This is a genomic window from Labrys neptuniae, assembly GCF_040797145.1.
GTDB lineage: Bacteria > Pseudomonadota > Alphaproteobacteria > Rhizobiales > Labraceae > Labrys > Labrys neptuniae.
Genome location: NZ_JBFNQD010000001.1, coordinates 1165253 through 1222923 on the forward strand (window position 1 = coordinate 1165253; position 57671 = coordinate 1222923).

Here is a 57671-nt window from a genome sequence, read left to right on the forward strand (position 1 = left end):
GTGGCAAGACCCATTCGGCCACAGTACGGTCATGGGCATGGTCAAGCTTTCCATTGCCATCGTCGGCGCGGGCGTCGCCGGTCTGGCGTCAGCCTCCTGTCTCGCCGATGCAGGCCACCGCGTGGTGGTGTTCGAGCGCTTCGAGCAGGCCAAACCGGTGGGCGCCGGGCTTTTGCTGCAGCCGACGGGCTTGGCCGTGCTCGATCGCCTCGACCTGCGCGAGGGTGCCTCCGCCCTGGGCAGCCGAATCGAGCGCCTGTACGGACGCTGCGGCCCGACGGGGCCCCTGATCTTCGATCGGCGTTATGACGAGCTGCTCCCCGGGCTCCACGGGATCGGCATTCACAGGGCCAGCCTGTTCCATTTGCTGATGGCGGCGGCCGAAGCGCGCGGCATTGCCCTGGAGCAATCAGCCGACATCACCGGCATCGAGAGCATCGAGAACCGGCCCGTGCTCGAGGACTCGGCCGGACGGCGACATGGCCCCTTCGATCTGGTGGTCGATGCCGGCGGCGCCCGCTCAAGCCTGCGCGACAGGCTCGGCGCACCGCAGCGGCGGCCTTATCGGCATGGCGCGGTCTGGGGCGTGGCCGGGGATACCGGCTTCGGCCGCGACGCCCTGCAGCAGCGTTACCGAACGGCGCGCTTCATGATCGGCGTGCTGCCGGTGGGACGCCTGCCCCATGATCCCACCCCGCTCAATGCCTTCTTCTGGAGCATGCCGGTCGAGGATCTCGATCGCTGGAGCGAGACCGATCTCGCCGCCTGGCGGGCCGAGGTCACCGCGATCTGGCCGGAAACAGCGGCGCTGACGCGGCAATTCACCCGGCACGAGCAGCTGACGCCGGCGCGCTATGCCCAATTGACCGTTGCCGATCCGGTTAAAGGGCGCCTCGTCCTGATCGGCGATGCCTGGCACCAGACCAGCCCGCAGCTCGGCCAGGGCGCCAACATGGCGCTGTTGGATGCGGCTGCCCTTGCGGACGCTCTCAGCCTGCACCGGGATATCGATGACGCCCTGCCCGCTTTCGTGGCGCAGCGCCGTGGCCACATCCGCTTCTACCAGATGGCCAGCACCGTGCTGACCCAGTTCTTCCAGTCGCATTCGCGGCTGACAGGACCGGTGCGGAACCTCGCCTTCGGCCCGATGGGCCGACTACCCTGGCTGCGCTCCGAAATGGTCAAGACCCTCGCGGGCCTGAAGACCGGCCCCTTCTCCTGGCGCGCGCCGGCGGAGCTGGCCGGTTTGGTTTCTCCGTCCTGACCGGCTCGGAGGTGTCGACAAGCACGTGAAGCGCCGTCTTTGTCATGCCCGGGCTTGACCCGGGCATCCAGCGGTCCCGACTTCAATGCCCGCAAGGAAGGCTGGATCGCCGGGTCAAGCCCGGCAATGACAAAGGTAGAGCCAATCCGCTTCGTCTATTGTGGACGATCCCTCAGCGGTAAAGATCCTCGCGCGTCGGCGGCAGGCCGGAGGGGCCCTTCGCCTTGCGGGAGGCCAATGTCTGGAAGATGCCGACCGCGGACCGCTCGAAGGCCAGCGAGCAGCCGGCGAGGTAGAGCAGCCAGATCCGGGTCTTGGCCTCGCCCACCTCAGCCGCAGCCTGGTCGCGCCTTGCATAGAGATTTTCGGCCCAGGCCTTGGTGGTGCGTGCATAGTGCTCACGCCAGGCCTCGACGTCGTGCACCTCGAAGCCATTGCCCTCCAGGCCGTTGGACGACATGCCGACGGTGTCGAGCTCGCCACCCGGGAAGATGTAGCGGGTCAGCGCCGCAAATTCCGGCCGCTTCTTGCGGAATTTCTTCATGTCGCGCTTGGCTGGCCGGGCAATGGCATGGTGCAAATAGAGCCCACGCGGCCGCAGCAGGCTATGGATCTTCCGGAAATAGGCTTCGTGATTGTCGAGCCCGACATGTTCGAACATGCCGATGGAGGAGACCTTGTCGTAGCTGCCGGTCAGGTCGCGATAATCCTTGAGCTCGACGGTGACGCGGTCCTGGAGGCCGAGGCGGGCGATGCGCTCCTGGGCGAAATCGAACTGCTCCTGGGCCAGGGTCACGCCGTGCGCCGTGACGCCATAGTGCTGGGCGGCATGGCAGATCAGTCCAGCCCAACCCGAGCCGATGTCGAGGAAGCGGTCGCCCGGCTGCAGCCGCAGCTTGCGGCAGATCATGTCGAACTTCGCCGTCTGCGCTTCGTCGAGCGTGGTTTCGGGCCTCGGCCAATAGGCGCAGGTATAGGCCATGGTCGGTCCCAGAAAGAGGCCGTAGAACTCGTTCGACAGGTCGTAATGGAACTGGACGAGCGGCTTGTCGTCCCGGCCCTTCTCGACCTTGTCCTCGATCTTGCCGGCGAAATCATGTTTTTCACCGGCACCCTGCTTGGGCAGGGAACGGGTGACGAAGGGCCACAGGCCACGGGCGAGCTGCAACTTGCTCAGGCGCTTGAACAGGCCCTTGGTGTTCATGCTTCCGCGCCGTTCAGCGACATCCAGAAGCGTGCCGCCCTCAATGGTGAGGCTGCCATCCGCCAAGAGCTGGATGAGCTGGTCGAACAGCGCGTGCGGCCGCCGCACCAGCCGGGTGATCGCATCGGCGTCCGCGATCTTGAGGCGCAGATCCGTGCGGGCCTTCGGGCCGAGCGGCACGACCTCGCCGTTCCACAATTCGACAGCAAGGTCGGCCTGCAGCTGATCGGCCAGATGCGAAATCAGCCGCTTGGCGGCATTGAGATATTTGTCCACGGGGCCTCCGCACGATTGGGAGGCGTTATACCGTGATTTGCAGGCGGCGCCAGCGTCTCAGTGGATGCGGAACTCCTGTCCGACCGCACGCAGCTCGGCAGGCTTTATCAGTCCGCTGTGCGACACGGTCACCGAATGCAGGGCACCTTCGAGCTTGTCGCGCCAGAAGGCCAGGAACCTGTGCAATTCCGGAAAGGCCGGAGCCAGATCATATTCCTGCCAGACATAGGCCTGCAGCAACGCCGGATGATCCGGCAGACGATAGAGAATATTGGCCGTGGTGAGACCGTACCCTTCCAACTGACGCCGAAACGCAACAGACACCATTTCCGTCACCTCCATGGTGATTGGAGACAGCATGATTGCACCGCAACCTTAAGGAAATGGCAACATCAATTTGGAATTAATCCATAAGAATCAATATCTTATCACTCAATGAACGGGAGTGCTGCTAAAGCATTAAAGCCGGGGCAATGCGGCTCGCCTAAGCGCCTTCGAGTTTGCACGACCTTTGTCCTCGCCGGGCTTGACCCGGCAAGGACAAATCGGAGCCCTTCCTGCGGCTACGGGCAAGAGATCTTTTCGCCTCAGTCGATCGCCTGCCCCGTGCGATCGCGCATGGTGGCCAGGGTCAGGACGCTGACGAGCGCCGCCGCCGCCACATAGAAGGAGGGCGCGATGGTGAGCCCGGTCTTCTCGATCAGCAGCGTCACGATCAAGGCGGCGAAGCCGCCGAACAGGGCCACGGCGAAATTATAGGCAAGCGACAGGCCGGTCGAGCGCAAGGCGGCCGGGAATTGTTCGGCCAGCAACGCCGGAGCGGGTCCAGTGAAGGCGGCGAGCAAGAGGCCGAGTATGACCTGCACCACGATGAGCACCGGCAGGGTCGGATTGGCGCTAAGCCAGGCAAACAACGGAATCACCAGGACACCGATGGCGATGGCCGCCATGAGCAGGAGGGTCTTGCGGCCGATGCGGTCCGACAGCCGGCCGGCGATAGGGCAACCCAGCATCAGCACGATGCCGCCGAGCGTGGTGGAGATGAAAGCGTCCTTGGCCGGGATCTTCAGGAACTTCTCGACATAGAGCGGCATGTAGAACAGCAGCACATAGGTGCAGACGGTCCACAGGATGGTGACGCCGAAACCGGAGGCGACGCCGCGGCCATGGGCACTCAGCGTCTCGAACAAGGGGCTCGCGCTCTTGCGCGTGGTCTCGGCCGAGAAGACCGGCGTCTCGTCGAGGCGGGCCCGGATATAGAGCCCCACCGGCCCGATCAGCAGGCCGAACCAGAACGGCACGCGCCAGCCCCAGCTCTCCACCGCTTCCTGCGGCAGAAACTGGGTGATGGCGACGCCGCACAACCCACCCAGCACCACCGCGAGCGCCTGGCTGGTCTGCTGCCAGCTCGCCGCCAGGCCTCGCTCGGCAGGCCTGGCATATTCGACCAGATAGGAAGTGGCGCTGCCGACTTCGCCGCCGGCCGAAAAACCCTGGATCAGGCGGGCCAGCATCAGCACCACCGCTCCGAACACGCCGGCCTGCGCATAGGTCGGCGCAAAGCCGAGCAAGGCCGTGCCGAGCGCCATGGTCAGGATGGTGATGGTGAGGGCGGCCTTGCGGCCATGACGATCGGCATAGACACCGAGGACGATGGCGCCGACCGGTCGCATGCAGAAACCGACGCCATAGACCGTGACGGTCAGAAGGATGGCGGTCAGCGGATCTTCCTTGGGAAAGAACTGCCGCGAGATCAGGGCTGCGAAGAAACCGTAGACGGTGAAGTCGAACCATTCCAGGCCGTTGCCGATGGTCGCCGCAACAATGGCGTGCCGTCGCTTGCGATCAGAAACGAGAATCCCGGCCGATGATTCGATCGTCATACCCAATATCTCCGTTTAAGCGGTTTGGTATGACATTTGACAGTGTGATGACGACACTGTCCAGACCGTCTCCCGATTCAAATGAACCGGGAGACAGGATTGCTACACTTCAGTATTCGGAAAACAATACTTCCGAAAGCTTAGTTGCGGGCCTTGTCGACCAGCTTGCCCTTGCTGATCCAGGGCATCATACCGCGCAGCTTCTCGCCGACCACTTCGATCTGGTGAGCGTCGTTCAGGCGGCGAATACCCTTGAAGCGCGAGGCGCCGGAGCGATATTCCTGCATCCAGTCGGAGGTGAACTTGCCGGTCTGGATGTCCTTGAGGACGCGCTTCATCTCGGCCTTGGTCTCGTCGGTGATGATGCGCGGACCGGTGACATATTCGCCCCACTCGGCCGTGTTGGAGATCGAGTAGTTCATGTTGGCGATGCCGCCCTCATAGATGAGGTCGACGATCAGCTTCACTTCGTGCAGGCACTCGAAATAAGCCATTTCGGGCGCGTAGCCGGCTTCTACCAGCGTCTCGAAGCCGGCACGGATCAGCTCGACCAGGCCGCCGCAGAGCACGGCCTGCTCGCCGAACAGGTCGGTTTCGCATTCTTCCTTGAAGTTGGTCTCGATCACACCCGAACGGCCGCCGCCCACGCCGCAGGCATAGGAGAGCGCGATGTCATGGGCGTTGCCAGAGGCATCGTGATGGATGGCGATCAGGCAGGGCACGCCGCCGCCCTTCTCATATTCGCCGCGCACGGTGTGGCCCGGGCCCTTGGGCGCGATCATGATGACGTCGACGGTCTTCTTCGGCTCGATCAGGCCGAAATGCACGTTGAGGCCGTGGGCGAAGGCGATCGCGGCGCCGTCCTTGATATGGGGAGCAATTTCGTCGCGATAGATGTCGGCCTGCAGTTCGTCGGGGGTGGCCATCATCAGGAGGTCGCCCCACTTGGCAGCGTCCGGCACGGTCATGACCTTGAGGCCGTCGGCTTCCACCTTCTTGGCGGTGGTCGAGCCCGGGCGCAACGCGATCGCGATCTCCTTGACGCCCGAATCCTTGAGGTTCATCGCATGGGCACGGCCCTGCGAGCCGTAGCCGACGATCACCACCTTCTTGGTCTTGATCAGGTTCAGATCGGCGTCGCGATCATAGTAAACGCGCATGGTCCCTTGTCCTTCAGACAGTTCATGATGGGGAAATGATGCGGGCGAATAGCCCGACATCGGGTTTGAAGCAATGTTTGTGATGAGAAAAAGCGCGATGGGCTTCATTTCTTGCGCCCATCGCCCTGTTGGCGCATGGAAAGAAGGGCCTAGAGCGCTTCGTTCTAGAGCGGCTCCGGGCCGCGGGCGATCGCCGCGATGCCGGTACGCGAGACCTCGACGAGGCCGATCGGGCGCATCAGCTCGATGAACTGGTCGAGCTTCTCGCCCTTGCCGGTCAGTTCGAACACGAAGCTCTCGACGGTGGCGTCGATCACCCGGGCCCGGAAGGCATCGGCGATGCGCAAGGCCTCGCTGCGCGCCTCGCCCTTGCCGCGCACCTTGATCAGCATGAGCTCCCGTTCAAGGGCCTTGCCGGTCAAGGTGAGGTCGACGACCTTATGGACGGGAACGAGGCGGTCGAGCTGCGCCTTGATCTGCTCGATCACGCTGGCGGTGCCGGTGGTGACCACGGTGATGCGCGAGACGTGCTCGGCATGCTGGGTCTCCGACACCGTCAGGCTTTCGATGTTGTAGCCACGACCCGAGAACAGGCCGACGACGCGGGCTAGGACACCCGGCTCGTTGTCGACCTCCACCACGAGGGTGTGGGTCACGATCGTCTCGGCCGTCGAGGCCATGAAATAGGCGGATCCGGTCATTGGGGGTTCCAGATGGATGTGGGGCGGTGGAGCGCTCCTGGGACCGCCGGCATCTTGCCGGCTCTTTCTTTTTCTTCGAACCCGATGGTTCCAAGAGCCGGCAAGATGCCGGCGGTCCCAGGAAAATCATCACACCAGTTGCTTGCCCTTGGCGTCGATCACGCTGCCGATGTCGATGGCCGCGTCGCCCAGGATCATCTCGTTATGTGCCTTGCCCGACGGAATCATCGGGAAGCAGTTCTCCGACTTGTCGACATGGCAGTCGAAGATGACCGGATGCGGCGTGTCGATCATTTCCTTGATCGCAGCGTCGAGATCGCCCGGCTTGGTGCAGCGGATGCCGACCCCGCCATAGGCTTCCGCCAGCTTGACGAAATCGGGCAAGGCCGCCGAATAGCTTTCCGAATAGCGTCCGCCATGCAGGAGTTCCTGCCACTGGCGCACCATGCCCATATATTCGTTGTTGAGGATGAAGATCTTCACCGGCAGGCGATACTGCACCGCCGTCGACATCTCCTGCAGCATCATCTGGATCGAGGCCTCGCCGGCGATGTCGATCACCAGTGCATCCGGATGGGCGAGCTGCACGCCGATCGCGGCCGGGAAGCCGTAGCCCATGGTGCCGAGGCCCCCCGAGGTCATCCAGCGGTTGGGATCCTGGAAATGGAAATGCTGGGCCGCCCACATCTGATGTTGGCCGACCTCGGTGGTGATGTAGACGTCGCGATCCTTGGTGAGCTGGTAGAGGCGCTCGATGGCATATTGCGGCTTGATCGTCTCGTCCGAACCGCGATAGGCCAGCGACTTGCGGCCGCGCCAGGCGGCGATCTCATCCCACCAGCTTGCCAAGGCCGCCTTGTCGACCGTCGGCTTCAATTCGCGCCAGGCCGCCAGCATCTGCTCCAGCACATGGGCGCTGTCGCCGACAATGCCGATATCGACCTTGACGTTCTTGTTGATCGAGGAGGGATCGATATCCACGTGGATCTTGCGGCTGTGCGGTGAGAACGCATCGATGCGCCCGGTGATACGGTCATCGAAGCGGGCACCGATATTGATCAACACGTCGCAATCATGCATGGCCAGATTGGCTTCGTAGGTGCCGTGCATCCCCAGCATGCCGAGCCATTGCGGATCCGCCGCCGGGAAGGCGCCCAGGCCCATCAGGGTCGAGGTCACCGGGTAGCCGGTGAGCTTGGCGAATTCGCGCAGCAGCGCCGTGGCCCGCGGGCCGGCATTGACCACGCCGCCGCCGGTATAGAACACCGGCTTCTTGGCGCCGGCGATCAAGGCCACCGCTGCCTTGATCTTGTCCTGGTCGCCTTCCAGGCGCGGGCGATAGGTCTTGTGGATGTTGTCGGTCGGCTTGAAATATTCACCCACCTTGAACTGCACGTCCTTGGGGATGTCGATCAACACCGGGCCGGGACGGCCGCTTGCGGCGATCAGGAAAGCCTCATGCAGGATGCGCGGCAGGTCCTCGATGCGCTTCACCAGGTAATTGTGCTTGGTGCAATGGCGCGTGATGCCGATGGTGTCGGCCTCCTGGAAGGCGTCCGAACCGATCAGATGGGTCGGCACCTGGCCGGTGATGCACACCAGCGGGATCGAATCCATCAGGGCGTCGGTCAGGCCGGTCACGGCATTGGTGGCGCCGGGGCCGGAGGTCACCAGCACGCAGCCCACCTTGCCGGTGGAACGCGCATAACCCTCGGCGGCATGGACGGCGGCCTGCTCGTGCCGGACGAGAATGTGACGAAGCTGTTCCTGCTGGAAGATTGCGTCATAAATCGGCAGGACCGCACCGCCGGGATAGCCGAACAAGGTGTCCACACCCTGGTCGATCATGGCTTGCACCACCATTTCCGCGCCGGTCATTTGCTTCGTCGACATCGCCTTTTTCCTTGGCTTTTTCGAGCTTCGAATATCGTTCGCTTGTGTTTCGGGCAATAAAAAAGGCCCTCGAGGGGCCCATGTGCGTCATCGTAGGAGATTCGGGCTAACCCCGCTCCACCGACAACGCCAAACCTACGATAAGGATGTTGCGCAAGATCGCGCTCCCAATTTTCGAAAGTTACGGGGTTGTAAGGGTTGGCATTCGGGCGGTCAAGCGCTGATTTGCAGAAATTGGCAATTGTTGCGCAACATCTGGCAAAGCTAGTCTTTCATTGCCGTCCTCCGCCTCGCCCGCAGCGGCAAGCCCCGATCAAGAGAGAAACATGATGTTCGACAGCCCCGAGGATGCAAGGCTGGCCTTGCAGGCCTATTTCGACACGCCGCGCATTGAGATGCTGGTCGAGGCGCTGGTGCCGACCCTGGTCTTTGAGGTGGCGCCCGGCAAACGGATCGTGGTCGGCGACACCAAATTCGGTGGCCGGCCGGACCTGCCCGCAGGCTCGGCCTGGCCTCGTCCGCCGGCACCCGCCGATCCGGAGGCGATCGCCAGCCAAGGCAATGCGGAAGCTGGCGCAGAAATGCGGCGGCATCTGGCGCAAGGCCTGCCCTACACCTTCATCGCCCAGATCGATCTCGCGGAGGCCGCCAGCCTCGGCAATGCCGCCTCTCCCCTTCCCCCGGACGGGCGCCTGCTGTTCTTCTACGATCTTGCCGTCGGACCATGGGAGACCGGCAAGCGGCCGGCCAAGGTGATCTGGGATCGGGCACCGCGGAACAAGCTCGCCACGCTGGCCATGCCCGAAGACCTGGCGCGGGCGGCTGAGAAGGCGCGCCGCGACGCCGCTGAAAACCGGGCCAAGTACAAACTGCCTGAACCATCGCAGGCGGAAGGCAGCAACTATGAAGCCCCCGAACGCGGCATGACCCTGCGTGCCAGTCTGAGCCTGCCCGATCCCAGTGCCATCGAGATGGAGGCATCGGCCAAACTCAATGCCGCCTATTCGGCGGCCGAAGGAACGCAAAGCGGCAAGAACGGACAGAGCTTCGAGGAGGCCTATGGCGAGGCGCTCACCGCCGGCGGCAAGCTCAAGCCGGCAGGACGCTGGCACCGGCAGCAACTCCTGGGCAGCCCGCAGCCGGAACAGGACGATCCCCGCTACGATGCCGTCATTGTCTCGCAATTCGGCAAGCAGCATTTGTCGTCGGACGAATGGAAGAAGGAACGCTCCGCCGTCATGGCGGCAGCCCATGATTGGGTACTGCTGTTCCAGCTCGACCTCGCCGATTGGAGCGCCGGCGCCTGGGGCGAAGGCACCGTCTACTTCCTGACGCGCCGAAAAGATCTCGAACAGCGCCGTTTCGATGAGGTGGTCGCCGTCTACCAGCAGACCTAGGATTCACCCGTCCATGAACGAAACGAGCTAGCTCGACCTTTGTCATCGCCGGGCATGACAGGGGTAGAGCGTCAGTTATTTCCGGCCATAGACCCCAACTCAAGTTGGCGGTGACGTCGCAGACTCAGATGCGCTCCCACGCCACCACCTCGAAACCGGCATCGTCGCCCTCGCCGCGCGGGTGGGGCGTGCGCGATACCTCGCGCCATTCTCCGGCCGGCAGTGCGGGGAAGACGGCGTCACCCTGCGCCTCCAGGTCGAGTTCGGTGAGCAGCAGGCGGCTGGCCCGTGGCAGGGCCTGGGCGTAGATGGCGGCTCCGCCCGCGATGACGACTTCGTCGGCCTTCATCTCGGTCGCGACCTGCTGTCCGCGCCTGAGAGCCGCCTCCAGACTATCAACCACGTCCACTCCCTCGGGCTGAAACGAGGGGTCGCGCGTCACCACGATGGTACGCCGCCCCGGCAAGGGGCGTCCGATCGACTGATAGGTCTTGCGACCCATGATCAGGGGCTTGCCCATGGTGGCGGCCCGGAACTGCTTGAGATCCGAGCGCATATGCCACGGCAGCCCGTTGTCGACGCCGATGACACGGTTGCGGGCCATCGCGGCGACCATGATGACGGGAACGCTCATGGCTTGCCGTTCACACCGCGATCGGCGCGGAGATCGCCGGATGGGCTTCGTAGCCTTCCACGATGAAATCCTCGAATCTGTAGTCGAGGATCGAGGCAGGCTTGCGGGCAAAGCGCAGCGTGGGCCAGGGCTTGGGCGTGCGGCTCAACTGCTCACGCACGAGATCGCCATGGTTCTGGTAGACATGCACGTCGCCGCCGAACCAGACGAACTCGCCGGGCTCGAGGTCGCATTGCTGGGCCAGCATGCGGATCAGCAGCGAAGCGGTGACGAGGTTATAGGGCACACCGAGGCCGACATCGCAGGAACGCTGGTGCAACAGACCGGAGAGCTTCCCGTCGGCGACGAAATATTGATAGGTGGTGTGGCAGGGTGGCAGCGCCATCCCGTCGAGCTCGGCCACGTTCCAGCCGGTGAAGATCAGCCGTCGCGAGGTCGGATTGTGCTTGATGTCGTGCACCAGCCGCGCGATCTGGTCGATCCCTTTCGGGTCCCGGCGATAGAGCCCCTCCTCGCCTTCGACATCGGTCGGCACGAAGAGCGGCCAATGGCGCCACTGCGCACCATAGACCGGGCCAAGGTCGCCCCAGCGCTCGGCGAAGGCCTCGTCGGCCACGATCCGCGCCTCGAAATCCTCCTGGCTGATCGCCTCGCCGGTTGCATTGCGATATTTGGCGAGCGGCCAATCGGTCCAGATCGTCACCTTGTTCTGCAGCAGCGGCCGGATATTGGTGCCGCCGTCGAGGAACCACAGCAACTCGCGCACGATCGTCTTCCAGGACACCCGCTTGGTGGTGAGCAGGGGAAGCGTGCCGTCGGACAGGTCGATACGCAGGCTCTGCCCGAACAGAGCGCGCGTGCCGACGCCGGTGCGGTCGACCCGCGGCGTGCCCTCGCGCCAGACGCGGTCGAGGAGGTCGAGGTAACCCTGTTCGGGATGCGGCTTATGGGTGCGGTCGAGCATGGCCTGATCTTAGCCGCGGCATGCGATTCCGCGACTCCCAAAAAAGATTGTGCACCAGTCTTTGAAAGACTAGCGCGGATTTCCTGCCAAACCATGACCGAGCTGTCGCTCCGGCCACGATATCCGGCCACTCGCAGGGTTAAACCTTCAAGCGCCCTCGAAATCCCCTTACGGCATAATAGGAGGATGCGCCGTTGTGGTAGGTGAAGACATGGTCGTAGCGGCGATCGCAAAACAGCGCTCCGCCTCTCTTCCTGATTTCGGTCGGCGTCTTCACCCAGCTCGAGGTTTTCAAGTCGAACTCCCCAAGCTCCTGCAAGGCGCGATATTGTTCTTCCGTGAGGAGATCGACGCCGATGGCGGCGGCCAGGTCGACTGCACTGCCCTCCGGCTTGTGCTCCTTACGCTCGTCGAGCGCCTGGCGGTCATAGCAGAGGCTCCTGCGGCCCTTGGGTGTTTCCGCCGCACAATCGCAGAAGACATAGTCACCGGTTGCCGGATCCTCGCCGATCACATCCGGTTCGCCACCCGTCCGCTCCATTTCGCCGAGGGAGCGCAATTTCTCGGGATTGGCCTCCAGGCGCGCCTGCACCTTGGCCCATTCGAAGCCCTTGTGGCGCTTCATATTGGCATCGAAGCGAGCCTTCAGCACATCCAACAAGTACTGGCTACCGTTCTTGCTCATCTGGCGCTCCCGCTTCCCGTCGATAGGTGTGGTCTCGTCCTTGGTGCCCGATATCTAGTGTGCGAAATCCTCGCCGTGATATCCCTGCGCATAAAGCAGCGCCGTCAGGTCGCCATGTTCCACCCGCATGCGGGCTGCCGCGGCGACCGCGGGCTTGGCGCGATAGGCCACGCCGAGGCCGGCTTCGCCCAGCATGGCGAGATCGTTGGCGCCATCGCCCACTGCCATCGTATCGGAGGCTGCCAGGCCCCTCGCCTGCCTCAGGCGCTCGAGATTGGCGCGCTTGGCCTCCTTGCCGAGAATCGGCTCGGCGACCTCGCCAGTGAGGTAACCATCCCTGACCACCAGGAGATTGGAGTGATGCTCATCGAAGCCGACCATCGCGCCGATCTTGGCGGTAAACAAGGTGAAGCCGCCCGAGACGAGCGCCGTATGAGCCCCGTTCGCCCGCATGGTGCGCACCAGTTCCGGCCCGCCCGAGGTCAGTGTCAGGCGGTCGCGGATGACCTCGTCGGCGATGCTCTCGGGCAATCCCTTCAGCAGGGCCACGCGTTCGCGCAGAGCCGGTTCGAAGGCGATCTCGCCGCGCATGGCACGCTCGGTGATCTCGGCCACCATCGCCTTGGCACCGACGAAATCGGCCAACTCGTCGATGCATTCCTGGCCGATCATGGTGGAGTCCATGTCGGCGAGGAAAAGATGCTTGCGCCGCCCCTCGGCTTCCTGCACCACCAGATCGACGGTAGTCCCCGCGAGAGCCTCGCGCAGACGAGCCTCGATCTCGACGATCGGCGCATCGGCTGCACAGGCGATGTCGATGGCCACGCCGGGAGCCAGAACGCTGGGCTTCCCCGGTGCAGCCAGCGCCTCGACCGCGCGCGACAAAGCGGCCGCGTCGACGGCGGGACGGTCCGGATGGGAGATCAGCGTGGCGACAAGGGACATGAGGACAGGTATCCGGAGTGACAGCCATTCAATATGACGCCGTGCTTCTCGCAGGTCCGACGGCGAGCGGCAAGTCGGCTTTGGCCCTGGCTCTCGCCGAGCGCTTCACCGGCACCATCATCAACGCCGATTCCATGCAGGTCTACCGCGATCTTGCCGTGCTCAGTGCTCGCCCGGATGCCAGCGAGACGGCGCGCGCACCTCATTTGCTCTATGGCCACGTCGATGGCGCCGTCAATTATTCGGTGGGACGCTGGCGCGCGGACGCGGCAGCCGCGCTGGATGACGTCCGCCGGCAGCAACGCCTGCCCATCGTGATCGGCGGTACCGGCCTCTATTTCAAGGCGCTGGAGCGGGGGCTGGCCGAAATGCCCTCCGTTCCCGATAGCGTGCGCGACACCGTACGCGCCAAGGCCGAGGGCCTGGAGACGCAGGCTTTGCATGGCTGGCTGAGCCAGAAGGATCCTGCCATGGCGAATCGCCTGCGGCCCAGTGATCGCCAGCGCCTGATCCGCGCTCTCGAAATCTTCGAAGCAACCGGCCGCTCCCTGTCGGAATGGCAGAGCGAACCCCATTCGCCCCCCCTGCTCGATGCCGGCAAATGCCTGCGCCTCTTTCTCAGCCCGCAGCGCGCCGAGCTCTATGCCAGGATCGATCACCGCTTCGACCTGATGGTCGGGCAAGGCGCGATCGAGGAGGTTCGCGCGCTCTCCCGGCGCGGCCTCGATCCGGCCCTGCCCGTGATGCGGGCCCATGGCGTGCCCGGGCTCTGCCGCTACCTCGCCGGGGAAATCGGGCTCGGGGATGCCATAGCCGGTGCCAAGGCTGACACCCGCCATTATGCGAAACGCCAATTCACCTGGTTCCGCCACCAGATGCCGGGCTGGCGCTTCGTCGAGCCTGCTCAAGCACTTGCGGTTGCTTCTGACGAGCTGATGAACGAAATTTAACACGTGCCCGTCGCGATGTTCGCCAACTGCAGCCGGGCACCGGGTTTACATAGGAATTTCAAGGGGCTGCATAGGAGTTTCTGCAGCTTCGCCATGTGGAGACAGCTTCGTTCGAACGCCGTTTCGTCGATTTAGAGGCTTGTTTTCAAACATGGTTTCGGATTGATCGGGGGGGTTGCATTCCTATATGCAGCTTCTCTCCGGCTTATTCCATTCTTTGGAATGGGCTTTCGTCCTGCTTTGGGCAGACGAACAATCAAAGGACCAAGACATGCCTTGGAGTAACCAGAGCGGCGGTGGTGGCCCCTGGGGTAGCGGCGGCGGCAACAGCGGGGGCGGACGTCCGGGGGGCGGTGGTCCCTGGGGTGGTGGTCCATCCGGCGGTTCTCAGCCCCCGGATCTCGAAGACTGGCTTCGCCGCAGCAAGGACGGCCTCAAAAATCTCCAGGGCGGCGGCGGCTTCACGCCGCGCAACATCGCGATCGGCGCGGTGGCGCTGATCGGCCTGTGGCTCCTCACCGGCTTCTATCGCGTGCAGCCCAATGAGGTCGGCCTCAATCTCGTCTTTGGCAAATATGTTTCGCTGAGCCCGCCGGGCCTGCGTTACAACGTGCCCTATCCGATCGGCACGGTCGAAAAGCCCACCGTGACCAACGTCGAGACCATCAATGTCGGCACGCGTGGCGACAGCGACAGCGCCAATGAAATGCTGACTGGCGACGAGAACATCGTCAATATCGGCTTCACGGTGCAGTGGCAGATCAATCCGGCCGCGCCCCAAGACTACGCCTTTAACCTGTCGAACCCGCGCGGCACGATCCGGGCCGTCGCCGAGAGCGCCATGCGTGAAGCCATCGGCCAGCGCAATATCACCCCGATCCTGACCGGCGATCGCCAGGCGATCGAGCAGCAGGTCCAGACCGAGATGCAGCGCGCCCTCGACAGCTACAAGGCCGGCGTGCTGGTTCGTCTGGTGCAGTTGCAGAATGTCGATCCGCCGCCCCAGGTGATCGATGCCTTCCGTGACGTCCAGGCAGCGCGCGCCGACCAGGAAAACACCATCAACCAGGCGCAGGTCTATGCCAACAAAGTGATCCCGGAAGCAGGCGGTGAAGCCGCTCGTATCACCCAGGCGGCCGAGGCCTATCGTGCGCGTACCGTTGCCGAAGCCACCGGTGAGGCGTCGCGCTTCAACGAAGTCTACAGCGCCTATCAGAAGGCTCCTGTGGTCACCCGCGAACGCATGTATCTGGAAGCCATGACCTCCATCCTCACCGATACGAACAAGGTGATCCTGGACTCGAAGACGCAAGGCCAGGGTGTGGTGCCCTATCTGCCGCTCGACCGTCTGCTCAAGCGACCGGCCGGCACGGCACAACCCCAGCAGGGAGCGGCACAATGAGATCCCCGCTCGGAACCATCGCCCTGATCGCGACCGGTGCCATCCTGGTCCTGGTCTATTTGTCGGCCTATACGGTGACGCCGCGCGACTACGCCCTGCCCCTGCGCTTCGGCGAACCGCAGCCGGCCAAGACCCAACCCGGTCTGTACTGGAAATGGCCGTTCATCGAGAATGTCGAGTACATCAACAAGCAGGTGCTGGACCTCGACAGCCTGCCGCAGGAAGTCATCGCCAGTGACCAGAAGCGCCTGAAGGTCGACGCCTTCGCCCGCTATCGCGTCTCCGATCCGCTGCGCTTCTTCCAGACCTCGCGGTCGGAGAAGGGTGCGGAACTGCAGCTTTCCTCGATCCTGTCCTCGGCGGTTCGCCGCGTTCTCGGCCAATCGACCTTCGCCGCCGTCGTACGTGACCAGCGTACCGCGCTGATGGAGAAGATCCGCGCCGAGGTGAATCGTGAAGCCGGCGGCCTCGGCATCGAGGTGGTCGACGTGCGTATCCGCGGCGCCGACCTGCCGCAGGCCAACTCCGAGGCCGTCTACAAGCGGATGCAGTCGCAGCGCCAGACCGAGGCTCAGCAGATTCGCTCGCAGGGCACGCAACAGGCTCAGATCATCCGCTCGGATGCCGACCGTCAGGTCGCCAAGATCCTCGGTGAGGCACGCGGTAAGGCGGCGGAGACGACCGGCCAGGCCGACTCGGCCCGCATCAAGATCCTGGCGGATGCCTACAACAAGGATCCGGAATTCTTCCAGTTCTACCTATCGATGCGGAACTATGTCGACGCGATGAAGCCCGACAACACGCAGGTCTTCATCAGCCCGGACTGGGATTATTTCCGTTATCTGCGTTCGCCGGCCGCCCCTACGGGAGCACCGGCCCCGGCAGCCTCTCCCCCGGCTCCTCCGGCGCAATAGGCTTGACGCCGGCCCTATATAAAGCTCCATTGCGCCGACCGCTTCATTGCGGCCGGCGTTTTTCTTAGGACCGCCGTGAACATTCTGACGGCTGCCCTTGCCAAAAGCGTCTTGCGATTTGACGGGTTCAACAAGAATCGCAAAAACGCTCTGGCCAATCGGTTGGATTGGCTGAAAACAAGGAGCTGGAGCGAACAAGCGTTCAGACATGAACGCGTTTTGCTCCAGGATCGCAAACCGTCGGAAGGTTCGGGTGCGGTTCACATAATGTGTGGGGCGGATGGATAGTTTCTCTTTCGGTGATTTCATCACTGCGCTCGGACTGGCCTTTGCGATCGAAGGGTTGTTCTTCCTGGCCTTTCCCGATCCGGTACGGCGCATGATGGTCTCGGTCGCCAACTCCCCCAATGCGCAGCTCCGCCTCGCCGGATTCATTTCCGCCATCATCGGTATCATCATAATCTGGGCCGTAAGGGGCATGTGACGTCGTGGGCTCGGTAGCCGGGCACCTTGGGGCCCGATGCACCGTCCCATCCTGTTGCGGGTGAAACTGACAAGCCCCAACTTTGCGTGAACTTGCGAGTACGTCACGCTCGCGCCGCATTCCGCACTTGAAATTCAATCCGACCGCGCCCCACATCAACACCGATGCGGGTGACCATCCGAGGACTTGATGCCGATTCAACTCAACACCCTGATGCGCCGCAGCGGCGCCGTTGCCATCGCCGCCCTCCTTGCCGCGAGCCCGGCCACGCTGGTAGCGCCGCCGGCCATGGCTGCGGCAGGTCCGCCTTCCGTCGCCGATCTCTCGGCCGAGCTGATCGATGCCGTCGTCAACATCTCGACGTCGCAGACGGTTGCCGCCGGCAGCAATGACGATGACGACGAGGATGCGCCCAAGCAGCCCATGCCCAAGCTGCCGCCCGGATCGCCTTTCGAAGAATTCTTCAACCAGTTCTTCAACAACAAGGACGGCAAGGGCCTGCAGCGACCGCGAAAAACCGAGGCGCTCGGCTCGGGCTTCGTCATCGACCCCAGCGGCATCATCGTCACCAACAACCACGTCATCGACGATGCCGACGACATCGAGGTCAATTTCAACGATGGTTCCAAGCTCAAGGCCAAGCTGCTCGGTCGCGACAAGAAAGTCGACGTCGCCGTGCTGAAGGTCGATCCGCCCAAGCCGCTGAAGGCCGTGAAGTTCGCTGATAGCGACAAGGTCCGCGTGGGCGATTGGGCGATGGCGATCGGCAACCCGTTCGGCCTGTCGAGCACGGTGACGCTGGGCATCATCTCGGCCCGCAACCGCGACATCAATTCGGGACCCTACGACAACTACCTGCAAACGGACGCTGCCATCAACAAGGGCAATTCCGGCGGGCCGCTGTTCGACATGGACGGCGGCGTCATCGGCATCAACACCGCCATCATCTCGCCGACGGGCGGCTCGATCGGCCTCGGCTTCTCCATGCCGTCGGCGACCGTGCAGCCGGTGATCGAGCAGCTCCGGCTCTATGGCGAGACGCGGCGCGGCTGGCTGGGCGTGCGGATCCAGGGCGTCAGCGACGACATCGCCGAGAGTCTCGGCATGCAGAAGGCCCAGGGCGCGCTGATCGCCGGCGTCGACGACAAGGGACCTGCCAAGCCGGCAGGCCTCGAACCGGGCGACGTGATCCTGAAATTCGACGGCCACGACATCAAGGAAATGCGGGACCTGCCCCGTCTCGTCGCCGACACGCCGGTGGACAAGAAGGTCGAGGTGGTGATCCTGCGCAAGGGCCAGACCCTGACCAAGACCGTGACCGTCGCCCGGCTCGATGAGAGCGACGGGGCGATCAAGGCATCCACCCGCGGCACCGAAACGCCCGAAAAGCCGAAGATCACCAAGGCGCTCGGCCTGGAAATGTCCGGCATCACCAAGGAGCTGCGCGACAAGTACAAGCTTGCCAACGACGCCAAGGGCGTGGTGGTCACCAAGGTGGACAATGGCTCCTCGGCCGAGGACAAGCAGGTCAAGGTCGGCGACGTCATCCTGCAGGTTGGCCAGCAGGCGGTCTCCAATCCCGAGGATGTGAGCAAGCGCATCGAGGAGTTGAAGAAGTCCGGCACCAAGCAGGCCCTGCTGCTGCTGTCGAACACCCAGGGTGAGCTGCGCTTCGTAGCGCTGGCGCTGAACTGAGCCGCTCGCGGACTTCTTGAGCGTTCAAGAGAGCAAAAAAACCCCCTTTCCGGCTCCGGCAAAGGGGGTTTTGCGAATCCGCATCGGGCGACCGTCATGGCCGGGCAGGAAAAGCGGGAGCATACCCTGTGAGACGGCATGGCGACGGCCACTGATTTCGCCCCCTATGTCCGACGATGGGCGCTGGTTCCCGACGGTGATCCGATCGTGACCCATTCGAGCCGCCTTCTGCCGGTTCTGCACGCTGGCGCGCCGGCCATGCTGAAGGTCGCCACTGAGGCGGAAGAACGCTGGGGTGCCGGCCTGATGATTTGGTGGGGCGGGCGTGGCGCTGCCCGTGTCCTTGCGCATGACGACCGGGCCATCCTGCTCGAGCGCGCCACCGGCCGCCATTCGCTGGTCCACATGGCCAAAAACGGAGCGGATGACGAGGCCAGCCGCATCATCTGCAAAGTCGTCGGTGCGTTGCATGAGGCGCGCGCGATGCCTCCGCTTGACTTGATCCCGCTCGAACAGCGGTTTCAGGCACTGGAGGCTGCACTCGAAGGGGAGATTTTTGCGCGATCTGCCGTCGCTGCCAGAGCGCTTCTCGCCAATCCGCGCGATGTCGTCACCCTTCATGGCGACATTCATCACGCCAACATTCTCGATTTCGGCGAGCGAGGCTGGCTTGCCATCGCCCCCAAACGCCTGAAGGGCGAGCGGGGTTTCGACTACGCCAATCTCTTCTGCAATCCGGACCATACGGTCGCCACCGCGCGGGGACGCCTTGCGCGGCAGGTCGAAGTGGTCGCTCGGGCTGCGCAGCTGGAGCGCGGCCGCCTGCTTCACTGGATCCTGGCTTGGGCAGGGCTTTCAGCGACCTGGCTGATCGAGGATGGCGAGGACGAGCATGTGGCGCCAACCCTCGAGGTCGCGAACATCGCTGTCGCGGAGATCGATAAGAGCTGACGTACCGCGCAGATCCGCGACGCGCGGCTCACCGGCAAAAATGCGGGAAAGCGCGCCTACTTCTTTTTGCGGAAATGATCGAGGCTGACGATCTTCTCGCTCTCGGCGGGCCGGTCGTCCTCACCGCCCTCATCCGCCGCCACCGGCTCTTCCACAGGCGGACTGGCTTTCTTGCGAGCGGGCTTGGCTGCCACCTCTTTGGCCCCGGCCTCCTTGGTCGGCGCACCCTTGCCGGCTTCGCCCTCGTCGCCACGCGGAACCGCACGGATCGCAGCCGGCGCCGACGTGGGCGCGGCCTCCTCTTCCGACTCGCCCTCGTCGACTTCGAACTTCACGCCGAAATCGACCGACGGATCAAAGAAGGCCGTCATGGCGGCGAACGGTACGATCAGCCGTTCGGGAGCATTGCCGAAGGACAATCCGACCTCGAAGCCGTAGTCGCTGACGGTAAGGTCCCAGAACTGATGCTGGAGAACGATGGTGATCTCCTCCGGAAACTTTTCCGCCAGGCGCGCCGGAATACTGACGCCGGGGAACTGGGTCTTGAAGGAGATGAAAAAATGATGGTCGCCAGGCAGTCCGACGCGCGCAGCATCGGCCAATACGCGGCGAACCATGCCGCGCAGCGCATCCTGAGTGAGAAGATCATAACGGATATGGTCAATACTCATCGCGCAATTTCTTACCAGGCCAGCTCTTATTAGGTCGGGCCCGCTGGCACGTGCATACGCCTCGCAGACCGCATCTCGGATGGCCTGCAGGCAGACCGGAATGAAGTGGAGGCTTCTGTTGCCAGGTGCCTCCGGACCCCGCCTGCCGGTGCTACCCGTCAGGACTTGATTTCGGTCTAGTTACCGCTTACGCGGCAACCGCAACCGGAGCATAGTTGTCGTTGGCAACTATAAAAAAGGCCCGATATCGGCGGAACCATGCCGAGCGAAAGCACACCCTTTACACCCTCGTCGATCCTGTTTCGCCCCCGCCGCAGCCCGCCCTGACGGGCTCTGGTGGAGGCGCCGGGTACTGCCCCCGGGTCCGATAGGTTTATTTCGATGACCATTTATCGCCATAGCCGGCGCGAGCCGGCAAACTGAATATAAGCTGCCTGTTCGGCAGAAAAAAGAGGCGATTGCGGTTTGACGGAGCTTTCCTCAGGCTTGGCATGCCTTATTTGAGGATGAGGGCATCTTGCCCTGCCTGTGTCATCCATGTCCGGCGCATAATGGCGGCCATGGCTGATCCACGGAAATGCCGAGTATGAGCTGCCATGCGAGCCCCGAATCCGGGCATGAACGCACAGGGCCAGTTGCAGGAGACCATCATGATCGAAGCCACCCCCGCCACCCGCCAGGAAAGCGACTCCTTCGGGCCGATCGACGTGCCGGCCGGACATTATTGGGGGGCCCAGACCCAGCGCTCGCTTGAGAATTTCCGTATCGGCGCCGAAAAGATGCCTCGCCCGCTGATTCACGCCCTCGGACTGATCAAGCTGGCGGCAGCTCGCGCCAACCGCGAGCTCGGTGTGCTTGACCCCGCTCTGGCGGACACCATCGAGCGCGCCGCCCGCGAAGTCGCCGACGGCAGGCTCGACGATGAATTTCCCCTGGTCGTCTGGCAAACCGGCTCGGGCACGCAGAGCAATATGAATGCCAATGAGGTGATCTCCAACCGCGCCATCGAGATGCTCGGCGGCGCCATGGGTTCCAAGAAGCCCGTTCATCCCAACGACCATGTCAATCGCGGCCAGTCTTCGAACGATACCTTCCCCACCGCCATGCACGTGGCTGCAGCCCGCGAGATCCACGATCGCCTGCTGCCGGCACTGCGCCATCTTGCCTCCGCCTTGGAGCACAAGGCCGAGGCCTTCAAGGACATCATCAAGATCGGGCGCACCCATTTGCAGGATGCCACCCCGCTCTCGCTCGGCCAGGAGTTCTCGGGCTATGTCACGCAGTTGCAGCAAGGCATCCGGCGGGTCGAGGCCGGCCTCGCCGAATTGATGCCGCTGGCGCAGGGCGGCACCGCGGTCGGCACAGGCCTCAACACCCGCGAGGGCTTTGCGGAGCGAATCGCAGCCGAGCTTGCCGTCCTGACCGGCCTGCCCTTCGTCACCGCGCCCAACAAGTTCGAAGCCCTCGCCACCCACGACGCCCTGGTGTCGGCCCATGGTGCGCTCAATACCCTGGCCGTCAGCCTGTTCAAGATCGCCAGCGACATCCGCCTGCTCGGTTCGGGGCCCAGGGCCGGGCTCGGCGAATTGATACTGCCCGAAAACGAGCCGGGCTCCTCCATCATGCCCGGCAAGGTCAACCCGACGCAGTGCGAGGCGATGACCATGGTCTGCACCCGGGTGTTCGGCAATCAGAGTACCGTCACCTTTGCCGGCAGCCAGGGACATCTGGAACTGAACGTATTCAAGCCGGTGATCGCCGACGCCGTGCTGCAATCGGTCCGGTTGCTTGCCGACGCAACCAACAGCTTTACCGATCACTGCGTCAGCGGCATCGAGGCCGACACGTCGCGAATCAGCGATCTCGTAGCGCGTTCCTTGATGCTGGTGACCGCGCTAACACCTGTCATAGGTTATGATAAGGCAGCTTATATTGCCAAGACGGCGCACCGTAACGGTACCACTCTACTTCAGGAAATATTGGCGGCAAAAATAATGGACGAAAGAGCTTTTGAAAGTGCGATGAGCCTTGCACGGATGATCACGCCAGATAAAGAATGACAGGAACGTTGTTTTCTAACCAACGCATATGTCTTACAAGATGCAACCCAATCGAGCCTCAAGTCGATATTGAAGTTGTTCACTTGAGAGAAAGTTCCTTTCCGGTAAGCTGATGGCTGAGATCGTGAATTTGAGGAGAGTACGCAAGGCTCGGGCAAGGGCCGAAGCCGGGCAGGAGGCCGCCCGGAAACGCTCGATCCATGGACTCTCGCGCATCGATAGGGAAAGGCTGCAGGCGGACAAGCAGGAGGCCGAAAGGCACCTCGACAGACACCGCCTGGAGCCCAATAATGTAGAGTGATGGGCTGCCATGAAAAGCAAAGTCGTTAAACGTTCGATCGTCATTGCCGGCCACAAGACGAGCGTATCCCTCGAGGACGCCTTTTGGGAAACGTTGAAGGAACTGGCCGCCAAGCGCGATCTCACGCTCTCGGACGTCGTTGCCGAGATCGATGCCACGCGCGCCCAAGGAAATCTGTCTTCCGCAATCCGGCTCTTCGTCCTGGAGAATGTACGCCGAGGATGAGGCGCGAGATGATTTGACACGGGCGGCAATCATATTCGCCCGATTGCTTGAAAAGCATGCACAGCTACCAAGACCGGCTTGGCTCCTGTCCGCTGTTTGTCGTCGAGTTATAAGGACTGCCTTTACGGCAACGGCCATTTTTCCCTTCAAGCGAGCAGACACGGCCTCCTTCGGACTCAGTCCTGCCACCATGGTTGGTCCAGCCGGCTCATTTCGCGGCCCAGAATTGCCGGCGTTATAATACCACTCGCGATCTTGAACATTCATTTCAACCAAGAGAGCGGGAAGCCAGGCTTCCAGCCTCGTCTCAGGGACCAACGGGCGGGGACTCGATGGGTGCCTGCGGCAAGGCCGGCCCGGCATTCGGCAGAAGCGGGGCCGGCACCACCGTGGTATGCCCGGGTGTCACCGGCGAGACAGGCAGGTTTTCGAGCGCAGGCAGTTTCACCGGCGGCACGCCGGGAAGGCCGGACGACGGCGCGAGCGGCACGCCCGCCCCGCCGGTTGCCGGCGCGACCGGCCCCAATTGCAGCGGCGGCAGTGCCTTCCGACGGGCATCCTCGATTGCCTTCTGCATCTTCAGGGCTTCGGCGCGTCGGGCATCTTCCTGCGCCTTCTCCTCGATCCGCCGCTGGGCCTCCAGCGCCTCGAGCTTGCGGGCTTGCTGCTCGACGCCGCGGATGCTGAGCCAGGCGACAAGGCTCGACACGTCGACCTGCTTTTGCGGGGCGTCGATAGTGCCGCGCAATTGCACCGGAATTGTCGGGGCCGGGCCGCCAAAACCATCGGCAGGGTTGGTAGGCGAGAGGGCGATATCCGCCTTCACCGTCAGGTCCGACAGATCCAGCAGGCCGGAAAGGGCAACGCTGCCCTGGGCCGAGGTCGCCCTCGTCGAGGAGAGGCGAAGGACGCCGCCCGCGAGGGAGAGATTGCCATTGATCGCGCCGGTCTGCAGCGGCGCCTCGTCGAGACTGCGTTCGAAGGCTTCCCGGACGTGACTGGCATCGCCGGAAAGCCCGCCATCCACCGCCGCCACCGTTTGGTCGAAGGCCTTTTCCGAAAGCCCGGCCAGCGATGCCTCGGCGAGTTCGGCAGTTCCGCCACCGGTGAGGGAGGACATCAAGGCATCGGGCGAACGGCCATTGCCCTGGAATTCCATCCCCATGGCCAACTCGCCCGAGAGCTGATGTCCTTGCAGCGCCACCCTGCGCAGCGAGAAACGCCCGCTCGCCGCGGTATCGAGGGCGGCATGCGAAAGCTGGAGGGCACCGCTGACGTCGCCACCGGCGAGTTTCGCCGCAAAATCGTCCACGGCGACCTTGCTGGCGCCGAAATTCAGCACCGCACGCGCATCGTCGAGCTCCGGCAAGCGCCGCGACAGGCGCAACGTCTTGGCCGAGATGGCGAGCCGACCGGCCAGGGCATCGAAGGTTCCCGGGCCGAAGGTCTCATCGGAAAAGGCATTGCCATTGGTGTTTCCGGCGCTCAGATCCGCTCCTGAGAACAGCGAGCCGAGCAATTGACCGTCGGCCTTGAGAAAATTCAGCCGCCCGTCGAGGCGTGCCGGCCTGCCGGCACTGACGGTGAGCGCACCACTGACCGGCATGCCGAGCACCGTCCCCGTCAGGTCGTCGAAGACGTAGCGTCCTGCCCTGGCACGAAAGCCGGAATCCAGCGTGGCGCCCTGAGACGGGACCACGCCCGGAAGCGGCAGACCCAGGAGCTGGGCGGGCACCAGCGCATCGTCGGTGCTGGCCGTCAAACGTCCGTCAAAGGCTGGTGCCTCGAATGAGCCGGTCATCTTGCCGGTACCGGAAAGCTGCAGCCCCGCTCCACCGAAACTGCCGTTCCAACGCATCGCGCCATTGAGCGGGCCCGACAAAGCCATTTCCAGCGAGGCGCGCCCGGGCACGGAACCCGCCCTGTAATCGAACCCGGCCTGGCGCATCAGCGTGGCCACGTCGAGGCTGTCGGCCTTCACCCTGATATCGGCACTCTCCCCTGTCCCCTTGCCTGCGAATTGCGTGTCGAGTTGCAGGACGCTGCCACCGAACTTGCCGTCGACCGAGTAACGCCGCGCCGCGCCGAAGGCGACGGAAAGGCTGGCATTGGCCGGCGAGAGCGCTGCCGCGCGGGCCGCAAAGGCGTCGACCCAGAAAGCCGGCAGCGTGCTGCGCTTGAGCGCTGTCGCCAGCCCTGAAAGGTCCTTGCCGTTCAGCACGATGCGGATTTCGCCCTGGGGCTCGGCGCCGATATTGTCGATACGGCCATTGGCCGTGAGATTGGCACCGCCGAGGTCGCTGACGACCACGTCCTCCAAGGCGATCAGCTTGCCGCCGGCCTTGATATGCCCGCTGACCGACTTGGCCTCGATTCCGGACAGGGCCAAAGCCTCGGCCTTCAAGCGGACATCGGCTTCACTGAACAGATCGCTGCTGCCAGGCAGAAGAGCGGCCACCGATGGCAGCACGTCGAGATCGATGCGTTGCGCGGCGAGATTGGCTTCGACCCGTCCGGCGGAACGTCCCTGCGCCAGGCGTTTCCAGGCCAGCCTGCCCCTGACCGCGGCATCGTCGATGGCAAGGGTCAGCTGCGAAAAATCGACCTTGTCGGCGTCGGCTTCGAGAGCAGCCTTCAGGGACAATTTGCGGGCAGCATCCGGCCGTCCCAGGACGGGTTGGCCCTGCAGCCAGCCGATCAGGCCGGTGGCCCGATCCGATTTGAGGTCGAGATTGCCCTTGAAACCGCCGCCTTCGTCATTGACGTCACCGGCCAGCAAGAGATGGCTGTTGCCCGGCAGGTCCGCCTCGAGGCGATCAACCTGCAGTTTCCCGTCGGCCACCCGGATGCTCGCCCGGGCATTCTGGGTCAACTCGCCGCCCAGCATGAGGCCGTCGGCGGCCAGATCGATCTGAGCGTTGGTGGCCGCACCCGCCAGCACGGGCACGACCCTGGCAAGCCTGGCCAGCACTGCAGCCGGTGGTTGGCGCTTGTCTGGGCCGATACCGACGAAACGATCGAGCTCGAGCTGCTTGCCGACGAGGTTCGCCTCCAGCACCGGCGTGGTGCCGAAAGCCAGGTTCACGCTTCCGGCGAGCTTGAGGGCACGCTCGTCCGGCCCCAGTTGGATCGCCACCTTGTCGGAGACCACCCCTGCCGGCGTCGCCGTCACCGGCCCCGACATGCTCCAGGCCTGTTGCTCGCTGGCTCCCTGATCATCGGCGCTTCCCTCCCCCGCTGCCTTCGCGGCGAAAGTTGGACGCAGCAGCGTTGCCGCGCCCACGAATGTCGGCTTCCCCCCTTGAAGCTTGACCTGGCCGTCGAGATCGAGCGTTACCGGCTTGTCCGCCGGCACCGCCGTGACACGCAGATTGAGGCTGCCCTTCTCGGCGACGCCCGTGGCGATCTTCACCGTGTGCGGCACCCCGGCGATCTTGATCCCGCCCTCGGCCTTGTAGGGACCGAGCACCGAGCCGGATTCACCGACCAGATTGATGCCGGTGAGACTGATGTCCTGTCCGTCGACCTTGTTCACATAATGAAGCGAGCCACCGCTGACCTCGAAGCTCTCGACCGCCGCCCCGAGAGACACCGGATATTTCGAGAGAGGGGCGATCGTGCCCTCGTCATCGGCCGTCACCGACAAGGCCGGATCACGTACCACGACATTGGAAAGATCGACGTCGCCACGCAACAGGCCGCCGAGACTGACGTCTCCGTCGATGCGGGCAACGTTCAACCTGGTGGTGCCATAGGGGTCGCCGATGCTGACATCGGACAAGGAGAGCCAAGGCTGAGGCAAGAGGCGCGCCTCGATCGGGCCGCGAATGATGACGGGCGTGCCGAAATGCTGCGTGAGGCGGTCACCAATGTCCTCGCGCCAAGCGTTCCAGTCGACGTAGAGGGGCGCGGTGAACACGGCCGCAAACGCCACGATCAACAAAAAACCGATAACGGTGAGCGCCTCGCGCACGCCGCACGTCCTTTCCAAAGCCTTTTGCGATCCATTCCTGTCGTCACGAATCGCAAAAACGCGTCCAAACAAAGCATTGGAGCAAAATGCGTTCTGTCGGAACGCGCTTTGCTCCCGAGCCGGAAAACCTTCCATTCCGACCAATGGCGGCGTGGTGAATCCGGTTTCGAAGCTCCTCCCCTACCAGCTCCGACCATACGCGAAAACCAAGGCGAGACGAAACCGGGAACAGGGAGAAACTGTGGTCCCGGGTCACCGCACAAGGCAGCGAACGGGTAGCCTTTGAGGCCGAAATCGCGCGCAAAAATCTCAGTATGAACAGATTCGGCGGCAATTGTCTTACGAACGACCCTGCATATTCACATTTTCACCAATTCTTTAGATTTCATTAAGACCCGTACAAAATTTGTGCTATGACATCCTCCGCCGGGATAAATGCTAAAGCATGAGCCGGCTGTGCTGTGCCTGGATGCTCCACACAAAAGAATGAGCGGCGGGCAAAAAGGGCGGTCGAATTCCTGGCCGTTCGTCACAACAGCGTCGCGTCAATAGAGGAACGGTATCTCTCGCTTTCAGTGAGGTGGGTACACAATGTTACGCTTGATCAGCTCCGTCGGAGTCGTATTGGCGTTAGGTGTCTTCGGCGCAGGCTTTTATACGGTTGGGACTAGCACGGGGCAGTCTCCGTTGGCCCGTAGCGAGCCGACAAGCCGTGTAGCAGCCGCAAACATGCTGGTATTTCTTTCGGTGGACAAGCAGACACAACAGGCTGGCTATCTCGATGGTCGGCCCGTCCCTTCCGGTTTGACGATGCCGATCATCGTCCGTGTCAAACCCAAGGACGCTACTGAAGGAAAGGCCGCTGGTCAGCCGGTGGTGGTGACGCCATAGGAGAGGACAGGTTCCACGGCTGGGAGGGACCGGGCCGGAATTGTCCTTGAACAACCAGAGCTGGGCCTGGCCGCAGGCAAGGCTCGACAGGCATCCGGGACGGGTGCCCAAGATGAATGAAGACGACAGGCGGATGTTTCCAGGGGAAGCATCCGCCTGTCGCTTTTTGCAGTGGCCCGGAAAGCCGCTACGTCGAACGGGGATCCGCCTCGGCTTGCCCGCTCAATCGGGAAAGATCTTGCCTGGATTCATGATGCCTGCCGGATCGAGGGCCTGCTTGATCGCCCGCATCGCCGCCAGGGCCGGAGCCCCATGTTCGGCTTTGAGATATTTGCGCTTGCCCTGCCCCACGCCATGCTCGCCGGTGCAGGTGCCTTCCATGGCCAGCGCCCGCTCCACCAGCCGTTCTAGAAAGCCCTCGCAGGCGGCAACCTCGTGGGGATCGCTCATGTCGATCATCGGCTGCACATGGAAATTGCCGTCGCCGACATGGCCGACGATCGGGGCGATCAGGCCGGTGGCATCGATATCCCGGCGTGTTTCGGCGACGCATTCGGCCAGACGCGACAGCGGCACGCAAACATCGGTGGCGACGATCTCGGCCCCCTGCCACATGGACTTGACCGCCCAATAGGCATTGTGGCGCGCCGCCCATAGCCTGGTGCGCTCCTCGGGCTTGGTGGCCCAGGTGAAGGGACCGCCGCCGAATTCGGCGGCGATTTCGCCGAAGCGTTCGGCCTGCTCGGCCACGCCGGCATCGCTGCCGTGAAATTCCAGGAACAGCATCGGGGTCTCCGGCAGGCCGAGACCGGAATAGGCATTGGCTGCCTTCACCATCAACGTGTCGAGCAATTCGATGCGCGCCACGGCAAGCCCGGACTGGATGGTGGCGATCACCGCATCGCAGGCGGCCTTCTCGCTGCCGAAGGGGCAGATACCCGCACTGATGGCCTCGGGAATGCCGTGCAGGCGCAGGGTCACTTCGGTGATGAGGCCGAGCGTTCCCTCCGAACCGACGAGCAAGCGGGTGAGATCATAGCCGGCCGAGCTCTTCTTGGCACGGCTCGCCGTCGAGATGATCTCGCCATTGGCCAGCACCGCCCGCAGCGAAAGGACGTTGTCCTTCATGGTGCCGTAGCGCACGGCATTGGTGCCCGAAGCGCGCGTCGCCGCCATGCCCCCCAGCGACGCGTCTGCGCCGGGATCGATGGGGAAGAACAATCCCTGGTCGCGCAGATAGTCGTTGAGCTGCTTGCGCGTGACCCCCGGCTGCACCACGGCATCGAGGTCCTCGGCATGCACGGCCACGATGGCGTTCATGCGGCTGGTGTCGACGGAAATGCCGCCTTCCGGCGCATTGACATGCCCCTCCAGGCCAGTCCCGGTGCCATAGGGAATGATGGGCACGCCATGGAGGGCGCACAGCCGGACGATGTCGGCCACTTCGCTCTCATTGTCCGGAAAGACCACGGCATCCGGCGCCTGGGCGGGCAGCCAGGTCAGCGTGCTCGCATGCTGATCGCGCAGGGCCTGGCCTGCAGAAAAGCGCGGACCGAATTGCCCGGCAAGGGCATCGCGGACGGCGGACAGATCTTCGGGCTGGTAGCGCCGGGAATTTGCGCCGGGATTGACCATAATATGTTACTTTGTCTTGAGGTATGAGCCATTTGGCATACACTGACTTGAAAGGCCTGCGCCAGAGGGTATCGCGATCGTGATCGATCGGCCCCCGTTCGGTGCGGACAGTTCTGAAACGAACTGAATATCCGAGCCTGCCCAACAGGTTCGGATATTCAGTTTGAAGTGGGTGAGAGGGCAGAAGACTTTGTGGCGTGGGGGCGGAGATGTTTGACACCAGCAAATTGCCGGCATTGTTCTTCGCGCCGTTCGTATCCTCGCAGATGCGCATCGAACCGCATTGGATCGACTATAACGGCCATCTGAACATGGCCTATTATCACGTGCTGTTCGACAACGCCCTTGGCGAGGCGCTGTCGCTCGTCGGTCTGGGCGAGGATTACATCCGCGAGCGCGGCATGTCGTTCTTCACAGGCGAAGTGCATGTCATCTACAAGCGTGAACTTCACCTCGACGATCCCGTGCGGGTGCGCCTGCAACTGGTCGGCTATGACGAAAAGCGCCTGCACATCTATGAGGAACTCTGCCACGCCACCGAAGGCTGGGTGTCGGCGACCTGTGAGCTGATTTCCCTCAACATCGACATGGCGACCCGGCGGGTGGCCCCGTTCCCCTGCGACATCATCGACAATCTTGCCGAGATGCGCACCTCGCACGGCTATCTGCCCACCCCCGAAATCGTCGGCCGCGCCATACGCACCCCGGCGCCACTCAGCCGACAATAGGCGCCGGTCGGCGGGAAGCACGTTTCAGCAACACCGGCCGGTGCACCAGCGACACCAGCACGAAGCTGACGATCATCAACAGATACCAGGCGCCGAGTTTGCCGAGCGAAACCAGGGCGAAGCCGTGACGCTGGTTGGGGTAGATCCAGACCTGGCCGAAACTGCCGATGTTCTCGGCGATCCAGATGAAGAAGGCGACCAGGAAGAAGCCGAGCAGCAGCGGCATGGAGCGTGGCTCCCGGTCGACCGTGAAGTAGATCCGCGTGCGCCAGAACAGGATGGCAATGGCTGCGAACAGGCCGAGGCGAATATCCGGCAGGAAATGGTGGGTGAAGAAATTCACATAGATCAGTGCTGCCAGCAGGATCGTCCAGCGCATGCGGGGATAGGAACTGTAGCGGAAGTCGAACAGGCGGGCCGCGCGGGCGATGTAGCTGCCGACGGCTGAATACATGAAGCCCGAGAACAGGGGCACTTCGCCGATCCTGAGCAGGCTCGGCTCGGGATAGACCCAGGAACCGGCCTGGGTCTTGTAGATCTCCATGATGGTACCGACGACATGGAAGACCGCGATCACGGCGGCCTCTTCCCAGGTCTCGAGCTTGAGCGCGAGCAGCAGGCCTTGGATGCCCAGCGCTGCAAAGCAGAGGAAGTCGTAGCGGCCGAGCCAGGCCCCCTCCGGATAGTAGAAGCGCGTTGCCAGGATCAGAGCGAGGAAGGAACCGCCGAACAGGCAGGCCCAGGCCTGCTTGAGGCCGAACAACCAGAATTCGCGAAGGAAGAGCCTGAACATTGCCATGCCCGATCCTCGCAAGCGCATTTGCAGCCTCGATGCAGGCGCATTGGTCCCACCGTGAAATCCCGGTGCAGGATCGGTCGACACTACGCAAGAACTCGGCATGAAGCGGGCGCCGCCTTTTCGAGCAAAGCGCCCAAAGAAGTATCAGTAACGTCCTGAAATATAGCCAATATTCTTGGTACGAAAATAACTTGCCCAAGAGCGATCTCTGGGCCACACTTTCACGATCGGCAGTGGCGACAGACCCAGGGCGACAGACTCGCCCACAAGAGGCACAAGCGCCGGCCGGCCATTCAGAGAGACGGAAGGGTGCCAATCATGGACTGCCTGAAAGTATTTCAACGCAGCGGCTTTGCGGCCGCGGCGCTCGCTTTGCTCGTGGGGATTTCGCCGGCCTCGGCGGCGTCGCCGGAATCCTCTGATCCCATCAAGATTGCCTTGTTCGACTGGACCAGCGTCAATCTCAACGCCAAGATCCTGGGCGGCATCCTCGAAAAGCTCGGATACACCGTCGAATATCCGACTGCCGACTATCTCTCCAGCCTGACAACCGGCCTCACCAATGGCGATCTCACCCTCGGCGTCGAATTCTGGGACACCACCGCCGGCGAGGCCATGAAGGCTTCCGATGCCACCAAGCAGACCGAACGCCTGGGCAAGCTCGGCCCCAAGGCCAAGGAGGAGTGGTGGTACCCGATCTACATGAAGGAGAAATGCCCCGGCCTGCCCGATTGGAAGGCCCTGCTGGACCCGAAATGCGCCGAAGCCTTCTCCACGCCCGATACCGCGCCCAAGGGCCGCTATCTCGGCGGGCCCGTGACCTGGGAAGGCTTCGATGACGAACGCGTGGCAGCGCTGAAGCTGCCCTTCACGGTCATTCATGCCGGCACTGATGGCGCCATGTTCGCCGAACTCGATTCCGCCTATCAGCGCAAGGCGCCGATCATGCTGTGGATCTATTCGCCCCATTGGGCCACGGCGAAATATCAGGGCGAGTGGGTGCAATTCCCCGAATATGAGCCGGCCTGCTATACCGATCCGAAATGGGGCACCAATCCCGATGCCAAATATGATTGCGGCAAGCCGCATGGCGAGATCTGGAAATATGCCTGGTCCGGCATGAAGGACAAATGGCCCGTGGCCTACAAGGTCGCCAAGGCCTACACGATCGAAACCGACGAGCTCAACAAGCTGAGCGGCCAGGTCGATCTGGAAGGCAAGAGCCTGGACGAGGTCGCGGCCAAGTGGGTCACCGATCACGAAGCGACCTGGAAAGCCTGGGCGCAGTGAATCCCGATGGCAGGAGGTGACCAACCTGCCCTGCTCCCTGGCTGACGCCGTCGTTGCGGGCGGATCCGAAGATCCGTCCGTCGGCTACCCGATGCATTCAAGAGGCACCGATGCAAGGCGCGATCGCTTCGCCGGGCTCGGACGCCACCATGCGAGCCGTGAAGCTCGCCTGCCGTGACGTCTGGAAGGTCTTCGGCCCCAATGCTGCCCGCGAGCTGGCCCGGCATGGCCAGCGACCGACGGATGAGGACCTTGCCAAGGCGAGCCTAGTCGCCGCCGTGCGCGAGGCCAGCCTGACGGTGCATGAGGGTGAGATCTTCATCATCATGGGGCTGTCCGGTTCGGGCAAATCCACGCTGCTGCGCTGCCTGGCCCGGTTGATCGAACCGACCGCCGGCACGGTCGAGTTCGACGGCATGGATCTGCTCAAGGCCAGCGAAGCGGAGATGATCGAGCTTCGCCGGCACAAGATGGGCATGGTGTTCCAGAACTTCGCCCTGCTGCCGCATCTGAGCGTGATCGAGAACGTCGCCTTCCCGCTGGCGGTCCAGGGTGTTGCCAAGGCCGAGCGGCTGAAACGGGCCCAGGACATGGTGGACCTCGTCGGCCTGCGCGGCCGTGAGGGTTTCTATCCGCGCGAGCTTTCGGGCGGCCAGCAGCAGCGTGTCGGCATCGCGCGCAGCCTCGCCACCAAGCCCGAACTCTGGTTCCTCGACGAACCTTTCTCCGCGCTCGATCCGCTGATCCGCCGAGAGATGCAGGACGAGCTCGTCCGGCTGCAGAAGGTACTGCACAAGACCATCGTCTTCATCACGCATGACTTCGACGAGGCGATCCGCCTTGCCGATCGCGTTGCCATCATGAAAGACGGTGCCATCATCCAGACCGGTACGCCCGAGGAACTCGTTACGCGGCCAGCGACCGATTACGTTGCCGAATTCACCCGTGACGTCCAGCGGGCCAAGGTGGTCTCGGCCCATGGCCTCATGCGCCCTCCCCAGCCAGGCTCCGCCTATGCCGGCAATCTCGCTCCGACGGACAAGGTTTCCTCTTTTGCCGCCGACGTCATCGGCGCCGCCGCGCCCTTTGCGGTCCGTGATCTCACCGGCACTCTACTCGGCGAGGTCTCGCCCAATGCCGTGCTCGACATCCTGACCGGCAGCGATCAGCGCAGGACCGCCGCTTGAGCAAGCCAGCCCCCCTTTCCCTTGCTCAACCGCAGGCACCGCATGGCGGCCGGGTAACGGCCTGGGCGGCGATTTGGAGCCTCGCCTTCCTGCTCGCCGCCACGCTCTACCTCTTGAGATCGAATACGGGTTGGCTGTCTGCTTGGCCCGACGACTGGATCGTGCCCTTCGCGAGCTGGATGTCGGCCCTCATGGCCTGGATGAAAACCAATCTGAGCTGGCTGACGCGAGCAATCGCCGCCATCCTCGACCTTCCTCTCCAGATCGCTTTCGGATTGCTGGCCAAGCCTTTGAAACTGTGGGGCATCCCGTTGCCGACGCTATCCTGGCTCGGCGTGATTTCGGCGGCGATCATTGCTGGCCACGCAGCGGGTGGCCTGCGGCTCGCAGCACTGATGGCAGCCTGCTTTGGGTATATCGCGCTCTTCGGCCAGTGGCAGGGGGCCATGCTCACCCTCGCTTTGATCCTGATCTCGGTGCCGCTTTGCGTGCTGACAGGCCTGCTGCTCGGCGTCGCCGCCTGGCGCTTTCCGAAGCTCGAACGGCTGGCGGTCACGCCGGCGCTCGACCTGATGCAAACGATCCCGACCTTCGCCTATCTCATCCCCATGCTGATCCTGTTCGGCAACAGCCCGGTCTCGGCGATGATCGCCACCTCGATCTTCGCCACGCCGCCGATGGTGCGGGCCACCATCGTGGCGCTGTCGCGTATTCCCTCCGAGATCGCCGATTTTGCCGTGATGGCGGGCTGCACGCCGCGCCAGAAGCTCTGGCGCGTGCTGATCCCCACCGCGCGTCCCCTGCTGATGGTCGGCGTGAACCAGGTGATCATGCTGGCGCTCAACATGGTGATCATCTCCTCGATGATCGGCGCCGGTGGTCTGGGCTATGACGTGCTGCTCGCCCTCCGGGCCCTCAAGATCGGCCAGGGCATGGAGGCGGGTTTCGCCATCGTGGTGCTGGCCATCGCGCTCGACCGCCTCTCGCAGGCCTTCGCTTATCGTGGCGGCCGGCCCGTGCATCACGAGGGTGTCGGGCTTGTCGCCCGCCATCCCCATCTTGTCCTGGCCCTGGCCGTGCTGGCTGCGACCACGCTGGCCAGCCTCGTCCTGCCGGCTCTCGCCAAGATCCCGCCGGGCTGGACGCTGTCGACCGCGCCGTGGTGGAAGGCGGGCGTCGACTGGATCACCGTGCATTTCTTCGACGTGATCGAGGCCTTGCGCATCGGGCTTCTCGTCTATGTGCTCAACCCTATCAGGGCCTTCTGCGAAGCCATTCCCTGGTTCGCCGCCCTGGTGCTGCTGGTGCTGGCCGGATACCGCCTGGCAGGCTGGCGCCTTGCCCTCCTCGTCGGCCTGCTCGTGCTGTTCTGCGCCTCGTCCGGGCTGTGGCAGAAGACGATGTCGACCGTCTATCTCTGTGGCGTCTCGGCCGTCCTCGCCATGCTGATCGGCATGCCGATCGGCGTCTGGGCCTCGCGCAGCGATCGGGTGTTCCGCATCATCGAGCCTGTCGTCGACACCCTGCAGACCCTGCCGTCCTTCTGCTTCATCATCCCGATCGTCATGCTGTTCCGGGTCGGCGACGTCACCGCCCTGATCGCAACGGTCTCCTTCGCCATCGTACCGGCCATCCGCTACACCAATCACGGCCTGCGCCAGGTACCGCCGACCCTGATCGAGGCAGCCAAGACGGCCGGCTGCACGCGCTGGCAGACTTTCCGCCTGGTGCAATGGCCGATGGCGCTGCCGGAAATCATGCTCGGCATCAACCAGACCATCCTGCTCTCGCTGAGCATGATCATCATCTGCGCGATGATCGGCACGCGCGATCTCGGCCAGGAGGTCTTCATCGCCCTCGCCAAGGCGGATGCCGGCCGCGGCATCGTCGCCGGCCTCGCCATCGCCTTCATCGGCATCATCGCCGACCGCCTGATCGGCGGCGCCAGCGCCAAGGCACGCCAGCGCCTGGGGTGATTGGTTCGAATTCGTACCTTCTCGCTGAGGTCGCGCTGCCCCTCACCCTTACCCTCTCCCCGTCAGAACGGGGCGAGGGGGCGCAGGCGTCGCGATTGATCCTTGGACCTGTCATCTCGCCTGACGGTTGGGCGAGATGACACACTGCCGGCTTGAGGCACTTGGCCGAAGTCTCCCTCGCCCCGTTCTGACGGGGAGAGGGTTGGGGTGAGGGGCTGCACGCCCCCGGTGGCAATTATCCAGAGATCCGCTCAAAAAGCCGCTCGTCACCGTGCCGAACTCGCCAGCCCCCGCGCGCCGTCGAGCAGCGACTTCAGGCCGAAGCCGATGAAGACGACGCCGACGATCCGTGTCACCCACAGGCCATAGCGGGCAAAGAAAGCCCGCACCGGCCTGAGGCCGATGGCGACATAGAGGATGAAATCCGCCGCCACGAAGCCGAGGAAGGCGGCCGCGATCAGGCCCGGCGTTGCAGCCCAGGTGATGTGATCGCCATAGGGCGCCACCAGGGCCCCGAAGGTGGCGAGCGCCACCGGATAGGATTTCGGATTGGTGATGCCGAAGATCACCCCGTTGACCAGCGGCCGGTCGGCACCGATCACGGCCGCCTTGCCGTCCCGCCTGGTCATCACGGCCCGCGCGCCCATATAGATCAGATAGAGCCCGCAGCCGATGCCGAGAATGTCGAACAGGGTCGGGCCGATCTGGCTCACGCCGACGATCGCCGCCAGGGCCGCCACCGACCACAGGATGTCGCCGACGAGATGGCCGGTCATGAACCAGGCCCCGGGCGTGCGCCCCTTCGCCGCGCCGAGCGCGAACAAAGCCAGGAAGGCCGGTCCGGGTGAGATCGTATAGAGGAAGCCGGCAAAAAAGGTTGCGGCAAGCAGGGAAACATCGAACATGGGAATCGGCCTGGCGGCGAAGGGATTTGCCATTGCTGCACGGCCGGCGTCCCGGCGCAAGCGGGCATGCGTTTCCTTTCCATCAAGCCCGCACAAGCCCATCCATGCCCGCTTCCAACACACCGGCACCTGTCTTTCTGCTTCTCGTGACCGGCGCATTTCTCGGTCTGTATTTTCCGCTCGGCAAGTTGTCGGGCGCGGCCGGCATTCCGCCGGCCGTATGGACGCTGCTGATCTCGGCGGGCAGCGCCCTGGTCATCGGCGCCGTGCTGGTCCTCCGCCGGGAGGCCTTGCCCCTGACGCCGCCCTTTCTGCGCTTTTACGCGATAGGCGGCATCATTTCCTACGCCCTGCCCAATTTCCTGGTCTACCTGATCATTCCGCACCTGGGCTCGGGCTACACCTCGATCATGTACACGCTGTCGCCGATCATCACCACGATCCTGGCGACCGCCTTGAATGCGCGGCGCCCCAATCTGCTCGGCATCTGCGGTATCCTGATCGGTTTCCTCGGAGCCATGCTCATCGTGCTTGGCAAGGGCCGCGTCGGCGAAGTCAATTTCCTCTGGATCGCCATCGGCTTCCTCATTCCGCTCACGCTAGCAAGCGGCAATGTCTACCGCACTCTGGATTGGCCGCCGGGCGCCCGGCCCCTGGCTCTGGCGGCAGGCAGCAATCTTGCCGCCGCCCTTGTGATGTCGGCAGCCCTGCTCGCCACCAGCGGAGAGCTCGGCCTCGGGACACTCGCCAACGCTCCGCTGGTCAGCACGGCCCAGGTCGCGGCAAGCGCCGCCATGCTTGCCTTCTTCTTTCGCCTGCAAATGGCGGGCGGGCCGGTCTATCTTTCCCAGATCGGCTATGTCGCCGCCGCCCTGGGCCTCGGTGTCGGCACCTTCCTGCTGGGAGAGCATTATCACTGGCTGACCTGGCTCGGCGCCGGGGTGATCGCCGCCGGGGTGATCGTCACCACCATCGCCCAGCGCGCTCCGGGGCAATGAGACGGACGACCGGATGTCCTTGCCTGTTGACGCAAAGCACCGCCTGCCGCTCGCAATCTCGACGCGGCTCCCCATCTAAGCCATTATCCGGCCGTCCAGAATCACGCGAAAACTCGATTTGTCCGATCCACGCTCTCCTTCCCTTGCCCATCAGCCGGCCGCCGGCGGTATTGCTGCGCGTGCCATGGCCGCCGCAAGGCCTGCCGCCTATGTCACCGGCCTGAACCCGGAACAACGCGCGGCGGTGGAGACATTGGACGGCCCCGTACTCGTGCTGGCGGGCGCCGGAACCGGCAAGACGCGCGTGCTGACCACCCGTATCGCCCATATCCTCGCCACCGGCCGCGCCGCGCCCCACCAGATCCTCGCCGTCACCTTCACCAACAAGGCGGCGCGGGAGATGCGCGAGCGCATCGGCGTGCTGATCGGCCAGAGCGTGGAGGGCATGCCCTGGCTTGGCACCTTCCACGCCATCGGCGTGAAGATCCTGCGTCGTCATGCCGAGCTGGTCGACCTGAAATCCAATTTCACCATCCTCGATACCGATGATCAGGTCCGCCTGATGAAGCAGGTGATCTCCGCCGCCGGGATCGACGAAAAGCGCTGGCCGGCCCGCCAGCTCGCCAATGCCATCGACGGCTGGAAGAACCGCGGCCTGACGCCGGCGCAGGTACCCGCCGGCGAGGCCATGTCCTTTGCCAATGGCAAGGGCGGCGAGCTCTATGCCGCCTACCAGGCCCGGCTCAAGACCCTGAACGCCGCCGATTTCGGCGATCTCCTTCTCGAATCGATCCGCCTGTTCCGCGAAAACCCCGGGGTCCTGGCCGAATATCACCACCGTTTCCGCTTCATCCTGGTGGACGAGTACCAGGACACCAACGTCGCCCAATATCTCTGGCTGCGCCTGCTGACCCAGCGGCAGCCCGGCATGAAGCCGAATTTATGCTGCGTCGGCGACGACGATCAGTCGATCTATGGCTGGCGCGGCGCGGAGGTCGACAACATCCTGCGCTTCGAAAAGGATTTTCCGGGTGCCACAGTGATCCGGCTCGAGCGCAATTACCGCTCCACCGGCCATATTCTCGGCGCGGCCGGGCACCTGATCGCCAATAATGAGGGACGCCTCGGCAAGACCCTGTTCACCGACGACGAGGAGGGCGAGCGCGTCACCGTCGCCGGCTCCTGGGATTCGGGCGAGGAAGCCCGGGCCATCGGCGACGAGATCGAGGCACTGCAGCACAAGGGCCACGCCCTCAACGACATCGCCATCCTGGTGCGCGCCTCGTTCCAGATGCGCGAATTCGAGGATCGCTTCGTCACGCTCGGCCTGCCCTATCGCGTCATCGGCGGCCCCCGCTTCTACGAGCGCGCCGAAATCCGCGACGCCCTCGCTTATTTTCGCGCCACCATGCAGCCAGCCGACGATCTCGCCTTCGAGCGCATCGTCAACGTGCCCAAGCGCGGCCTCGGCGACGCCACCGTACAGATCCTGCACGACTATGCCCGCCACAACGGCGTGCCGATGATGCAGGCCACGCGGGTGCTGGTCGAGACAGAGGAACTCAAGCCCAAGCCGCGCCAGACCCTGCGCGACTTGATGGCCTCCTTTTCGCGCTGGGCCGCCCAGAGCGAGGTGCTCGGCCATCAGGAACTGGCGGAATTGATCCTGGAGGAATCCGGCTACACCGACATGTGGCAGAAGGATCGCACGGCCGAGGCCGCGGGCCGGCTGGAAAACCTCAAGGAACTCGTGCGCTCGATGGAGGGCTTCGAGAATATGGCCGGCTTCCTCGAGCATATCTCGCTGGTGATGGATGCCAGCGAGGAAGGCGCCAGCGAGGACAAGGTCTCGATCCTGACCCTGCACGGCGCCAAGGGCCTGGAATATGAGACGGTGTTCCTGCCCGGCTGGGAGGAAGGCCTGTTCCCGCACCAGCGTTCGCTCGACGAGAACGGCCGCGCCGGCCTGGAGGAGGAGCGGCGCCTCGCCTATGTCGGCCTCACCCGCGCCCGCCGCCGCGCCAAGGTCTGGTTCGCCTCCAATCGCCGGATCCACGGCCTGTGGCAATCGACCATGCCGTCGCGTTTCGTCGACGAACTGCCAGCCGCCCATGTCGAGGTGATGGAGGCTTCCAATTCCTACGGCTCAGGCGGCTCGCTCGGCATGAGCCGCTTCGACAAGGCGCAGCCTTTTTCCGGCTCGAACTATTCGACGCCCGGCTGGCAGCGGGCCCAGAGCAACATGGCTTCCGGGTTCCGTACCACCCAGGCCCCGCTCCGCCGCGAGCCCCTGACCATCGAGGGCGAATTGGTGGCCCGCTCCACCGGCACCGCCTCGGCCTACAAGGTCGGCACCCGCGTCTTCCACCTGAAGTTCGGCTATGGCGAAGTGGCCGAAGTCGACGGCAACAAGCTCACCGTCGATTTCGACAAGGCCGGCCGCAAGCGCGTGGTCGACAGCTTCGTCGAGGCAGCCTGAAGGAAGACACTGCTGCAAGAACAGTGAGACGCAGCCAGCCTTCTCCACGAAGTGGGGAAGACGATTGCGCCAAGCGTTGAAAAAGGCTTCGATAGCCCCCTCACCCCTTGGCCGGCACGCCGGCGTCGAGATTGTCGATGCCGCCGGCCTGGTTGTAGCGGGCCTCGTCGAGGATGCCCTGACGTTTGGAGACGAGCAGCGGCACCAGGGCCTGGCCGGCGACGTTGACCGCCGTGCGGCCCATGTCGAGGATCGGGTCGATGGCGAGCAGCAGGCCGACGCCGGAGAGTGGCAGGCCGAGGGTCGACAGCGTCAGGGTCAGCATCACGGTGGCACCGGTGAGGCCCGCGGTGGCGGCCGAACCGATTACCGAGACGAACACGATCAGCGCGTAATGCTCGATGCCAAGCGGGATCTGGTAGAACTGAGCCACGAAGATCGCCGAAATCGCCGGATAGATCGCCGCGCAGCCATCCATCTTGGTGGTTGATCCCAAGGGCACGGCGAAGGCGGCATATTCCCGGGGCACGCCGAGGCTGCGCTCCGTCACCGCCTCGGTGACCGGCATGGTGCCGACCGAGGAGCGCGAGACGAAGGCAAGTTGGATCGCCGGCCAGGCGCCCGCAAAGAAGCGGGCCGGGCTCAGCCCGTGCAGGATCAGGAGCAGCGGGTAGACGATCAGCAGGACGATGGCGAGGCCGATATAGATGGCGAGCGCATACCAGGTCAGCTGCCCCAGCGTCTGCCAGCCATATTGCGCCACAGCCTTGCCGAGCAGGCCGATCGTGCCGACCGGGGTGAGGCGGATGACCCACCACAGGATCTTGCGCACGATGGCGAGCAGCGACTCGTTGAAGGTGAGGAAGGCATTGGCCCGCTCGCCGACGCTCAGGGCAGCCACACCGACGGCAATGGCGATCACCAGGATCTGCAGCACGTTGAACTGCAGCGACGTGGAGGCGGCACCATCGACGAGCTTGGTCGAGGCCTGGATGCCGAAGACGTTGGCGGGCACCAGGCCCTTGAGGAAATCGAGCCAGGAGCCGGTGGTGGCCGGCGCCTTGGCGGTCTCCGCCAGCACACTCGAATGCAGGCCCGGCTGGATGACCAGGCCGAGGGTGATGCCGATCAGCACGGCGATCAAGGCGGTGATGGCAAACCATAGGAGCGTCTGCCAGACCAGGGCCGCGGCATTCGACAATTTGCGCAGATTGCCGATCGAGGCGACGATGGCGGTGAAGACCAAAGGCGGCACCAGGGCATAGAGCAGCTGGACGAAGATCGAGGCGATGGTCGTCAGCGTCTGCACCAGCCAATTCGGATTACCCGCCGCGTCTGGCCCGAGGGAGCGGGCGTAAAGACCGAGCAGCAGTCCCACCACCATGGCGGCGAGCACTTGAAAACCGAAGGAGGCATAGAAGGGCTTGGCTGCCGTCGCTTGTGGGCCGGAAGGGGTTGCCATGGTCATTCTCTTGCGATGTGCCGACAATAATATAACACAAAATATATGTTATACACTTTCAATATCCATACCATGGGCGGATTTGAAAGAGAACCACAGTCGAAACAAAGCAGGGGCGCCCCTCATGCAGGGCTCGTCCCCGGGATCGCAGGCGTCCTCGCCTGCTCTTGGACCCACCGCGTGGCCGGAAAGGAAGGTGCAGGCGAGGACGCCTGCGATCCCAGGGTTACCAACTCAACTCCAGCGCCTTCAGCCCGTGGAAATGGTAGGTGTCGGCATAAACCGGCATCCCTTCCAGCCGCAGGCCGGGCAGCCGTTCGAACAGGATCGGCACCGCCACTTCCAGCTCCAGCCGCGCCAGGGGCGCACCCACGCAGAAATGGATGCCGCCGCCGAAGCTGACATGAGGCGGGCGCTGCCGCGTCGTCAGGAAACGCTCGGGCTCCTCGAAGCGGGCTGGGTCGTGGTTGGCGGCACCGAGCAGCAGGCCGATCTCATCGCCCTTGCGGAAGGTGGCCGGCCCCAGCGTGACGTTCTCCAGCGCATAGCGCTTGAACATGTGGAGCGGCGGATCGAAGCGCAGCATTTCCTCCACCAAGCCCTCGCCGCCCGCCAGCACCGCCTCGCGATCAAGACCGGCCTGCAGGATGGACTTCACGCCATTGCCGATGGCGTGCACCGTGGCCTCATGCCCGGCATTGAGCAGGAGGATGCAGGTGGAGATCAGTTCCTCCTCGCTGAGCCGATCACCCTCGGCTTCGACGGCGATGAGATGGCTGATGAGATCGTCACGCGGCTCGGCTCGCCGCCGCACGACATAGCCGCGCAGGAAGGCGGAGAAATCCTCAGCAGCTGCAACGGCTTGATCCTCCATGCTGCGCGTGCGGTTGAACTGATACATCGCCACCATGCGATGCGACCAGTCGAGCAGTTGCGGAGCCATCTCGACCGGCACGCCCAGCAGTTCGGCGATCAGGATCACCGGGATCGGCGTGGCGAAGGCTTCGATCAGGTCGACCCTGCCCTGCCCCTTGAAACCATCGATCAATTGGTTGGCAAGCGCTGCGATCCGCGGCCTCAGACGCTCGACCTGCCGGGTGACGAAAGCGCGGTTGACCAAAGTGCGCAGCCTTGTATGAACCGGCGGCTCGCGCTCCAGCATGGAATGGGCGTCGACCGCATCGAAGGGTGCCAGGTGGGCCTGCGGCTCCGGCCAGCCGAGTTCGGCACGGCTGGCCACATGCAGCACCTCACGCCCGAAGCGCCTGTCGCGAAAGAGGTCGAACACCGCCTGGTGCGAGACCGCGCACCAGCAGCCATATTCCTCCCAGAAGAACAGCGGGCAGGCGTCGCGGATGGCCTGATAGGCGGGATAGGGATGCTGCACGAAGGCCGCATCGGTGGGGCTGAGCGATACGACCGCACGGGCGGCATCGATCCTGAGGCTTGATGGCAAAGACATGAATGAAGGGGTAGGAGATTCCTGCGACAATGTCATCGCCGCGGCTACCGGAAATCCCCTTGTCAGAGCAAGACGCCGCAGGCATTTAGGGGCGCATGAGCAGCCAGCCCGCGATCAATCCCAATCTCCTCGACACCGCCACCCCGCCGATCCCGGAGGCGCAGGCCTGGGCACGCGCCTATAACGGTGCGGCCGGCCCGCTGATCGACCTCTCGCAAGCGGTTCCAGGCTACCCGCCGCATGCGGAGCTGCTGGAACGGCTCGGCCGCAATGCCAGCGCGGCGTCGAGCGCCAGCTATGGCCCGATCGAGGGCGACACCGTGCTGCGCCAGGCCTATGCCGCGCATGTTTCCAGCCTCTATGGCGGCAAGGTCGACTGGCAGACGGTCTCGATCACCACCGGCTGCAACCAGGCGTTCTTCGTCGCGGCCCTGGCGGTGGCCAAGGCGGGGGATTCCATCCTGCTGCCGAGCCCCTGGTATTTCAACCACAAGATGACGCTCGACATGCTCGGCATCGAGGCAAGGGCCTTGTCCTGCCCGCCCGAGAACGGCTTCGTGCCGGATGTCGAGAGCGCTGCCGAACTGATCGATCCCACCACGCGGGCTATCCTGCTGGTCACGCCCAACAATCCGACCGGCGCCGTCTACCCGCCCGAAACGATCGAAGCCTTTGCCCGCCTGTGCCGGGATCGCGGCCTCTTCCTCATCCTGGACGAGACCTATCGCGACTTCGTCACCGGCCGGCCGCACGGACTCATCGCTTCCGGTGATTTCGACAACACCTTGATCTACCTCTATTCCTTCTCGAAGAGCTACTGCATTCCCGGCCATCGGCTTGGCGCACTCGTCGCCGCCCCCGCCGTGGCGGCCGAGGTCGGCAAGGTCCTCGACACGCTGCAGATCTGCGCGCCTCGCACCGCCCAGGCCCCCGTCGCCTGGGCCATCGACGGACTGACCGAATGGCGCGAGGCCAACCGCCTGGAGATCGACAGGCGGGCAGCCAGCTTCCGCGCGGCCTTCGAGGGCATCAATGGCTGGCGGATCGATGCGATGGGTGCCTATTTCGCCTTCCTGCACCATCCCTTCCATGGCCATACCGCGGCGAGCGTGGTCAAGGAACTGGTGGAGAAGGCCGGCGTGCTCTGCCTGCCCGGTCCCTATTTCGGCCCCGGCCTGGAAGGGCATATGCGGGTCGCCTTCGCCAATGCCGGCGTGGAGCAGCTGCAGGCCCTGCGCGAACGCTTCCAGCGTTTCGGCGGGTAAGCGCGATTTCCGTTGCCCTTCGGCGGCGGGCGCGATAGCCAAGCGATATGCTCGAAGGTCTTCATCCCAACAATCCCACCCATGTCGCGCGCATCGTCACCGACGAGATGCGTGCGCGTCGCATCGCCGACCTGCTCGGCGAGAGTTTCGACCCCACGGAAACGGCGATCGCCGCCTTCGAGAAGGAAGACGGCACGGCCAAGCCACCCTGGCTGGTCGAGGTCTATTTCCGGACCGAGCCGGACGAAGCCTCCGTACGGGACCTGATCGCATTGGCGGCCGGTCCCGACATCGAAGTGATCTTCGACAGCTTCGGCGACAAGGACTGGGTGGCGGCCTCGCTGGAGGGCCTGGTGCCCGTGCGGGCGGGCCGCTTTACCGTCCATGGCAGCCATGACCGCCAGCAGGTCCCGGCCAACAGCATCGGCATCGAGATCGAGGCGGCGCTCGCCTTCGGTACCGGCCATCACGGCACCACGCGCGGCTGCCTCCTCGCTCTGGACGATCTCCTCAAGCGCAAGCGCCCCAATCGGCCGCTCGATATCGGCACCGGCACCGGCGTGCTGGCCATCGCGGCCGCACGCGCCCTGCGCCTTCGGGTCCTCGCCTCCGATATCGATCCGATCGCCATCGCCACCGCGCGCAACAATATCCGCTTCAACAAGGCCGGCGCCTATGTCGAGAGCTTCGTGGCGCGCGGCACCACTGCCCGGGCCATGCAAACCAACACGCCGTTCGACCTGGTCTTTGCCAACATCCTGATGGGTCCGCTGGTGCGTCTGGCGGCACCGATGAGCCGGCTGCTGGCGCCCGGGGCCACGGTGATCCTGTCCGGCCTGCTCCACTCCCACGCCAATGCGGCCCTGGCGGCCTATCGCGCCCAGGGCCTGCATCTCATCCGCCAGATCAAGATCGACGAATGGACGACGCTGGTGCTGTCCTATGGCGGTGGCAAGCCCAAGAAACTTTGAGCGAACAAGACTATTCCCTTCTCCCCTTGCGGGAGAAGGTGGCGGCAGCCGGATGAGGGGTGTTGGCGCCAAGTCTGCAAAGACGCGTTTCTCCCCTCATCCCCCTGCCGGGACCTCTAGTCAACTCAAGAGAGTTGACGACACCCGCAAGGGGAGAAGGCATTCATACTTCAAGGGTGATCAAATGGCTTTTCAGTCCTTCGACGAAATTTCCCAGCCCAGCCTCGGCCCGTCTCGTGCGACGGCCTTGCGCGGCAAGCTCGCCGAACTGGGGCTCGACGGTTTCGTGGTCCCCCGCTCCGACGAACACCAGAATGAATATTGCCCGCCCTCGGAGGAGCGCCTTTCCTGGCTCACCGGCTTCGCCGGCTCCGCCGGCATCGCCGTCGTCCTGAAGGACCAGGCTTCGATTTTCGTCGACGGCCGCTATACCGTGCAGGTGCGCGAGCAAGTGGACACCTCGACATACACGCCGCGCCACCTCATCGAGGAGCCGCCTGAGAAATGGCTAGGCAGCGTGCTCAAGCCCGGCATGAAGCTCGGCTACGACCCGCGTCTTCAATCGATGAACGAGGTCGAGCGCCTTCGTGCCGCCTGCGAGAAGGCTGGCGCAAGTTTTGTTGCCGTCAAGGAAAATCCGGTTGACGCCATCTGGACGGACAGGCCGGCACCGCCGCTGGCCCAGATCGTCCTGCACGATGTGGCCCTGGCCGGCGAGAGTGTCGCCTCCAAGATCGAGCGCCTGCAGGCCAAGCTGCGCGAGCAGAAGCTCGACGCCGTCTTCACCAACGACGCCCATGCCTCCGCCTGGCTGTTCAACATCCGCGGCGGCGACGTCTCCCACACGCCCCTGCCGCTTTCCTACGCCCTGGTGCCGGCAGAGGGACAGCCGACCCTGTTCGCCGACGGCCGCAAATTCTCCAATGCCGTCAGGGACGAACTCTCCCAGCACATGGCGATCGCCGAGCCGCGCCAGATCGAGGCCGTGCTGGCCGGCAGCGTGAAAGGCAAGGCCGTCAGGCTCGACCCCGCCATGGTGGTCGAACACTTCGCCACGCTGGTCGAGCAGGCCGGCGGCAAGGTGCAGAAGGGCGGCGATCCCGTGGCGCTGCTGCGCGCTGTCAAGAACGAAGCCGAGCGCGCCGGCGCCAGGGCCGCCCATATCCGCGACGGCGTCGCCTTCGTGAACTTCCTCGCCTGGTTCGAACGCACCGTGCCCGGGGCTAAGGAAACCGAGATCTCGGTGGCCGAGGCCCTGGAGCGCTTCCGCGAAGGTACGGGCGTCCTGAAGGATCTCTCCTTCCCCTCGATCTCCTCGGCCGGGCCGAACGCCGCCCTGCCGCATTACCGCGTCAGCCACGCCAGCAACCGGGCCGTGACGCCGGGCTTCTTCCTGATCGACTCAGGCGCGCAATATGTCGACGGCACCACAGACATCACCCGCACCATCGCGGTGGGCGAGGTCTCGCCCGAGATGAAGGACCGCTACACCCGCGTGCTGAAAGGCCACATCGCCATCTCCCTGGCGCGCTTCCCCAAGGGAGCCTCGGGCGCCCAGCTCGACAGCTTCGCCCGCGCTGCGCTCTGGGAGATCGGCACCGATTTCGACCACGGCACCGGCCATGGCGTCGGCTCCTATCTCTCCGTGCATGAAGGGCCGCAGCGCATCTCCAAGCTCGGCACCACGCCGCTCGAACCCGGCATGATCCTGTCCAACGAGCCGGGCTATTACCGGGTCGGCGCCTTTGGCATCCGCATCGAGAACCTCGTCCTGGTCGAAGAGATCGCCATCGAGGGGGCCGAACGCACGATGTACGGCTTCGAGACGCTCACTCTGGCGCCCATTGACGTGAGGCCGATCGAGCTGTCCCTGCTTACGCAGCGGGAAATCGATTGGCTCAACGCCTATCACGCCCAAGTGCGCGAGACGCTCGGCCCCCTGCTCGACGAGCCGGAACGCCAGTGGCTGGATGAGGTGACGCAGGCGATCGGGTGAACCGAGGACAACATGATTTCGGATGACGAGTGGCGAAACTGCCTCGACTTGTTGCGGCGGGTTGCCAGGAATACCGACCTGGCCGCCGATCAGACCGAATTCAAGACGCTCGTCGCCAAGATCAACCGGGGAGCAAGGCGCAAGCTCAAGGCTTCCGCCGCGTTCTCGCGTCGCCAGAACGACGCCGACGAGATCGCCTCGGTGCTCGCATCCAGGCGAGACCAGCTCAATCGACTGGAGATCGAGGAATCGGGCCCGGAGCGTCTGACACAAGGCGCCCTGCGCTGCTATGCCTGCGCCTCGAAATATCAGCGTCTGCATCATTTCTATCATCGGCTTTGCCCCGACTGTGCCGAGCTCAATTACCGCAAGCGCCTGGAAATCATCGATCTGTCGGGCCGCATCGCCGTGGTGACAGGCGGCCGGGTCAAGATCGGTTTCGAGGTCGCTCTTCGCTTGCTGCGCCAGAAGGCACGGGTCATCGTGACCACGCGCTTCCCGGTCAATGCCCTCAGGCGTTACCAGGCCGAAGCCGATTACGCGGATTGGGGCGACAGGCTCGATCTCTATGGCCTCGATCTGCGCTATCTTTCCGACGTTCACGCTTTTGCAGAATGGCTGGACACCCGCTTCGGGCATATCGACATTCTCATCAACAACGCGGCACAGACCATTCGCCGCACGGCAGATTTCTACGCCCCCCTGCTCGCGGACGAACGGGAGGAGATTGCCTCGCCGTGCATCGCCCATCGAACAGCCAACCGGTTTCGCGCCGTGGATCTGCTGCTGACCACGCAAGCAAAGGCATCCCCGTTGCCGGTCGATCGTTACGGCGAAGTCGTCGAAACGCCCTACAAGAACAGCTGGTATTTGCGGCTCGACGAAGTCGACACGCGCGAAATGGTGGAAACCCAGGTCATCAACGCCATGGCGCCCTTCATCCTGTGCGCGCAGGCTCGCGGCTTGATGCGGAAGTCGCCCCGCGACAAGCGCTTCATCGTCAATGTCGGCGCGATGGAAGGACAATTCAGCCACACCGGCAAAGGTGCGCTTCATCCGCACAACAACATGTCCAAGGCAGCGCTGAGCATGTTGACCCGGACTGCCGCTGTCGACTACGCAACGGACGGTATCTTCATGAACAGCGTCGATCCTGGCTGGATCTCGAGCGAGACGCCGCGCGCCGTTGAAAGACGAGTTCAGGGGTTGGATTACGACCTTCCGCTGGATTGTATCGATGCCGCCGCCCGGATACTCGATCCGATCGTGCAAAGCCTTGATCCGCTGTGCCAGGCCCCTCCCTGCGGCCTCTATTGGAAGGACTACCGCCCATCGGAATGGTAATGCATTTGCCATCAGGCGATGTCGTATGCCATCACGGAACGGTCATGCGTCGCTTAACTGGAAAAGCACCGGGAGCTTCTCGGAGATGAGGTTCGACCCCTCCTCATGACAAGGGTCGTAGCTCAGAGGAAGAGCGCCCAAGCGGCACTTGGGAGGCGAAGGTTCAAATCCTTCCGGCCCTTTCTCGATTGACCAACGAACAAGCAAAATAGAGGCCTCGCGCTCGTCACCCAGATCGCTTCGGCCCTTTATTCGAACAGAGGAACAAAAACACTGCGCGCCATGCATGGGGTATTTGCACCCAGCGGGCATTGTGGCATCAAGGACCTGTCATGCGTCCCTCAGCAGGAAATCAGCTGAGGTTTCTCTGAGGCAGGTTCGCCTTCTTCGGAGCATGGGAGCTGTAGCTCAGGGGAAGAGCACCCAACTTTCACTTGGGGGGTCGAAGGTTCAAGTCCTTCCGGCTCTCTCACATTGTTCGCAGTGACCAGCACGGAGCTGGTCCGAAAACCAGCCCGCCCCTCACCCCATCGCCATGCGGAGCAGCACCACGCTGACCACGCCGACCGCGATGGTGACGAGCAGCGGCATGCGGGTGGCGGAGACAGCGGTGATGCCGGCGGCGATGGTTTCGACCGGCCCTGTGGCCAGCGCTACCGGAGCGATCACCGACACCAGCACTGCCGCCGGGATGGCGTCGAAGGCAGCCTTGGTGCGGCCCGCCAGAGCGAGGCGGCCGGCCAGGAAGATGCCGGCGATGCGGGTGGCGTAGGTCACCAAGGCCATGGTGAGGATGGCCGCCACCGTATGGGGATCAAACGACATCGATGGCCTCCTTGGCGTCGAGCTTGCTGCGGCCGGGATGGCCCGTCAGGAAGGCAGCCAGAATGCCCGCCAGGGCCCCGGCTGGCACATGCCAGGGCGCGCCCACCTTCAGATAGACCAGCGCCGCCACCACAGCGCTGGTGAGGATGGTCGCCGCCGAGCTGCGCCCTTCCCAAAAGCCGGCGATCAGCCCGATGAAAAGGGCCGTGAAGGCGAAATCGGCGCCATAGCGGGCGGGATCGCCCAGAAGCTGGCCGACGAGCCCGCCCGCCGTGCTCCACAGCGCCCAATTGAGATAGAAGAACACCGACATGGCGAAATAATAGGTCGGCGTGAGCTCGGCCCGCGCAGCCCGGCGCTCGGACATCGCCCAGTTCTCGTCGGCCATCATGAAGAAGCCGAGAAAACGCTGGGCGGGCGAGAACAGCGCCGTCTTAGGCGTTAGCGAGGCCCCCATCAGGATATGGCGGCAATTGATCAGCAGCGTGCCGAAGGCCAAAGTGAGGATGGAAACCGGCTGCACCCATTGTTCGAGCGCCGCAAATTGCGCGCTGCCGGCAAACACGGTGAAGGACATCAGCGCAATCTCGGCCGGCGACAGACCCTTGGAGACGGCGATGGCGCCGAACAGGAAGCCGATCGGGATCGCCGCCAGGGCTGGCGGCGCGATATCGATCAGCGCGGAACGGATTTCGGAACGGGCGGACAAAGGACAACTCCTGATGGAGCGCCCTGATTAGGCACAACGCAATCGCCGGTCTTGGACAAAAGTTGCATCGAGAGTGTCAACCTCCGGCCGACACTCCATCATCCGCGAAAAGCCCCCGGCGTCACGCCCATGCGCGCCTTGAAAACCCGGTTGAGGTGGCTCTGGTCGTAGAAACCGCAGGCTGCTGCCACTTCCGCCGGCCCTTCGCCCGCCGCCAGCAGGCGCCGGGCCGCCCGGTAGCGCCGGTCGGTGAGATAGGCATGGGGCGTGGTGCCCATCGCCTTGCGGAAGGAACGCACCAGGTGGCTGCGATTGAGCCCCGCCACGGCAGCAAGCTCGTCGAGGCCGACATCGCGCTCGAAATGCTGGTCGAGATAGGCCCGCGCCTTGGCGAGCGGCCCGCTCTCGTCGCCGAGCCTGATCGGCTCGCCATGGCCGCCCCAGCGCCCGAGCAAGGTCGAAAAGAAGCGGCTGAGCCTGGCATCGCGTTCGAGCAGGGTCACCGCGGGGTCGCTGAGTGCAATCTGCAGCGTCACCAGATCGGCGGCCAGGGCGGGATCCTCGATCACCGAACGCTCGAACCAGGGCGTGCCGGCGGCAGGACGCCCGAAGGTATCCTCGGCAACGGAGCGCATCAGATCAATGGTGGGATAGAGCACGCGATAGACGAAGCCCTCGCCTGCCGGCTCGCCATCATGGAGTTCGTCGGGGCAGACCATCGCGAAACTTCCCGGCGAGGCATAATGCCGGCTACCTCGATGCGAGAAGGCCTCGCAACCGTCGAGCACTGCGGCGACGGCATAGGTCTCGTGGGTATGGGGCACATAGCGGTGCCGGCGAAAGATCGCGCTCAGGCACTCCAACCCGTCATAGCGCTGCTCGCGCCAGAACCGGACGGCATCGCCTCGTTCGGCGGCATCCTCGAGGGTGGTGAAAGCGCTGGATTCAGACGGCATGCGTCTAAGATAGTGCCTTTGTCCGCAAATTGCTTGGATGAAAGTTGCATCCGCTGCGATGCGCGGCCTCTATTTCAGCGACAGCATCTGGCGCAGGGACCATGCTTCCTCGGCACTGCCCTTCTTGGAGATGTTGGAGACACGCCACTGGCCGTTTTCCTGCATCAGGTCGTAGACAAGCTCGTCGCGCTTGGGGTCGCCGCGGTTGAAGCTTACCCCCACCTGGGCCCGGTCCCCCTGCACGGAGGCCGGCTCGATCTTCAGATCCTTGATCAACGGATCCTGTGAATCGCTCACCGGGTCGAAATCGAGCGCTCCCACTTCACCGGACTTGGCAGATTCATCGATACCCCGCTTCACCGCGGCTGCCAGGTCCTTGCTGAGATATTTGGCACGCAGCTTGGCATCGCCGATGAGGTCGATGCCTTTGGTCTCGGGCGTCTTTCCCGAATAGATCTGCTTCACCACCGCCTCGGGCGTGCCCTCAGCCGCCAATGCCTGCACTGCCAGCCCCGACGCCAGCAGAAGGCCAAGGCACAGTTCACGTATCCTGGTCATTCGTGCTCCCCGCTCCATTCACGAGCTCGAACCATTCATCCTCATTGATGACCTTGACGCCGTGCTTTTGCGCATCCGCCAGTTTCGAGCCGGCGCCGGGGCCGGCGACCACCAGATCGGTCTTCTTGGAGACGGAGCCTGAGACCTTCGCGCCCAGCCGATCGGCCATGGCCTTGGCCTCGTCGCGGCTCATGCGCTCCAGCGCCCCGGTAAACACCACCGTCTTGCCGGCGACAGGGCTCTCGGCACGTGGCTTTTCCGCATCGAGGATGCGGATTTCGGCCGTCAACCGCTCGAGGATGGCAAGGTTGTGCTCTTCCGCGAAATAGGCGCCGATGGCCTCGACCACGGTTTCGCCGATCTGGTCGATCGCATCCATCTCGGCGGCCGCCTCCTCGTCCTTGGCGGCGATGCGCAGCGCCGCCTGCTCGAAGGCCTGCCAGGAGCCATAGGCGCGAGCGAGTTGGCGGGCCGTGGTCTCGCCGACATGACGAATGCCGAGGGCATAGAGAAAGCGTTCCAGCGCGATCTCTCGGCGGGCATCGATGGCGGCGAACAGGTTCTTCGTGGAGGTTGCGCCAAAACCTTCGCGATCCTTCAATTTCTTGAAGTTCTGGCCGTCGCGGGCTGCCAGGGTGAAGATGTCACCGGGCTCGCGGATCGGCAGGTCCTCGTTCTCGAAGAAGAAGGCGATCTGCTTCTCGCCCAGCCCCTCAATGTCGAAGGCGCGGCGGGAGACGAAATGCCTGAGATGCTCGATCTTCTGGAAGGGACAGGCGAATTCGCCCGAGCAGCGCCGCACCGCTCCCTCCCCGCCCGTCACCGTCTCCTCGCGCATGACCGGCGTCTTCAGGGAACAGGGACAGGTTTCGGGAAAGATATAGGGAACGGCATCCGCCGGCCGCTTCTCCAGCACCGCCCCGAGGATCTGCGGGATCACGTCCCCCGCGCGCTGCACGATCACGGTATCGCCGATGCGCACATCCTTGCGGGCGATCTCGTCCTCATTGTGCAACGTGGCGTTGGAGACGACGACGCCGCCCACGGTCACCGGCTGCAGCTTGGCAACCGGCGTCAGGGCTCCGGTGCGCCCTACCTGGATCTCGATGCCCTGCAGCAGCGTGGTCGCCTTCTCGGCCGGGAACTTGTGCGCCGTCGCCCAGCGCGGCGAGCGCGAGACGAAGCCGAGCCGCTGCTGCAGATCGAGGCGGTCGACCTTGTAGACCACGCCGTCGATGTCGTAGCCCAGCGTGGCGCGCTGCGCCTCGATCTGGCGGTAATGAGCGAGCAGGTCGGCAGCGTCGTGGCAGCGCACCATCAGGGGATTGACCGCAAAACCCCACTCGGCGAAAGCCCGCACCACCTCGAACTGCGTGGTGGCCGGCAGCGCGCTGGCCTCGCCCCAGGCATAGGCAAAGAAGCGCAGGGGGCGGCTCGCCGTGATGGAGGCATCGAGCTGGCGCAGCGAGCCAGCGGCCGCATTGCGCGGATTGGCGAACAGGGGCTTGCCGAGAGCCGCCTGCCTTTCATTCATGGCATTGAAATCGGCGTGGCTCATATAGACCTCGCCGCGCACCTCGAAAATCTCGGGGACATTGCCCTTCAGCACATTGGGAATGTCGCCGATGGTGCGGACATTGGCGGTGACATCCTCGCCCTCGGCACCGTCGCCGCGCGTCGCCGCCACCACCAGCCTGCCCTTCTCGTAGCGCAGCGAGCAGGACAGGCCGTCGATCTTGGGTTCGGCCGTGATCGCTAGGTCATCGCTCTCTGCAAGACCGAGGAAGCGGCGGATGCGGGCCACGAACTCCTCGACATCCTCATCGGAAAAGCTGTTGGACAAGGACAGCATCGGCACGCGGTGGCGCACCTTGGCGAATTTCTCGGACGGCGCCGCACCGACCCTGTCCGAGAGGCTCTCAGCCGATTTGAGCTCAGGAAAGCGCTCCTCGATCGCCGTGTAGCGACGTCGCAGGACATCATAGTCCGCATCGCTGATGTCAGGCGCATCTTCCTGGTAATAGGCCTTGTCGGCCTCGATCAACCGCGCCGCGAGTTCCTCGTAGTCAGCGCGGGCCTCCTTGAGCGAGAGGTCGGAGACGGGCTTGGGAGTGTTCATGACAGGCCAACCGATGCATTGCTTTGCTGTGGCTTAACACAACCATTCCAATCGGGGCAGAGGGGAGCGACCAGGTTGGGGGGCGGGTCTTCAGACCCGCCACTACTACTCGGTGATGAAGTTAGACGCCGGGTCTGAAGACCCGCCCCCTAATTTTCGGCGCGCGCTCGACCACCGCCATTCAGTGCAATGGGTGCAAAGTCCTGCCTTAACGGGATTGCGCTCGATATCATCAATCGTTAGAGCCATTTGATCTTCACTACGCATGTAACGGTCAAAATAGTCGGCTTGCCAGAAAACGCCCTGCCGCCCCAGAATTCGATTGGCCCTTGCAGCAGTGTAAGATTTCCACGACTTGACCACATCCGCCAGGCGCCAACCATCCTTCAAGTTGAAAAGGCAGTGCACGTGATTGGGCATGATGCACCAAGACCACAGACGATAGCGTTGCATGTGGAAAGCAAGCAACGCACCCTCGACCAGCAAAGCAATGTCCGCATTCGCCAACCAACAAGTCCCCATCCCCTCGTCGAGCTTACTTTCCACACGCCGTCGCATCTCCACTGATGTTTCGCGGCGATCTTCGACCCAGGCGGGGAGGCTATCTGCCAGCCGGAACGTTACGAACTGCACGATCTCAGGGGTATCAAAGTGCGGCAAACCATGCGGTTGGTACCAGCCACGGTGGCCTCCACCTTCCATTGGCAGATTATTTGCGCTGTATTTTCGCTCCAACGTTCTCCCCTCGGATGCGGCTAGATCTGAAGCCCTCCTCCCAACAACCGATCAGCCGCCGCCCTCGCCTCGTCGGTCACATGCGCGCCGGCGAGCATGCGGGCGATTTCCTCACGCCGCTTTTCGGTGTCGAGAGGAGAAACGCGGGTGGCGACCCTGTCCTTGCCCTCGGCCTGCTTGGCGATGAGGAAATGGGTGGCTGCCCGGGCGGCCACCTGCGGGGCATGGGTGACGTTGATGACCTGCACCTTGCCCGCCAGCCGCGCCAGACGCTGGCCGATGGCATCGGCGACGGCGCCGCCCACGCCGGAATCGATCTCGTCGAACACCAGGGTCGGCGCCGAACCGCGATCGGCCAGCGCGACCTTGAGGGCCAGCATGAAACGCGAAAGCTCGCCGCCGGACGCCACCTTCATCATCGGCCCGGGCCGGGTGCCGGGATTGGTCTGGACCCAGAACTCGACCCTGTCGAACCCGTCGGGCGAGGCCAGGGTCTTGTCGCTTTCGACCGAAGTGGTGAACTTCGCCCTGTCGAGCTTGAGCGGCGGCAATTCGCCGTTGACGGCAGCATCGAGCTGGCCGGCGGTGGCTTTGCGTTTGTCGGAGAGCACCGCAGCCGAGGCCTCATAGGCGAGACGAGCGGCACGGTCTGCCTGCTCCAGGGCCTGGAGCTGCCCTTCCCCCTCGTCCAGGGCGGCCAGGTCGGCCGTATAACGCTCGGCCAGGGCCGGCAGGTCTTCCACGGAGACATCATATTTGCGGCTTGCCGCGCGCAGGGCGAACAGGCGCTCTTCCAGGCGCTCCAGTTCCGCCGGGTCGAAATCGGCCTCGTCCAATGCCGTCTGCAACGCGATGCGGGCCTCTTCCAGGGCGTTGAGCGCCTGGTCCAGCGAGGCGATGGCCGGTTCGACCAGGCGTGGCGCCTGGGCGCCCCGCCGCTCGAGGCGCCGGATGATGGCCGCCAGCGACGGCGTGGGAGAGCCGTTGCCGCCGACCCCCTCATAGGCCTCCTTGAGATCGACGGCGATCTTCTCGGCCTGCATCATATGGGTGCGTCGCTCGGCCAGGGCTTCTTCCTCTCCGAGCTGGACATCGAGCTTGCCGAGTTCATCGACGGAATGGCGCAGCCAGTCGCCCTCCGCCCGGGCTTTTTCCAGCCGGGCCCGGTGCTGTGCCAGCGACTGCGTGGCCTTGCGCCAGGCCGCATGCTTGCCGGACACTTCCGCCGCCAGATCCTCCAGCCCCCCGAAGGCATCGAGGAGCGCGCGGTGGGAAGCAGGATCGGTCAGGGCCCGGTCGTCATGCTGGCCGTGGATCTCGACCAGGGCCGCCCCCGTGGCGCGCAGCACCTGCACGCTGACGGGCTGGTCGTTGATGAAGGCACGCGTGCGGCCGTCCGCCATCTGTACACGGCGCAGGATCAGGTCGCCGTCGTCGGAAATGTCGTTGGCCTTCAGCACGGCTCGGGCAGCATGATCGGCCGAAACGTCGAAGACGGCACTGACCTGCCCCTGGCCCGTACCATGACGTACCAGGGAGCCGTCCCCACGTCCGCCCAACGCAAGGGCAAAGGCGTCGAGCAGGATCGACTTGCCGGCGCCGGTCTCGCCGGTCAGCACGGACAGGCCCGCGACGAATTCGAGGTCGAGCCGATCGATCAGAACGATATCGCGAATGGCGAGTTGAACGAGCATGACAGATCTATACCGGGCTTACGCCTGCGCCGCATGACAAAACATGAGGCTGCTCACAAGCAAAGGGCCGATCTTGCGACCGGCCCTTTGCAAATTCGACAGTCGCTACCAGCGCCTTAGAGCGTGATCGCGTTGCGGAACGTCCGGCTCAGCCAGGAATCGGTATCCTCGCGCGGCTCCAGGCCGTGCGATTTCACCAGCGTATACGCATCCTTGTACCACTGGCTGTTGGGGTAGTTGTGGCCCAGGATGGCAGCGGCGGTCTGCGCCTCGCTGGAAAGGCCGAGCGCCATGTAGCATTCCGTCAGGCGGCTCAGCGCCTCTTCGATCTGCCGGGTCTGGGCATAGTCCTTCACCACGGTCTTGTAGCGGTTGACCGCAGCGGAATAGTTCTGCTGCTTCTGGTAGAAGCGGCCGATCTCCATTTCCTTGCCGGCGAGCTGGTCGCGCACGACCTGGATCTTGAACTTGGAGTCGCTGACATATTCCGACTTGGGATAGTCGGTGACGACCTTCTGGAAACCGGCAAGCGCCTGGCTGGCCCGGTCCTGGTCGCGCGTGATGTCGGGGATCTGCTTATACTGGGAGTTGGCCCAGATATAAGTCATGTAGGCCGCGTCCTTGTCGTTCGGCCACAGGGTCACGTAACGGCGCGACGAGGTAATGGCATCGTCGTAATTGCCGGACGTGTAATTCGAATAAGCCATCATCAGAATGGCTTTCTTCTGCCATTCCGTCTGCGGATATTGCTTGTCGAGCGATTCGAAACGCTTGGAGGCCTTGGAATAGTCGCCGCCCTTCATGGCGACGAGGCCCTGGTTGTAGAGAAGATCCGGCGGGTCGGTCGCCTGGGTCTTGTAGCCCGGATCGTCATCCCAAAAACCGCAGGCAGCCAGCGGCGTCGCCATCAGCGCAATGGCGACGGCACGAACCGCGAGCCGCGTCGCGACGGTGCGGGAAGACGAGAGGGAACGCAGCGGCATCACTCAGACCTCTACTTCGACTAGTACCAGCATTGTCGCGCGTTTCCGGCGGATGAACCCATCCATCAGCTTCGCACCACAACGTTAAGACTTCGTGGTTCGACATTCACAGCCAGCACCAGCCCGTCCAGACGGATAGGCCGTTATACCGGCGGCAATGCAGGGGCCCTTGTAGCCGATTGTCCGGCCAAGCGCCACCGCCTCTGCAAAATTGTACAATGCTTTGCGGCGGCGCTGTCAAGCGAGGCAAAAGCCTTCGCACTCAATTGGTATCGGGCGCGAAGGCCGCTGCGGCCAGGCCGCTGGAAAGCTCGGCATGGCCGCTCTCGCGACGTACCGGTGCATCGACCATGGTCCAGGCGCTGTCATCGGCGAACAGGGCCTGAAGCATCATGTAGTTGACGCGATGTCCGCCGCAATAGGAGCGGAACTGGCCGATCAGCGGAGCACCGGCAAGAGCCAGGTCGCCCACCGCATCGAGCATCTTGTGACGCACGAATTCATCGGCATAGCGAAGACCTTCCGGATTGAGGATGCGATCCTCGCTCAGGGCCACCGAGTTCTCCAGGGAGGAGCCGAGCGCAAGGCCCCTCTCCCACAGCTGTTCGACATCCTTGACGAAGCCGAAGGTACGGGCCCGCGACAGTTCACGACGGAAATTGTCGGGTGTCAGGTCGAGCGCGCGGCGCTGGCGGCCGATCAGGGGCGTCTCGAAATCGATCTCGACGTCGAGGCGGAAGCCTGCATTGCCGGACTTGTCCCAGGGCGTCAGCTCAGCCCAGGCGCGGCCCATTTCGACGCGAACCGGCTTGAGCACCTTGATCTGCCGGCGGCGCGCCCGCAGCGTGGCGATGCCAACCTGATCGATCGCCTCGATGAAGGGCGCGGACGAACCGTCCATCACCGGGATTTCGGCGCTGTCGACTTCAACCGTGACATTGTCGATGCCCAGGCCGCGCAGCGCCGCCATCAGATGCTCGATGGTGGCAACCGAAGCCCGCGTGGCATCACCGACGACCGTGCACAGGCGCGTATCGACGACGTTGTGATAATGGGCGAGGATCTCCCGCTC

The 57671-nt window shown here is 63.8% G+C and carries 48 protein-coding genes, 2 tRNA genes and 1 other RNA gene (1 of these 51 cut by a window edge); 24 read left to right on the forward strand and 27 right to left on the reverse strand.

Annotated elements, in window-relative coordinates; translation table 11 throughout:
- The first annotated feature begins 37 nt into the window (after positions 1-37).
- Entirely contained in the window at positions 38-1264 is a 1227-nt protein-coding gene (locus ABXS05_RS05585; protein ID WP_367623200.1) for an FAD-dependent oxidoreductase, read from the forward strand.
- Between the two features lie 172 nt (positions 1265-1436).
- Here ABXS05_RS05585 and ABXS05_RS05590 read toward each other — a convergent pair whose 3' ends face one another.
- From ABXS05_RS05590 to ABXS05_RS05615, 6 genes are all read right to left on the reverse strand, one after another.
- Complete coding sequence (locus ABXS05_RS05590; protein ID WP_367623201.1) at positions 1437-2744, reverse strand: class I SAM-dependent methyltransferase; 1308 nt, start codon at positions 2742-2744, stop codon at positions 1437-1439.
- Positions 2745-2801: 57 nt separating this feature from the next.
- Positions 2802-3071 (reverse strand): usg protein, encoded by a 270-nt coding sequence (locus ABXS05_RS05595; RefSeq protein ID WP_311942019.1) that lies wholly within the window; start codon positions 3069-3071, stop codon positions 2802-2804.
- A gap of 260 nt (positions 3072-3331) precedes the next feature.
- Positions 3332-4627 (reverse strand): MFS transporter, encoded by a 1296-nt coding sequence (locus ABXS05_RS05600; RefSeq protein WP_311941552.1) that lies wholly within the window; start codon positions 4625-4627, stop codon positions 3332-3334.
- A gap of 140 nt (positions 4628-4767) precedes the next feature.
- Complete coding sequence (ilvC, locus tag ABXS05_RS05605; protein ID WP_311941555.1) at positions 4768-5787, reverse strand: ketol-acid reductoisomerase; 1020 nt, start codon at positions 5785-5787, stop codon at positions 4768-4770.
- A gap of 164 nt (positions 5788-5951) precedes the next feature.
- Positions 5952-6488, reverse strand: coding sequence for an acetolactate synthase small subunit (gene ilvN, locus ABXS05_RS05610; protein WP_202908416.1), 537 nt, complete (start codon positions 6486-6488; stop codon positions 5952-5954).
- 129 nt (positions 6489-6617) lie between these two features.
- A complete protein-coding gene (locus tag ABXS05_RS05615; RefSeq protein ID WP_311941560.1) occupies positions 6618-8381 on the reverse strand; it encodes an acetolactate synthase 3 large subunit in 1764 nt (587 codons plus the stop codon).
- A gap of 326 nt (positions 8382-8707) precedes the next feature.
- Between ABXS05_RS05615 and ABXS05_RS05620 the strand changes: the two genes are divergently transcribed.
- Positions 8708-9778: a DUF1963 domain-containing protein gene (locus ABXS05_RS05620; RefSeq protein ID WP_367623202.1), complete on the forward strand. Its 1071-nt coding sequence runs from the start codon at positions 8708-8710 to the stop codon at positions 9776-9778.
- 124 nt (positions 9779-9902) lie between these two features.
- On the opposite strand, the gene ABXS05_RS05625 is transcribed toward ABXS05_RS05620, so the two are convergent.
- From ABXS05_RS05625 to serB, 4 genes are all read right to left on the reverse strand, one after another.
- A complete protein-coding gene (locus ABXS05_RS05625; protein WP_367623203.1) occupies positions 9903-10412 on the reverse strand; it encodes a dihydrofolate reductase in 510 nt (169 codons plus the stop codon).
- 10 nt (positions 10413-10422) lie between these two features.
- Positions 10423-11376, reverse strand: a complete 954-nt coding sequence (locus ABXS05_RS05630; protein WP_367623204.1) for a thymidylate synthase — start codon at positions 11374-11376, stop codon at positions 10423-10425.
- Between the two features lie 139 nt (positions 11377-11515).
- A complete protein-coding gene (locus ABXS05_RS05635) occupies positions 11516-12061 on the reverse strand; it encodes a DUF4256 domain-containing protein (RefSeq protein ID WP_367623205.1) in 546 nt (181 codons plus the stop codon).
- Positions 12062-12115: 54 nt separating this feature from the next.
- Positions 12116-13006, reverse strand: coding sequence for a phosphoserine phosphatase SerB (serB, locus tag ABXS05_RS05640; RefSeq protein WP_367623206.1), 891 nt, complete (start codon positions 13004-13006; stop codon positions 12116-12118).
- Positions 13007-13023: 17 nt separating this feature from the next.
- Here serB and miaA point away from each other — a divergent pair, with 17 nt between their 5' ends.
- The 6 genes from miaA to ABXS05_RS05670 all read left to right on the forward strand — a co-directional run bounded on the left by miaA (position 13024) and on the right by ABXS05_RS05670 (position 19402).
- Entirely contained in the window at positions 13024-13956 is a 933-nt protein-coding gene (miaA, locus tag ABXS05_RS05645) for a tRNA (adenosine(37)-N6)-dimethylallyltransferase MiaA (protein WP_367623207.1), read from the forward strand.
- A gap of 271 nt (positions 13957-14227) precedes the next feature.
- A complete protein-coding gene (gene hflK / locus ABXS05_RS05650; protein ID WP_367623208.1) occupies positions 14228-15358 on the forward strand; it encodes an FtsH protease activity modulator HflK in 1131 nt (376 codons plus the stop codon).
- Positions 15355-16272, forward strand: coding sequence for a protease modulator HflC (hflC, locus tag ABXS05_RS05655; RefSeq protein ID WP_311941583.1), 918 nt, complete (start codon positions 15355-15357; stop codon positions 16270-16272). Before hflK ends, hflC begins: the two co-directional genes overlap by 4 nt.
- Positions 16273-16552: 280 nt before the next feature.
- A complete protein-coding gene (locus tag ABXS05_RS05660; RefSeq protein ID WP_105862061.1) occupies positions 16553-16756 on the forward strand; it encodes a DUF2065 domain-containing protein in 204 nt (67 codons plus the stop codon).
- 189 nt (positions 16757-16945) lie between these two features.
- A complete protein-coding gene (locus tag ABXS05_RS05665; protein WP_311941587.1) occupies positions 16946-18451 on the forward strand; it encodes a Do family serine endopeptidase in 1506 nt (501 codons plus the stop codon).
- A gap of 138 nt (positions 18452-18589) precedes the next feature.
- Entirely contained in the window at positions 18590-19402 is an 813-nt protein-coding gene (locus ABXS05_RS05670) for an aminoglycoside phosphotransferase family protein (protein ID WP_367623209.1), read from the forward strand.
- A 56-nt stretch (positions 19403-19458) separates the two neighbouring features.
- Here ABXS05_RS05670 and ABXS05_RS05675 read toward each other — a convergent pair whose 3' ends face one another.
- Together ABXS05_RS05675 and ssrA are read right to left on the reverse strand one after the other, a co-directional pair.
- Complete coding sequence (locus ABXS05_RS05675; protein ID WP_367623210.1) at positions 19459-20073, reverse strand: SspB family protein; 615 nt, start codon at positions 20071-20073, stop codon at positions 19459-19461.
- Positions 20074-20177: 104 nt separating this feature from the next.
- Positions 20178-20528: a transfer-messenger RNA gene (gene ssrA / locus ABXS05_RS05680) on the reverse strand.
- A gap of 195 nt (positions 20529-20723) precedes the next feature.
- Here ssrA and fumC point away from each other — a divergent pair.
- The 3 genes from fumC to ABXS05_RS05695 all read left to right on the forward strand — a co-directional run bounded on the left by fumC (position 20724) and on the right by ABXS05_RS05695 (position 22659).
- The gene (gene fumC, locus ABXS05_RS05685; protein ID WP_367623211.1) at positions 20724-22133 is read left to right on the forward strand and encodes a class II fumarate hydratase; all 1410 of its coding nucleotides are present in this window, start codon (positions 20724-20726) and stop codon (positions 22131-22133) included.
- Positions 22134-22245: 112 nt separating this feature from the next.
- Positions 22246-22434, forward strand: coding sequence for a DUF4169 family protein (locus ABXS05_RS05690; protein ID WP_311941598.1), 189 nt, complete (start codon positions 22246-22248; stop codon positions 22432-22434).
- A gap of 9 nt (positions 22435-22443) precedes the next feature.
- Entirely contained in the window at positions 22444-22659 is a 216-nt protein-coding gene (locus tag ABXS05_RS05695) for a ribbon-helix-helix domain-containing protein (protein ID WP_068282176.1), read from the forward strand.
- Between the two features lie 307 nt (positions 22660-22966).
- Here ABXS05_RS05695 and ABXS05_RS05700 read toward each other — a convergent pair whose 3' ends face one another.
- Positions 22967-26632: an AsmA family protein gene (locus ABXS05_RS05700; protein WP_367623212.1), complete on the reverse strand. Its 3666-nt coding sequence runs from the start codon at positions 26630-26632 to the stop codon at positions 22967-22969.
- 729 nt (positions 26633-27361) lie between these two features.
- Here ABXS05_RS05700 and ABXS05_RS05705 point away from each other — a divergent pair.
- A complete protein-coding gene (locus ABXS05_RS05705; RefSeq protein ID WP_156771335.1) occupies positions 27362-27523 on the forward strand; it encodes a hypothetical protein in 162 nt (53 codons plus the stop codon).
- Between the two features lie 222 nt (positions 27524-27745).
- Here ABXS05_RS05705 and ABXS05_RS05710 read toward each other — a convergent pair whose 3' ends face one another.
- Positions 27746-29158, reverse strand: a complete 1413-nt coding sequence (locus tag ABXS05_RS05710) for an FAD-binding oxidoreductase (RefSeq protein ID WP_311941608.1) — start codon at positions 29156-29158, stop codon at positions 27746-27748.
- A gap of 209 nt (positions 29159-29367) precedes the next feature.
- Between ABXS05_RS05710 and ABXS05_RS05715 the strand changes: the two genes are divergently transcribed.
- A complete protein-coding gene (locus ABXS05_RS05715) occupies positions 29368-29886 on the forward strand; it encodes a thioesterase family protein (RefSeq protein ID WP_311941611.1) in 519 nt (172 codons plus the stop codon).
- Here ABXS05_RS05715 and ABXS05_RS05720 read toward each other — a convergent pair.
- Entirely contained in the window at positions 29873-30685 is an 813-nt protein-coding gene (locus tag ABXS05_RS05720; RefSeq protein WP_311941613.1) for a DUF817 domain-containing protein, read from the reverse strand. The genes ABXS05_RS05715 and ABXS05_RS05720 overlap by 14 nt on opposite strands.
- Before the next feature lie 318 nt (positions 30686-31003).
- Between ABXS05_RS05720 and ABXS05_RS05725 the strand changes: the two genes are divergently transcribed.
- The 3 genes from ABXS05_RS05725 to ABXS05_RS05735 all read left to right on the forward strand — a co-directional run bounded on the left by ABXS05_RS05725 (position 31004) and on the right by ABXS05_RS05735 (position 35138).
- On the forward strand, positions 31004-31975 hold the full coding sequence (locus tag ABXS05_RS05725; protein WP_082979403.1) for an ABC transporter substrate-binding protein: 972 nt from the start codon (positions 31004-31006) through the stop codon (positions 31973-31975).
- A gap of 110 nt (positions 31976-32085) precedes the next feature.
- Positions 32086-33162, forward strand: coding sequence for a quaternary amine ABC transporter ATP-binding protein (locus tag ABXS05_RS05730; RefSeq protein WP_311941619.1), 1077 nt, complete (start codon positions 32086-32088; stop codon positions 33160-33162).
- Positions 33159-35138 (forward strand): ABC transporter permease, encoded by a 1980-nt coding sequence (locus ABXS05_RS05735; RefSeq protein ID WP_367623213.1) that lies wholly within the window; start codon positions 33159-33161, stop codon positions 35136-35138. The genes ABXS05_RS05730 and ABXS05_RS05735 overlap by 4 nt, the downstream gene beginning before the upstream one ends.
- A gap of 266 nt (positions 35139-35404) precedes the next feature.
- On the opposite strand, the gene ABXS05_RS05740 is transcribed toward ABXS05_RS05735, so the two are convergent.
- Positions 35405-36043, reverse strand: a complete 639-nt coding sequence (locus tag ABXS05_RS05740) for a LysE family translocator (protein ID WP_367623214.1) — start codon at positions 36041-36043, stop codon at positions 35405-35407.
- 104 nt (positions 36044-36147) lie between these two features.
- Here ABXS05_RS05740 and ABXS05_RS05745 point away from each other — a divergent pair, with 104 nt between their 5' ends.
- Positions 36148-37041 carry a DMT family transporter gene (locus ABXS05_RS05745; RefSeq protein ID WP_311941628.1) on the forward strand — a complete coding sequence of 298 codons (894 nt, stop codon included), beginning with the start codon at positions 36148-36150 and terminating at the stop codon, positions 37039-37041.
- A gap of 118 nt (positions 37042-37159) precedes the next feature.
- Entirely contained in the window at positions 37160-39520 is a 2361-nt protein-coding gene (locus ABXS05_RS05750) for an ATP-dependent helicase (protein ID WP_367623215.1), read from the forward strand.
- A gap of 100 nt (positions 39521-39620) precedes the next feature.
- Here ABXS05_RS05750 and ABXS05_RS05755 read toward each other — a convergent pair whose 3' ends face one another.
- Positions 39621-40988 carry a dicarboxylate/amino acid:cation symporter gene (locus ABXS05_RS05755; RefSeq protein WP_367623216.1) on the reverse strand — a complete coding sequence of 456 codons (1368 nt, stop codon included), beginning with the start codon at positions 40986-40988 and terminating at the stop codon, positions 39621-39623.
- Between the two features lie 220 nt (positions 40989-41208).
- A complete protein-coding gene (locus tag ABXS05_RS05760; RefSeq protein ID WP_367623217.1) occupies positions 41209-42444 on the reverse strand; it encodes a cytochrome P450 in 1236 nt (411 codons plus the stop codon).
- Positions 42445-42539: 95 nt separating this feature from the next.
- On the opposite strand from ABXS05_RS05760, the gene ABXS05_RS05765 reads away from it, so the two are divergent.
- The 6 genes from ABXS05_RS05765 to ABXS05_RS05790 all read left to right on the forward strand — a co-directional run bounded on the left by ABXS05_RS05765 (position 42540) and on the right by ABXS05_RS05790 (position 48489).
- Entirely contained in the window at positions 42540-43709 is a 1170-nt protein-coding gene (locus tag ABXS05_RS05765; protein WP_311941640.1) for an aminotransferase, read from the forward strand.
- Between the two features lie 47 nt (positions 43710-43756).
- On the forward strand, positions 43757-44680 hold the full coding sequence (locus ABXS05_RS05770) for a 50S ribosomal protein L11 methyltransferase (RefSeq protein ID WP_367623218.1): 924 nt from the start codon (positions 43757-43759) through the stop codon (positions 44678-44680).
- Between the two features lie 184 nt (positions 44681-44864).
- Positions 44865-46676: an aminopeptidase P family protein gene (locus ABXS05_RS05775; RefSeq protein ID WP_367623219.1), complete on the forward strand. Its 1812-nt coding sequence runs from the start codon at positions 44865-44867 to the stop codon at positions 46674-46676.
- Between the two features lie 12 nt (positions 46677-46688).
- Complete coding sequence (locus ABXS05_RS05780; RefSeq protein WP_367623220.1) at positions 46689-48020, forward strand: SDR family NAD(P)-dependent oxidoreductase; 1332 nt, start codon at positions 46689-46691, stop codon at positions 48018-48020.
- A gap of 111 nt (positions 48021-48131) precedes the next feature.
- Positions 48132-48202 (forward strand) — tRNA-Ala (locus ABXS05_RS05785).
- 215 nt (positions 48203-48417) lie between these two features.
- Positions 48418-48489, forward strand: a tRNA-Glu gene (locus tag ABXS05_RS05790).
- A 53-nt stretch (positions 48490-48542) separates the two neighbouring features.
- On the opposite strand, the gene ABXS05_RS05795 is transcribed toward ABXS05_RS05790, so the two are convergent.
- The 9 genes from ABXS05_RS05795 to lpxC all read right to left on the reverse strand — a co-directional run.
- Positions 48543-48845, reverse strand: a complete 303-nt coding sequence (locus ABXS05_RS05795) for an AzlD family protein (RefSeq protein ID WP_367623221.1) — start codon at positions 48843-48845, stop codon at positions 48543-48545.
- Positions 48835-49554 (reverse strand): AzlC family ABC transporter permease, encoded by a 720-nt coding sequence (locus ABXS05_RS05800; protein WP_246683796.1) that lies wholly within the window; start codon positions 49552-49554, stop codon positions 48835-48837. Before ABXS05_RS05800 ends, ABXS05_RS05795 begins: the two co-directional genes overlap by 11 nt.
- Before the next feature lie 98 nt (positions 49555-49652).
- Positions 49653-50510 carry a helix-turn-helix transcriptional regulator gene (locus tag ABXS05_RS05805; RefSeq protein WP_311941655.1) on the reverse strand — a complete coding sequence of 286 codons (858 nt, stop codon included), beginning with the start codon at positions 50508-50510 and terminating at the stop codon, positions 49653-49655.
- 69 nt (positions 50511-50579) lie between these two features.
- A complete protein-coding gene (locus ABXS05_RS05810; protein ID WP_367623222.1) occupies positions 50580-51068 on the reverse strand; it encodes a DUF3828 domain-containing protein in 489 nt (162 codons plus the stop codon).
- Entirely contained in the window at positions 51052-53187 is a 2136-nt protein-coding gene (gene ligA, locus ABXS05_RS05815; RefSeq protein WP_367623223.1) for an NAD-dependent DNA ligase LigA, read from the reverse strand. The genes ABXS05_RS05810 and ligA overlap by 17 nt, the downstream gene beginning before the upstream one ends.
- 105 nt (positions 53188-53292) lie before the next feature.
- Positions 53293-53922: a transposase gene (locus ABXS05_RS05820; protein ID WP_367623224.1), complete on the reverse strand. Its 630-nt coding sequence runs from the start codon at positions 53920-53922 to the stop codon at positions 53293-53295.
- 20 nt (positions 53923-53942) lie between these two features.
- Entirely contained in the window at positions 53943-55616 is a 1674-nt protein-coding gene (gene recN / locus ABXS05_RS05825; protein WP_367623225.1) for a DNA repair protein RecN, read from the reverse strand.
- 116 nt (positions 55617-55732) lie between these two features.
- The gene (locus tag ABXS05_RS05830; RefSeq protein WP_311941667.1) at positions 55733-56599 is read right to left on the reverse strand and encodes an outer membrane protein assembly factor BamD; all 867 of its coding nucleotides are present in this window, start codon (positions 56597-56599) and stop codon (positions 55733-55735) included.
- 262 nt (positions 56600-56861) lie between these two features.
- On the reverse strand, positions 56862-57671 hold the 3' portion of the coding sequence (gene lpxC / locus ABXS05_RS05835) for a UDP-3-O-acyl-N-acetylglucosamine deacetylase (protein ID WP_311941670.1). Its footprint extends 150 nt past the window's final position; the window shows 810 of its 960 coding nt (coding positions 151-960); its start codon lies off the right edge, out of view; it ends in the stop codon at positions 56862-56864.

Coding starts and splice junctions, on each gene's coding strand:
- ilvC (WP_311941555.1), bottom strand. CDS start 5,787: ATGCGCGTTTACTATGATCGCGACGCCGATCTGAACCTGATCAAGACC.
- ABXS05_RS05740 (WP_367623214.1), bottom strand. CDS start 36,043: ATGTTCGATGTTTCCCTGCTTGCCGCAACCTTTTTTGCCGGCTTCCTC.
- ABXS05_RS05705 (WP_156771335.1), top strand. CDS start 27,362: ATGCTGGTATTTCTTTCGGTGGACAAGCAGACACAACAGGCTGGCTAT.
- ABXS05_RS05755 (WP_367623216.1), bottom strand. CDS start 40,988: ATGACCATGGCAACCCCTTCCGGCCCACAAGCGACGGCAGCCAAGCCC.
- ABXS05_RS05765 (WP_311941640.1), top strand. CDS start 42,540: ATGAGCAGCCAGCCCGCGATCAATCCCAATCTCCTCGACACCGCCACC.
- ilvN (WP_202908416.1), bottom strand. CDS start 6,488: ATGACCGGATCCGCCTATTTCATGGCCTCGACGGCCGAGACGATCGTG.
- ABXS05_RS05620 (WP_367623202.1), top strand. CDS start 8,708: ATGATGTTCGACAGCCCCGAGGATGCAAGGCTGGCCTTGCAGGCCTAT.
- ABXS05_RS05665 (WP_311941587.1), top strand. CDS start 16,946: ATGCCGATTCAACTCAACACCCTGATGCGCCGCAGCGGCGCCGTTGCC.
- ABXS05_RS05770 (WP_367623218.1), top strand. CDS start 43,757: ATGCTCGAAGGTCTTCATCCCAACAATCCCACCCATGTCGCGCGCATC.
- ABXS05_RS05715 (WP_311941611.1), top strand. CDS start 29,368: ATGTTTGACACCAGCAAATTGCCGGCATTGTTCTTCGCGCCGTTCGTA.
- ABXS05_RS05630 (WP_367623204.1), bottom strand. CDS start 11,376: ATGCTCGACCGCACCCATAAGCCGCATCCCGAACAGGGTTACCTCGAC.
- ligA (WP_367623223.1), bottom strand. CDS start 53,187: ATGAACACTCCCAAGCCCGTCTCCGACCTCTCGCTCAAGGAGGCCCGC.
- ABXS05_RS05720 (WP_311941613.1), bottom strand. CDS start 30,685: ATGGCAATGTTCAGGCTCTTCCTTCGCGAATTCTGGTTGTTCGGCCTC.
- ABXS05_RS05600 (WP_311941552.1), bottom strand. CDS start 4,627: ATGACGATCGAATCATCGGCCGGGATTCTCGTTTCTGATCGCAAGCGA.
- ABXS05_RS05830 (WP_311941667.1), bottom strand. CDS start 56,599: ATGCCGCTGCGTTCCCTCTCGTCTTCCCGCACCGTCGCGACGCGGCTC.
- ABXS05_RS05810 (WP_367623222.1), bottom strand. CDS start 51,068: ATGACCAGGATACGTGAACTGTGCCTTGGCCTTCTGCTGGCGTCGGGG.
- ABXS05_RS05780 (WP_367623220.1), top strand. CDS start 46,689: ATGATTTCGGATGACGAGTGGCGAAACTGCCTCGACTTGTTGCGGCGG.
- fumC (WP_367623211.1), top strand. CDS start 20,724: ATGATCGAAGCCACCCCCGCCACCCGCCAGGAAAGCGACTCCTTCGGG.
- ABXS05_RS05730 (WP_311941619.1), top strand. CDS start 32,086: ATGCAAGGCGCGATCGCTTCGCCGGGCTCGGACGCCACCATGCGAGCC.
- ABXS05_RS05690 (WP_311941598.1), top strand. CDS start 22,246: ATGGCTGAGATCGTGAATTTGAGGAGAGTACGCAAGGCTCGGGCAAGG.
- ABXS05_RS05635 (WP_367623205.1), bottom strand. CDS start 12,061: ATGAGCAAGAACGGTAGCCAGTACTTGTTGGATGTGCTGAAGGCTCGC.
- hflC (WP_311941583.1), top strand. CDS start 15,355: ATGAGATCCCCGCTCGGAACCATCGCCCTGATCGCGACCGGTGCCATC.
- ABXS05_RS05660 (WP_105862061.1), top strand. CDS start 16,553: ATGGATAGTTTCTCTTTCGGTGATTTCATCACTGCGCTCGGACTGGCC.
- hflK (WP_367623208.1), top strand. CDS start 14,228: ATGCCTTGGAGTAACCAGAGCGGCGGTGGTGGCCCCTGGGGTAGCGGC.
- ABXS05_RS05615 (WP_311941560.1), bottom strand. CDS start 8,381: ATGTCGACGAAGCAAATGACCGGCGCGGAAATGGTGGTGCAAGCCATG.
- ABXS05_RS05595 (WP_311942019.1), bottom strand. CDS start 3,071: ATGGTGTCTGTTGCGTTTCGGCGTCAGTTGGAAGGGTACGGTCTCACC.
- ABXS05_RS05670 (WP_367623209.1), top strand. CDS start 18,590: ATGGCGACGGCCACTGATTTCGCCCCCTATGTCCGACGATGGGCGCTG.
- ABXS05_RS05725 (WP_082979403.1), top strand. CDS start 31,004: ATGGACTGCCTGAAAGTATTTCAACGCAGCGGCTTTGCGGCCGCGGCG.
- ABXS05_RS05745 (WP_311941628.1), top strand. CDS start 36,148: ATGCCCGCTTCCAACACACCGGCACCTGTCTTTCTGCTTCTCGTGACC.
- ABXS05_RS05775 (WP_367623219.1), top strand. CDS start 44,865: ATGGCTTTTCAGTCCTTCGACGAAATTTCCCAGCCCAGCCTCGGCCCG.
- ABXS05_RS05675 (WP_367623210.1), bottom strand. CDS start 20,073: ATGAGTATTGACCATATCCGTTATGATCTTCTCACTCAGGATGCGCTG.
- ABXS05_RS05760 (WP_367623217.1), bottom strand. CDS start 42,444: ATGTCTTTGCCATCAAGCCTCAGGATCGATGCCGCCCGTGCGGTCGTA.
- recN (WP_367623225.1), bottom strand. CDS start 55,616: ATGCTCGTTCAACTCGCCATTCGCGATATCGTTCTGATCGATCGGCTC.
- ABXS05_RS05585 (WP_367623200.1), top strand. CDS start 38: ATGGTCAAGCTTTCCATTGCCATCGTCGGCGCGGGCGTCGCCGGTCTG.
- ABXS05_RS05695 (WP_068282176.1), top strand. CDS start 22,444: ATGAAAAGCAAAGTCGTTAAACGTTCGATCGTCATTGCCGGCCACAAG.
- ABXS05_RS05795 (WP_367623221.1), bottom strand. CDS start 48,845: ATGTCGTTTGATCCCCATACGGTGGCGGCCATCCTCACCATGGCCTTG.
- serB (WP_367623206.1), bottom strand. CDS start 13,006: ATGTCCCTTGTCGCCACGCTGATCTCCCATCCGGACCGTCCCGCCGTC.
- ABXS05_RS05805 (WP_311941655.1), bottom strand. CDS start 50,510: ATGCCGTCTGAATCCAGCGCTTTCACCACCCTCGAGGATGCCGCCGAA.
- ABXS05_RS05710 (WP_311941608.1), bottom strand. CDS start 29,158: ATGGTCAATCCCGGCGCAAATTCCCGGCGCTACCAGCCCGAAGATCTG.
- ABXS05_RS05625 (WP_367623203.1), bottom strand. CDS start 10,412: ATGAGCGTTCCCGTCATCATGGTCGCCGCGATGGCCCGCAACCGTGTC.